Annotated in this window: 54 protein-coding genes (1 of these 54 running past the window's edge); 26 read left to right on the top strand and 28 right to left on the bottom strand. The window is 71.3% G+C overall.

The annotated features are described in order from the left end of the window. On the top strand, positions 1-231 hold a 231-nt coding region (locus ACIBH4_RS32720), incomplete at its 5' end, for a hypothetical protein (protein ID WP_399173411.1). 49 nt (positions 232-280) lie between these two features. Here the strand turns inward: ACIBH4_RS32720 and ACIBH4_RS32725 are convergent. From ACIBH4_RS32725 to ACIBH4_RS32755, 7 genes are all read right to left on the bottom strand, one after another. Next, positions 281-1,492: an MFS transporter gene (locus tag ACIBH4_RS32725; protein ID WP_362518915.1), complete on the bottom strand. Its 1,212-nt coding sequence runs from the start codon at positions 1,490-1,492 to the stop codon at positions 281-283. Then, positions 1,489-2,280 carry an ATP-binding cassette domain-containing protein gene (locus tag ACIBH4_RS32730; protein ID WP_362518918.1) on the bottom strand — a complete coding sequence of 264 codons (792 nt, stop codon included), beginning with the start codon at positions 2,278-2,280 and terminating at the stop codon, positions 1,489-1,491. The genes ACIBH4_RS32725 and ACIBH4_RS32730 overlap by 4 nt, the downstream gene beginning before the upstream one ends. Next, positions 2,274-4,256: a dipeptide/oligopeptide/nickel ABC transporter permease/ATP-binding protein gene (locus ACIBH4_RS32735; RefSeq protein ID WP_362518921.1), complete on the bottom strand. Its 1,983-nt coding sequence runs from the start codon at positions 4,254-4,256 to the stop codon at positions 2,274-2,276. Before ACIBH4_RS32735 ends, ACIBH4_RS32730 begins: the two co-directional genes overlap by 7 nt. Next, on the bottom strand, positions 4,253-5,308 hold the full coding sequence (locus ACIBH4_RS32740; protein WP_362518924.1) for an ABC transporter permease: 1,056 nt from the start codon (positions 5,306-5,308) through the stop codon (positions 4,253-4,255). The genes ACIBH4_RS32735 and ACIBH4_RS32740 overlap by 4 nt, the downstream gene beginning before the upstream one ends. Beyond that, the gene (locus ACIBH4_RS32745) at positions 5,305-6,867 is read right to left on the bottom strand and encodes an ABC transporter substrate-binding protein (protein WP_362767508.1); all 1,563 of its coding nucleotides are present in this window, start codon (positions 6,865-6,867) and stop codon (positions 5,305-5,307) included. Before ACIBH4_RS32745 ends, ACIBH4_RS32740 begins: the two co-directional genes overlap by 4 nt. Before the next feature lie 270 nt (positions 6,868-7,137). Further along, a complete protein-coding gene (locus ACIBH4_RS32750) occupies positions 7,138-7,671 on the bottom strand; it encodes a GNAT family N-acetyltransferase (RefSeq protein WP_362518930.1) in 534 nt (177 codons plus the stop codon). A 99-nt stretch (positions 7,672-7,770) separates the two neighbouring features. Then, positions 7,771-8,070: a helix-turn-helix transcriptional regulator gene (locus ACIBH4_RS32755; protein ID WP_362518933.1), complete on the bottom strand. Its 300-nt coding sequence runs from the start codon at positions 8,068-8,070 to the stop codon at positions 7,771-7,773. Between the two features lie 303 nt (positions 8,071-8,373). Here ACIBH4_RS32755 and map point away from each other — a divergent pair, with 303 nt between their 5' ends. Further along, complete coding sequence (gene map / locus ACIBH4_RS32760) at positions 8,374-9,144, top strand: type I methionyl aminopeptidase (RefSeq protein ID WP_362518936.1); 771 nt, start codon at positions 8,374-8,376, stop codon at positions 9,142-9,144. A 223-nt stretch (positions 9,145-9,367) separates the two neighbouring features. On the opposite strand, the gene ACIBH4_RS32765 is transcribed toward map, so the two are convergent. After that, positions 9,368-10,342 carry a WYL domain-containing protein gene (locus ACIBH4_RS32765; protein ID WP_362767505.1) on the bottom strand — a complete coding sequence of 325 codons (975 nt, stop codon included), beginning with the start codon at positions 10,340-10,342 and terminating at the stop codon, positions 9,368-9,370. 135 nt (positions 10,343-10,477) lie between these two features. On the opposite strand from ACIBH4_RS32765, the gene ACIBH4_RS32770 reads away from it, so the two are divergent. From ACIBH4_RS32770 to ACIBH4_RS32785, 4 genes are all read left to right on the top strand, one after another. Next, the gene (locus tag ACIBH4_RS32770) at positions 10,478-10,873 is read left to right on the top strand and encodes a RidA family protein (protein ID WP_362519251.1); all 396 of its coding nucleotides are present in this window, start codon (positions 10,478-10,480) and stop codon (positions 10,871-10,873) included. Between the two features lie 230 nt (positions 10,874-11,103). Continuing rightward, complete coding sequence (locus tag ACIBH4_RS32775; RefSeq protein WP_362767503.1) at positions 11,104-11,697, top strand: WHG domain-containing protein; 594 nt, start codon at positions 11,104-11,106, stop codon at positions 11,695-11,697. After that, entirely contained in the window at positions 11,694-12,536 is an 843-nt protein-coding gene (locus ACIBH4_RS32780) for an alpha/beta hydrolase (protein WP_362767500.1), read from the top strand. The genes ACIBH4_RS32775 and ACIBH4_RS32780 overlap by 4 nt, the downstream gene beginning before the upstream one ends. Before the next feature lie 243 nt (positions 12,537-12,779). After that, the gene (locus ACIBH4_RS32785) at positions 12,780-13,772 is read left to right on the top strand and encodes a Tn3 family transposase (protein ID WP_362518949.1); all 993 of its coding nucleotides are present in this window, start codon (positions 12,780-12,782) and stop codon (positions 13,770-13,772) included. Positions 13,773-13,811: 39 nt separating this feature from the next. On the opposite strand, the gene ACIBH4_RS32790 is transcribed toward ACIBH4_RS32785, so the two are convergent. Next, on the bottom strand, positions 13,812-14,420 hold the full coding sequence (locus ACIBH4_RS32790) for an XRE family transcriptional regulator (RefSeq protein ID WP_362518951.1): 609 nt from the start codon (positions 14,418-14,420) through the stop codon (positions 13,812-13,814). A gap of 89 nt (positions 14,421-14,509) precedes the next feature. On the opposite strand from ACIBH4_RS32790, the gene ACIBH4_RS32795 reads away from it, so the two are divergent. From ACIBH4_RS32795 to ACIBH4_RS32810, 4 genes are all read left to right on the top strand, one after another. Further along, complete coding sequence (locus tag ACIBH4_RS32795) at positions 14,510-15,136, top strand: class I SAM-dependent methyltransferase (protein ID WP_362518954.1); 627 nt, start codon at positions 14,510-14,512, stop codon at positions 15,134-15,136. Further along, positions 15,031-15,363 (top strand): DUF664 domain-containing protein, encoded by a 333-nt coding sequence (locus ACIBH4_RS32800; RefSeq protein WP_362518957.1) that lies wholly within the window; start codon positions 15,031-15,033, stop codon positions 15,361-15,363. The genes ACIBH4_RS32795 and ACIBH4_RS32800 overlap by 106 nt, the downstream gene beginning before the upstream one ends. Positions 15,364-15,388: 25 nt before the next feature. Further along, positions 15,389-16,438 (top strand): alpha/beta hydrolase, encoded by a 1,050-nt coding sequence (locus ACIBH4_RS32805; protein WP_362767497.1) that lies wholly within the window; start codon positions 15,389-15,391, stop codon positions 16,436-16,438. A gap of 109 nt (positions 16,439-16,547) precedes the next feature. Beyond that, a complete protein-coding gene (locus ACIBH4_RS32810; protein ID WP_362767494.1) occupies positions 16,548-17,075 on the top strand; it encodes a hypothetical protein in 528 nt (175 codons plus the stop codon). On the opposite strand, the gene ACIBH4_RS32815 is transcribed toward ACIBH4_RS32810, so the two are convergent. The 14 genes from ACIBH4_RS32815 to ACIBH4_RS32880 form a co-directional block, all read right to left on the bottom strand. After that, the gene (locus ACIBH4_RS32815) at positions 17,023-17,826 is read right to left on the bottom strand and encodes an SDR family oxidoreductase (RefSeq protein ID WP_362518966.1); all 804 of its coding nucleotides are present in this window, start codon (positions 17,824-17,826) and stop codon (positions 17,023-17,025) included. The two genes, ACIBH4_RS32810 and ACIBH4_RS32815, sit on opposite strands and share 53 nt — an antisense overlap. 21 nt (positions 17,827-17,847) lie before the next feature. Next, on the bottom strand, positions 17,848-19,275 hold the full coding sequence (locus ACIBH4_RS32820) for an NAD-dependent succinate-semialdehyde dehydrogenase (RefSeq protein WP_362767492.1): 1,428 nt from the start codon (positions 19,273-19,275) through the stop codon (positions 17,848-17,850). After that, a complete protein-coding gene (locus ACIBH4_RS32825; protein ID WP_362518973.1) occupies positions 19,272-20,357 on the bottom strand; it encodes an NADH:flavin oxidoreductase/NADH oxidase in 1,086 nt (361 codons plus the stop codon). Before ACIBH4_RS32825 ends, ACIBH4_RS32820 begins: the two co-directional genes overlap by 4 nt. Further along, on the bottom strand, positions 20,354-21,385 hold the full coding sequence (locus ACIBH4_RS32830) for a medium chain dehydrogenase/reductase family protein (protein WP_362767489.1): 1,032 nt from the start codon (positions 21,383-21,385) through the stop codon (positions 20,354-20,356). The genes ACIBH4_RS32825 and ACIBH4_RS32830 overlap by 4 nt, the downstream gene beginning before the upstream one ends. Positions 21,386-21,388: 3 nt before the next feature. Beyond that, a complete protein-coding gene (locus ACIBH4_RS32835) occupies positions 21,389-22,108 on the bottom strand; it encodes a glucose 1-dehydrogenase (protein ID WP_362518983.1) in 720 nt (239 codons plus the stop codon). A 3-nt stretch (positions 22,109-22,111) separates the two neighbouring features. Beyond that, positions 22,112-22,975: a sugar phosphate isomerase/epimerase gene (locus ACIBH4_RS32840; protein ID WP_362518987.1), complete on the bottom strand. Its 864-nt coding sequence runs from the start codon at positions 22,973-22,975 to the stop codon at positions 22,112-22,114. A 24-nt stretch (positions 22,976-22,999) separates the two neighbouring features. Then, positions 23,000-24,247 (bottom strand): Xaa-Pro peptidase family protein, encoded by a 1,248-nt coding sequence (locus ACIBH4_RS32845; protein ID WP_362518990.1) that lies wholly within the window; start codon positions 24,245-24,247, stop codon positions 23,000-23,002. Continuing rightward, positions 24,244-25,128 carry an NAD(P)-dependent oxidoreductase gene (locus ACIBH4_RS32850; protein WP_362767486.1) on the bottom strand — a complete coding sequence of 295 codons (885 nt, stop codon included), beginning with the start codon at positions 25,126-25,128 and terminating at the stop codon, positions 24,244-24,246. The genes ACIBH4_RS32845 and ACIBH4_RS32850 overlap by 4 nt, the downstream gene beginning before the upstream one ends. Then, on the bottom strand, positions 25,125-26,189 hold the full coding sequence (locus ACIBH4_RS32855; protein WP_362518996.1) for an alcohol dehydrogenase catalytic domain-containing protein: 1,065 nt from the start codon (positions 26,187-26,189) through the stop codon (positions 25,125-25,127). The genes ACIBH4_RS32850 and ACIBH4_RS32855 overlap by 4 nt, the downstream gene beginning before the upstream one ends. After that, positions 26,186-27,244, bottom strand: coding sequence for an ABC transporter permease (locus ACIBH4_RS32860; RefSeq protein ID WP_362518999.1), 1,059 nt, complete (start codon positions 27,242-27,244; stop codon positions 26,186-26,188). Before ACIBH4_RS32860 ends, ACIBH4_RS32855 begins: the two co-directional genes overlap by 4 nt. Further along, entirely contained in the window at positions 27,241-28,788 is a 1,548-nt protein-coding gene (locus ACIBH4_RS32865) for a sugar ABC transporter ATP-binding protein (RefSeq protein ID WP_362519002.1), read from the bottom strand. Before ACIBH4_RS32865 ends, ACIBH4_RS32860 begins: the two co-directional genes overlap by 4 nt. Positions 28,789-28,872: 84 nt before the next feature. Then, positions 28,873-29,934 carry a sugar ABC transporter substrate-binding protein gene (locus tag ACIBH4_RS32870; protein WP_362519005.1) on the bottom strand — a complete coding sequence of 354 codons (1,062 nt, stop codon included), beginning with the start codon at positions 29,932-29,934 and terminating at the stop codon, positions 28,873-28,875. 153 nt (positions 29,935-30,087) lie between these two features. Beyond that, positions 30,088-30,789, bottom strand: coding sequence for a GntR family transcriptional regulator (locus ACIBH4_RS32875; RefSeq protein ID WP_362519008.1), 702 nt, complete (start codon positions 30,787-30,789; stop codon positions 30,088-30,090). Next, on the bottom strand, positions 30,786-31,316 hold the full coding sequence (locus ACIBH4_RS32880; protein WP_362519011.1) for a VOC family protein: 531 nt from the start codon (positions 31,314-31,316) through the stop codon (positions 30,786-30,788). The genes ACIBH4_RS32875 and ACIBH4_RS32880 overlap by 4 nt, the downstream gene beginning before the upstream one ends. 321 nt (positions 31,317-31,637) lie before the next feature. On the opposite strand from ACIBH4_RS32880, the gene ACIBH4_RS32885 reads away from it, so the two are divergent. Then, positions 31,638-33,842: a thiamine pyrophosphate-dependent enzyme gene (locus ACIBH4_RS32885; RefSeq protein ID WP_362519015.1), complete on the top strand. Its 2,205-nt coding sequence runs from the start codon at positions 31,638-31,640 to the stop codon at positions 33,840-33,842. A 63-nt stretch (positions 33,843-33,905) separates the two neighbouring features. After that, complete coding sequence (locus ACIBH4_RS32890) at positions 33,906-35,135, top strand: dihydrolipoamide acetyltransferase family protein (RefSeq protein ID WP_362519018.1); 1,230 nt, start codon at positions 33,906-33,908, stop codon at positions 35,133-35,135. Between the two features lie 67 nt (positions 35,136-35,202). On the opposite strand, the gene ACIBH4_RS32895 is transcribed toward ACIBH4_RS32890, so the two are convergent. Next, entirely contained in the window at positions 35,203-36,207 is a 1,005-nt protein-coding gene (locus tag ACIBH4_RS32895) for a DMT family transporter (RefSeq protein WP_362519021.1), read from the bottom strand. A 73-nt stretch (positions 36,208-36,280) separates the two neighbouring features. Between ACIBH4_RS32895 and ACIBH4_RS32900 the strand changes: the two genes are divergently transcribed. Further along, positions 36,281-37,231, top strand: coding sequence for a LysR substrate-binding domain-containing protein (locus ACIBH4_RS32900; RefSeq protein WP_362519024.1), 951 nt, complete (start codon positions 36,281-36,283; stop codon positions 37,229-37,231). A gap of 10 nt (positions 37,232-37,241) precedes the next feature. Here the strand turns inward: ACIBH4_RS32900 and ACIBH4_RS32905 are convergent, their stop codons facing one another. From ACIBH4_RS32905 to ACIBH4_RS32920, 4 genes are all read right to left on the bottom strand, one after another. Further along, positions 37,242-38,483, bottom strand: a complete 1,242-nt coding sequence (locus ACIBH4_RS32905; protein WP_362519027.1) for an MFS transporter — start codon at positions 38,481-38,483, stop codon at positions 37,242-37,244. Between the two features lie 102 nt (positions 38,484-38,585). Next, positions 38,586-39,476, bottom strand: a complete 891-nt coding sequence (gene hisG, locus ACIBH4_RS32910; RefSeq protein WP_362519030.1) for an ATP phosphoribosyltransferase — start codon at positions 39,474-39,476, stop codon at positions 38,586-38,588. 17 nt (positions 39,477-39,493) lie between these two features. Next, positions 39,494-40,198, bottom strand: coding sequence for an SDR family NAD(P)-dependent oxidoreductase (locus ACIBH4_RS32915; protein ID WP_362519033.1), 705 nt, complete (start codon positions 40,196-40,198; stop codon positions 39,494-39,496). Continuing rightward, positions 40,185-41,063, bottom strand: coding sequence for a phosphoribosylaminoimidazolesuccinocarboxamide synthase (locus tag ACIBH4_RS32920; RefSeq protein ID WP_362519036.1), 879 nt, complete (start codon positions 41,061-41,063; stop codon positions 40,185-40,187). The genes ACIBH4_RS32915 and ACIBH4_RS32920 overlap by 14 nt, the downstream gene beginning before the upstream one ends. 23 nt (positions 41,064-41,086) lie before the next feature. On the opposite strand from ACIBH4_RS32920, the gene ACIBH4_RS32925 reads away from it, so the two are divergent. The 13 genes in view from ACIBH4_RS32925 to ACIBH4_RS32985 are tightly spaced (at most 53 nt apart) and all read left to right on the top strand, a layout consistent with a single transcriptional unit that may run on beyond the window. Next, entirely contained in the window at positions 41,087-42,349 is a 1,263-nt protein-coding gene (locus ACIBH4_RS32925) for an aminotransferase class III-fold pyridoxal phosphate-dependent enzyme (protein WP_362519039.1), read from the top strand. Next, positions 42,342-43,373 (top strand): Gfo/Idh/MocA family oxidoreductase, encoded by a 1,032-nt coding sequence (locus ACIBH4_RS32930; RefSeq protein ID WP_362519044.1) that lies wholly within the window; start codon positions 42,342-42,344, stop codon positions 43,371-43,373. The genes ACIBH4_RS32925 and ACIBH4_RS32930 overlap by 8 nt, the downstream gene beginning before the upstream one ends. Positions 43,374-43,399: 26 nt before the next feature. Next, positions 43,400-45,154 carry an ABC transporter ATP-binding protein gene (locus tag ACIBH4_RS32935; RefSeq protein ID WP_362519047.1) on the top strand — a complete coding sequence of 585 codons (1,755 nt, stop codon included), beginning with the start codon at positions 43,400-43,402 and terminating at the stop codon, positions 45,152-45,154. Next, the gene (locus tag ACIBH4_RS32940; RefSeq protein ID WP_362519050.1) at positions 45,147-46,925 is read left to right on the top strand and encodes an ABC transporter ATP-binding protein; all 1,779 of its coding nucleotides are present in this window, start codon (positions 45,147-45,149) and stop codon (positions 46,923-46,925) included. The genes ACIBH4_RS32935 and ACIBH4_RS32940 overlap by 8 nt, the downstream gene beginning before the upstream one ends. Continuing rightward, positions 46,922-47,467 carry an NUDIX domain-containing protein gene (locus tag ACIBH4_RS32945; RefSeq protein ID WP_362767479.1) on the top strand — a complete coding sequence of 182 codons (546 nt, stop codon included), beginning with the start codon at positions 46,922-46,924 and terminating at the stop codon, positions 47,465-47,467. The genes ACIBH4_RS32940 and ACIBH4_RS32945 overlap by 4 nt, the downstream gene beginning before the upstream one ends. Positions 47,468-47,471: 4 nt before the next feature. Further along, positions 47,472-48,359, top strand: coding sequence for an ATP phosphoribosyltransferase (hisG, locus tag ACIBH4_RS32950; RefSeq protein WP_362767476.1), 888 nt, complete (start codon positions 47,472-47,474; stop codon positions 48,357-48,359). A 14-nt stretch (positions 48,360-48,373) separates the two neighbouring features. Then, on the top strand, positions 48,374-49,192 hold the full coding sequence (locus ACIBH4_RS32955; protein WP_362519061.1) for an HAD family hydrolase: 819 nt from the start codon (positions 48,374-48,376) through the stop codon (positions 49,190-49,192). A 53-nt stretch (positions 49,193-49,245) separates the two neighbouring features. After that, positions 49,246-50,283: a BMP family ABC transporter substrate-binding protein gene (locus ACIBH4_RS32960; RefSeq protein ID WP_362519064.1), complete on the top strand. Its 1,038-nt coding sequence runs from the start codon at positions 49,246-49,248 to the stop codon at positions 50,281-50,283. Further along, positions 50,280-51,791 (top strand): ABC transporter ATP-binding protein, encoded by a 1,512-nt coding sequence (locus ACIBH4_RS32965; protein ID WP_362767473.1) that lies wholly within the window; start codon positions 50,280-50,282, stop codon positions 51,789-51,791. Before ACIBH4_RS32960 ends, ACIBH4_RS32965 begins: the two co-directional genes overlap by 4 nt. Further along, on the top strand, positions 51,788-52,924 hold the full coding sequence (locus ACIBH4_RS32970) for an ABC transporter permease (RefSeq protein WP_362767470.1): 1,137 nt from the start codon (positions 51,788-51,790) through the stop codon (positions 52,922-52,924). The genes ACIBH4_RS32965 and ACIBH4_RS32970 overlap by 4 nt, the downstream gene beginning before the upstream one ends. Further along, a complete protein-coding gene (locus ACIBH4_RS32975; RefSeq protein WP_362767467.1) occupies positions 52,921-54,135 on the top strand; it encodes an ABC transporter permease in 1,215 nt (404 codons plus the stop codon). The genes ACIBH4_RS32970 and ACIBH4_RS32975 overlap by 4 nt, the downstream gene beginning before the upstream one ends. 2 nt (positions 54,136-54,137) lie before the next feature. Beyond that, the gene (locus ACIBH4_RS32980) at positions 54,138-56,273 is read left to right on the top strand and encodes a N,N-dimethylformamidase beta subunit family domain-containing protein (protein ID WP_362519076.1); all 2,136 of its coding nucleotides are present in this window, start codon (positions 54,138-54,140) and stop codon (positions 56,271-56,273) included. A 1-nt stretch (position 56,274) separates the two neighbouring features. After that, positions 56,275-56,963 carry the 5' portion of a hypothetical protein gene (locus ACIBH4_RS32985; RefSeq protein WP_362519079.1) on the top strand. The gene runs 223 nt beyond the window's last position, so only the first 689 of its 912 coding nucleotides appear in the window; the start codon lies at positions 56,275-56,277; its stop codon lies off the right edge, out of view.

Consider the following 56,963-nt stretch of genomic DNA (forward strand, 5'->3'; position numbering starts at 1 on the left):
GCCGTCACCGACCTGGTGGCCGCCGCCGCGCGGGACGGCGCCGTCCGCGACGACGTGAATGCCGGCGCCGTCATGATGGCGCTGCACGGCATCGGTGCGGCCCACGACCGCCCCGATTGGCGGGCCGAGGCCGACGGGGTCATCACCCTCCTGCTGGACGGGCTGCGCCGGTCGTACTCAGGCGACGGTCCGCGGGAGCGTGAACAGGAGAGCGCCGACGAGTTGAAGTGAGGCCACCCCGCGATCGGCCGTCAGGTGCAGCCCACGTCCGCCGGGTTCGTCATGAAGGCTCGGACACGGGGCGCCCGAGCCGACGGCACGCGAGCAGCACGATCACTGGCAGGAGCAGGCACTGGGCGGCGATGGCCGACCAGAACCCGGGAAGATACCCCGCGCTCTCGAACAGCTGGTAGAGGCTCCCGCCGACGAGGCCACTCAAGGACGCGCCGACCCCTTCGGCCAGCCGCTGGTGGCCGAAGACGACCGCCGGTGACCGCTTCGTACGGTTGAGCATCTCAAGGACGTTCTTGAGGAAGAGCACCGAGTTGCCGACGCCGATGACGAGGATCCCGGCCGCGACCGTTACCGCGTTCCCGCCGGTGAACGCGACCATGCCGACGGCGAGGCAGCAGAAACCGACCGCCATCGCGTGCGTGTAGCGCATCCGCTCGACCCGTCGCGTGAGGAGCGGCTGCAGTACGGCCAGCACCAGCGAGTAGCCCATCATCGCTGCGCCGTAGAACACGGTGGGCAGCCTGCCCTCGGCGTAGGACGACAGGAACTGGTAGAAGTGCATGTACAGATAGAGGGTCATAGCGGTCACGACGAACGGCAGGACCGCGAGGCCGGCCAGTGCCCGGCGCAGTGGCTCGATCATCTCGCCGTCGTCCCGCCGCTCTCGCGGCAGGAGGGCGTGCCCGATCGCCATCGCCGCGTGCAGCACCGTGGCGGCGACGAACATCCCGCCCGGGTCGTGAATGAACAGCGCCCCCACCACCGGCCCGACCGCGATGCCGACGTTGCCCGTGGCGTAGCTCGCGGACATCAGCCGCGGCCGGTCGCCGGGGCTCGCACCGTGCACGGTGTAACCCCGGACGCTGGGTGAGTAGAGCCCGGTGGCCGCCGATCGCAGGAACAGGGCGGCGACCGTCACCGTCGGCCAGGCGCCGCCGACGAGGAACCCCAGCGACCCGAGGGTCTGCAGGACCATCGCGATCACCAGGCTCCTCTGGAGCCCGATCCGTTCGGCGAGGGCCGCGCCGGGCACCCCTCCGGCGAACTGCACGAACGTCGCCACCCCGAGGATGAGGCCCACCTGATCCATGCCCAGGGCCATCCGGTCGCGGAGCAGGACCGCCAGGTAGGGGTACACGGAGAAGCTGATGAGATTGACGAGGAACCCGCTTCCGAACAGGGCGAGCTGTGTGCCGGTGAACGAGCGGACGCCGGATCGCACGGGAGAGCCCGATGCCTCCCGGTCGGTGGGTGTCACGCCGCCCCCGTCTTGGTCTCGATGTCCATGGTGGGAGTGGCCGCGAGCAGGGTGCGGGTGTAGGGGTGGCGAGGGCGGGTGGTGACGTCCTCGGTCGAGCCCTGCTCGACGATCCGGCCATGCCGCATGACGGCGACGCGGTCCGCGAGCTGGGAGAGGACGGCGAGGTCGTGGGTGATGAACAGGCAGCCGAACTCGAGCCGGTCGCGCAGATCGCACAGCAGGTTGAGCACCGTCGCCTGGACCGACACGTCGAGCGCGGTGACCGGCTCGTCGCAGATCAGTAGGCGCGGCTCCAGAGCCAGTGCCCGGGCGATCGCCACGCGTTGCTGCTGCCCTCCCGAAAGCTGCCCGGAACGGCGATCGCCGACCTGAGGGTCGAGCCCGACGAGGTCCATCAGCTCACCCACCCGCGTGGACCGGGACCGGGTGTCGCCGATCCGGTGGATGTGCAGCGGCTCGGCGAGGGCCTGGCGTACCGTCTGCCGAGGGCTGAGCGTGAGGTAGGGGTCCTGGAACACCATCTGCACCTGTCGCCGATGTGCCCGCAGGGCCCGGCCACGGATCGCGTGCACGTCCGCCCCGGCGACCCGCACCACTCCCGCGCTGGGCCGGTGCAACCCGGTCACGACCCGCGCCAGCGTCGTCTTGCCGCAGCCCGACTCGCCGACCAGCCCGACGATCTCACCCGCCGCCACGCGCAGCGTGACGTCCTCGATCACCGCCGTGACGTCCCGGCCGCGGCCCCCGCCACCGTAGCCCGCGCTCACCCCAACGATCTCTAACACGGGCCGGCGCTCCTCTCCCCCGCCTCCGCGGGGCGGCTGGGGTGGCGCAGGCAGGCCGACCGGTGTGCGTCGACGCGGGGCGGCGCGTCCAGGATCGGGGCCTCCAGGGCCGGTGGTCCGGACACGCAGGCCGCCGCCACGAGCGGGCACCGGGACGCGAACCCACATCCCTCGGTCTCGTCCGGGCCGACACCCGCCCGGCCGGGCATGGTGCGAAACCGGGTGCCCGGTACCGCCCCGGGCCGCGGTACGGCGTCCAGCAGGCCACGCGTGTAGGGGTGGTCGGGATCGGTGATCACCGTGGCGAGCGGGCCCGACTCCACGATCCGGCCGCCGTACACGACGGCCACGCTGTCGGCCAGGCGCGACACGACCGCCAGGTCATGGCTGACGATGACCATGGCCATGTCCAGTTCGTCACGCAGACGCGCCAGCAGCGCGAGCAACTGCGCCTGCACGGTCACGTCGAGGGCCGAGGTGGGTTCGTCGGCGACGAGCAGCTCCGGCTCGCCCGCGAGGGCGATGGCGATCTGCGCCCGCTGGCGCATCCCACCGGAGAGCCGGTGGGGAAACTCGCGGGCGACCTTCGCGGGATCCGCCAGGCCGGCCAGGCGCAACAGTTCCTCGGTGACCCGCCGGGTCGCGGCGCGCCTGCCGCCCCGGCCCGCGTTGCGGACCGCCTCGTCGACGTGCGCGCCGATCGTCCGCAACGGGTTGAGTACGGAGGCGCTGTCCTGGAAGACGACGCCCACCCGGGGCCCGTTGATCCGGCGTCGTTCACCCGGGGAGAGGTCTACCAGCTGACGGGCGCCGGCACCGGTGCCCAGCACCGCCGAGCCGGTGACCGCCGCGTTCGGGTCCAGCAGGCCGAACGGGGCGAGCGCGGCCGTGGTCTTGCCGCTTCCGCTCTCGCCGACGAGGGCGAGGATCCGCCCGCGCCGCACCTCGTAGGACATCCCGGCGACGACGCGACGGCGCCCGCCACCGTCCGGGTAGGAGACGGACAGGTCCCGCACGCGCAGTACCGCGTCGTGCTCGGGAGAATCCTGCGCCGCCTCCGGCGGGGCGGACGCCACGGGTTCCGTCGTGGTCGCAGCCGCGTGGGCGGGCGGGGCCTGCGCCGGGCGACCCCACCGTGGACGGACCAGACGCAGGATCGACGGTCGTTCCTCACCGGCCGCCAGTCGCTCACCGAGCAGGTTGGCGGCGAACACCACGGCCGTGATGGCGATGCCGGGCGGGTAGGCCAACCACCACGCCGAGTCCAGGAACGGCCGCCCCTCGATGAGCATCTGGCCCCACTCGGCGTGCGGCGGGGCGACACCCAGGCCGAGGAAACTCAGCGTGGCGACACTGAGGACGATCATGCCGACATCCGTGCTGGCGTAGACCAGGCAGGGCGCGAGCGCCGGGGGCAGCAGGTGCCGGCCGATGATGCGGCCGCGCCCCGCGCCCAGCAGGCGCAGGGCGTCCAGATGAGGGCTGCTTCGCATGCCGGCGACGCGGGCACGCGCGATCCGGGCGTACGGTGCCCACGACCACAGCGAGAGCGCGAGGACGAGGTTCTCCACCCCGGGTCCCCGTACGCCGATCACCGCGAGCGCCACCAGCATCCCGGGTAGCGAGACGACCACGTCGATCACCCGGGAGACGAGCCGGTCGACCCATCCGCCCAGGTAACCGGCGAGGGCGCCGATGGCGGTGCCGGCCGTCAGCGCGATCGCCAGCACGGCCGCGGTGACCGTGAGGGAGATCCGCGCGCCGTAGAGCATCCGGCTGAGCTGGTCACGGCCGATTTGATCGGTGCCGAGCAGGTGCTCCGGCGACGGCGGCATCAGCCCCGCCGTCAGGTCGCCCGTGGTGGGATCGGCCGGGGCGATGACCGGCGCCAGCACCCCTACGACCGCGAAGAGGATCAGGGGCGTCGCGACCAGTGCCGTACGCGTCCACGCCCTGCCGCCCCGGTGGCCGGTCACGTCGTCCCCCGTCGCGACCGGGCGGTGAGTCCGCCGAACCGGTCCCGAAGCGGCGATCCCCGCCCGGAAGGGCTCTTCCCCGAGAGAGTGGAACGGCCTCGCCGGGAACGGGGGTCGATGAGCCCCTGCAGGACATCGGCGCAGCGGTTGGCCAGGATGAAGCCGCCTCCCATGACGAGCGTGCCGGCCTGCAGCGCCGGAACGTCCCTGGCCCCGGCCGCGTGCACGAAGTAGGCCCCGATACCGGGCCAGCCGAAGATCTGCTCCACCACGACGGCGCCCACCAGGAGGCTCCCGATGCCGAATCCGGCGACCGACAGGATCGGCCCGGCGGCGTTGGGCAGGCCGTCTCGCAGCACGATCGACAGCGGTCCGCTCCCTCTGGCCTGCGCCGCGCGCACGTACGGCCGGTCCAGGGCCTCGCGCAGCGTGACGGCCACCACCCGGCTGAGCACACCGGCGACCGGCAGCCCGAGCACCGCCATCGGCATCACCCACGTCGAGAAACCCGCCATCCCCGACGTCGGAACCACGCGCAGACGCAGGGCCAGGACCAACACCAGGAGGTAGCTCAGCCAGAACGCCGGCACCGAGGTGACGAGCAGCGCCGCGATCCGCAGGGTCCCGCGCAGCAGGCCACGCTGGAGCACCGCCCCTGCGACGCCGACGCTCACCCCGATCACGAGGGCGACCACGGTGGAGCCGACCACCAGCCCCAGCGTGACGCCCAGCCGGTCGGCGACCTCGGGGCCGACGGGCGTGTTCGTCCGCAACGACAATCCGAAGTCGCCGGTGCACACGTCGGCCAGCCACCTCAGGTACCGCACCGCAGCGGGATCGTCGAGGCCGAGCTCGACGCGGACGGCCTCGATCTGCTCGGGCGTGGCCGGCCGACCGGCCCGGGTCGCCGCGAGCATCGCCGCGGGGTCACCGCGTGCGAGCAGGACCAGCGCGAAGACGCCGAGCGACATCGCCAGCAGCACGCCGAAGACGTCGACGGCCCACCGCAGGAGGTAACCGCCCGCGGTGGCGATCCGGCCGTGCGACCTCATCCGACGGTGACCCCGGTGAGTTCCAGGTCGACGTCGGTGGGGGGCATCGTGAAGCCCTTCACCGCGGAGCGGACGGCCCACATCCGTGGCCGGTAGGCCAGCGGCACGAAACCGGCGTCGGCGGCGACCGCGTCGTAGAGCTCCTGGTAGGCCGCGGTGCGGGCGGCGGGGTCGCGGGCGAACAGCGCCTTGTCGACCGCCTTCTCGGTGGCCGGGGTCGCCCAGAGGGGGGCGCGCGCTCCGGAGGTGAACAGGGACACGATCGAACTGGAGGGATCGTACGGCGCGCCGAGTCCTTCGAAGAAGGTCAGGTCGTAGGTGCCCTCCGCCCGCTCGTCGTAGTACGCGGCGGCGTCGACCGGGGAGATCTCGACGGTGATGCCGACCGCCTTGAGGGAGCCGGCGATCGCCTCGGCCATCGTGCGGGGGTCGAGTTGGCCCGCGGCCGGTTTGGCCGGGAGGAGCAGCTTGAGGGAGAGCTTCTCGCCGTTCTTGACCCGGCTGTCGCCCTCAAGCGCGTACCCGGCGGCGTCCAGCGTGGCGCGGGCGCCCGCCTGGTCGAAGTAAGGCGGCAGGTCGGTGCCCGAGTCGGGCACGTTCGGCGGGAACACCCGCCGTGCCGGCTCGCCATAGCCCTGGAACAGCGCGCCGACCAGGGAGGTGGTGTCGATGGCCTGACGCACCGCCTCGCGGACGGCCCGGTCACCGGCCGGGCCGTCGGGGTTGAACCCGAGCATGATCGAGACGTCTGAGGCGCCGGTGAGCAGGGTGACGTCGCCGCGCTCGCTCAGGGATTTGGCCTCCAGTGGTGTGATCGGGGCCAGGTAGGAGCCGCCGATGAGGTCGATCTTGCCGTTGGCGAGCGCGTCGACGCGCGCCTGGGAATCGGGGATGACCTTGAACTCGAGCCGCTCCAGCTTTGGCCTGGTCGCCCAGTGGTCGTCGTTGCGGGCCAGTGTCGCGCCGGTGGCGGAGTTCGACACCAGTTTCCACGGTCCGGTGCCGACGGGGGTCGTGAACTCGCCACCGGGGGCGGACTTCGGGCTGAGCAGCCGCACCGGCCGCACGATCGACATCTCCTGCAGCAGCGGCTCGTACGGTTCCGACAACGTCAGCCGGACGGTGTCGGAGTCGGGGGTGTCCACGGCGGAGATGACCTGCGAGGCCCGGAAGAAGGTGAACTTCTTGTTGCCCACCCACCGGTCGAGGTTCCACTTGACGGCGGCGGAGTCGAGCGGGGTCCCGTCGGTGAAGCGGACGCCGTCACGCAGGTCGAAGGTGACCTGCCGGCCGTCCTCGGCGACGGTCCACGACTCCGCGAGCCCCGGTGCCAGCTTGCCGCCCTCGGTGTAGGTGACAAGCGGCTCGTAGATCGCGTCGAGGAGCAGGAAGTTACCGGTGAAGGCGTGTGGGTCCAGGGCGCCGGACTCCTCGCTCAGGCCGATGCGCAACACAGGGGCGGCGAGGGCTTTCTCGTCGACATCGGAGGGATCGGAAGCGCACGCACCGATCAGCATGATCGAGGCGACGAGGATGGTGAAGAGGCGCGATCTGAACACGAACACTCCGGGCAGGTGATAACCGTCGACAAGAGGGCGATCGATCGCCCACCCTCAGGTAGTCGGTGGCATCGCGTGTCTGGTTCCCGGCGGTATCGACGAATTTGCCGCACATTACGGCACGACGTTGGGCCTGGGAGTCCTCGATGGCAAGAGGTCACGCACGCCGTGATCGCCCCCTTTCGTGGGGCGGCGTGGCGCATTGACCGGATGCCCGATCGGCACGGTGTGCTCCAAGGTGGCGCGGGCCTGCGGGAGTCAGCGGCAGAATCACCTGGGCTGGGAGAAGGTGAAGACCGACAGCCGCAGCCGGGGGTAGAGACCGGCGGGTAGCGGACCTTCTTCCTGCCAGCCCAGGGCGCGGTACAGCCGGGCCGCGGGCGTTTGCGGGGAGGTGATCAGCCAGGCTCTCGGCCAGTCGGCCACCGCGGCCCGCAGCAGACGGCGTCCGATGCCTTGACCTTGAGCATCGGGGTGGACGAAAAGCTTGACCACCTCGAACGCATCCTGGGTCAGTGCAGCCGCCCTGACCGCGCCGAACGCCTCGATGATGCCACCGTAGAGGCTGTTGCCGGACAGGTCCTCAGGGGTGGGCCAGCCATAGCAGACGCCCAGCAGCCGATCATGATCACGGATGGTCAGCGCGCTGAATCCTGGATGGCCGGTGGCGTCGGCCAGCTTGTCGTCGTGGGCGGCGAGTTGCTCGGGGGTCTCCGACCACGGTGGCGCGCTGTAGCACGCCTGATAGAGAGCGCCCACCTCGGCGGTCGCCGCCAGCGTGCGTGGTCCATCAAGCCGGTCCATGAGATCTCCTTGACGAGGGTGACACCGGGCTGCGCCCATCGGCGAGCAGGCGCGCCACGACGCTTGATCGAGTCGAGAACGGGGCTGCGGGATCGGGACTCACGAGGCCAATCGTTCGCGTGCGTTGCGACCCGATCTCGTGGGTTCGACCTCGTCAGGCTGGTTGATCTCGGCCCATACCGCGTCGAGGGAAAGATCGAGAACATCGGCGATCGCTGCGATGGTGGGGAAGGCGGGAGTCGCCACGCGGCCTGACTCGATCTTCCGGAGGGTCTCCGGCGACACGCCTGCATCCAGTGCGGTGTCGAGCATCGAGCGCTCTCCCCTGGCGCGACGCAACAGGGCGCCGAGGCGCTGTCCGCGCTCGACCTCCGCGGGTGTGAGCGGCAACCTGACCATGGCTTCGATTCTAGGGCCTGTGCGAGTTGGAGAGCGGAGGGATTTGCCGCGCGGCGCCTGGGACGGCCATCCGGTCAGCCGTGAACCGGTTCTCTCCGAGTGGCGCAACGCGGCTGAGCGGTACGTCGACCGGGTCAGAGAGGCCTCTTCCGCTTCGGCGAGATCTCCGCGCGGTCCTCGTCTACGCGGGGCCGTCCCGTGGGGTCGAAGCCCTCAACCCGTTGAAGATCCGAAGCCCGCGCAGATCCTAGCGTCGGGATAATATGGCCGGGATAGTTATTGGTTGCATGAGAAGGGCATCGCATGATCGAGATCCTGAACCCCCCGGACCTGGCCCGCGCGAAGGAGACCGGCGCCCTGGTCGCTCACATCCTGCAGACGCTGAAGAGCCGCAGCACGGTGGGTACGAATCTCCTGGACATCGATCAATGGACCCAGGACATGATCGTTGAGGCCGGAGCACTGTCCTGCTACGTCGATTACGAGCCCTCCTTCGGACGTGGGCCGTTCGGCCACTACATCTGCACGTCCGTCAACGACGCCGTGCTCCACGGGCTGCCGTACGACTACACCCTTGCCGACGGCGACCTGCTCTCGCTCGACCTCGCCGTCTCCAAAAACGGAGTCGCCGCAGACTCCGCCATCAGCTTCATCGTGGGCGGCTCGAATCCCCCGGAGAGCGTCGCGATGATCAGCGCGACCGAACGCGCGTTGAACGCGGGTATCGCGGCTGCCGGGCCCGGAGCGCGCATCGGCGACATCTCCCACGCCATCGGCTCGGTCCTCAGCGAGGCGGGGTATCCGATCAACACCGAGTTCGGAGGTCACGGCATCGGATCGACGATGCACCAGGACCCGCACATCTCAAACACCGGACGGCCCGGCCGGGGATACCGGCTGCGCCCCGGGCTGATGCTCGCGCTCGAACCATGGGTCATGGCCGACACCGCCGAACTCGTCACCGACGCCGACGGCTGGACGCTCAGGAGCGCGACAGGCTGCCGGACAGCACACAGTGAGCACACGATCGCCATCACCGGCAACGGAGCCGAGATCCTCACCTTGCCGAAGTAGGCGCGACCGTGAACTCGAAAGACGCCTGCCGCTCCGCTCGTCAAGCATGTTCTCGGTATCCGAGACGTGCTCCGGCAGCGGGCGGCCCATCTGCCCGTAGCGCCTGCGCCTTCCTCTGCGGCAACGGCTGTCCGCGCAAGGCGGCGCCGCACATATCGTTCGGCGCTTCCCGCATGAAGTGGTCCGGATCACGTGGGCGGTGGCCCTCGGACGGCGACGACTCTCAGGGGGATACTCCGTAGCGGGTGGCGATCGCGGTGGCGCGGTTGCGCAGGGAGTCGCGCAACCACTGCGGAGCCAGTGCCTCAGCGTTCGTGCTGAGCTGCCACAGCGCCCATTCGGCGTGTCTCGGATCCTGGAAGGTCACCTCCATCCGCAGCCGGCCGTCCGAATCGGCCTCTTCGGCGAGGACGGCCAGCGCGGTGTCGACCAGATCCTCCCGCCGCGCGGGATCCACCCGTACCAGTACGGTGACCTGGTCGCCACCGGCCCGAAACCGCGTGCTGCGTTCCTGCCAGGCCCGGTCCAGATCGACGCGGTCCGGTCGCTGTGCGGGTTCGGGGAGCTCCTCGGCGGCCAAGATCCGAGACAGCCGGTAGGTGCGGTCCGCGCCGGACCTGGTGGCCAGTAAGTAGCCCCGATCGCGTACGGTGACCAGGCCGATCGGGTCCACCGTGCGCCATCCCGGGGTCTGATCCACGGCCGCGTAGTGGATGCGCAGCCTGTGTCCGGAGAGCACCGCGCGCAGAACTTCGGCCACCACGGTGTCGGGCGCCTCCTCGGCGACCAGCCGGCGTGAGAGGAGGTCGGTCTCCGGGTCGATGAGCAATCGCTCGGCCGCGCCGGCCGCGGTGTCCCGATAGCTTTCCGGCAGCGCGTCGACCACCTTGAGCATCGCCGAAGCGAGCGCCGAGCCGAGGCCGAATGTCTGCGCGCCGCGCCGTGATCCGGCGATCAGGAGGGCGAGGGCCTCATCGGGGGTCAGTCCGGTGAGTTCGGTCCTGAAGCCGGGCAACAACGCGAAACCGCCGTGCCGGCCGCGTTCCGCGTAGACCGGGACGCCGGCCGCGGACAGTGCCTCGATGTCGCGCAGCACGGTGCGGGTGGACACCTCCAGCTCGCGGGCGAGCGCGGCCGCGGACAGCCGGCCGTGCTGCCGCAGCAGGAGCACCAGCGAGACCAGCCGGTCGGCGCGCATGCGAAAACCCTACAGAAATACACGACACAGGATGTCGTGATTTGTCGGGAGGCTTATCACCACAACGTCGAAGAAGGCGGCTACGAGCCGGTCGACGTACGTGATGTCAACGAATCGAATGGAGTCGATGTGGCAATGGAGCGAACGGCGGTCAACCCGTGGGCGTGGTCGACGGAGCTGGGATACAACCAGGGCGAGATCGTCTCCGGGCACACCCGGACCCTGTACTGCTCCGGGCAGACCGCGATGAGCGGCGACGGCAAGCCCCAGCACGCCGATGACATGGCGGCGCAGTTGGTGCTGAGCCTCGACAACCTGGAGGCCGTGCTCGCCGAGGCCGGCATGTCCCTCGCCAACCTCGTCCGGCTCAACGTCTACACCACCGACGTCGATCGGCTCTTCGAGCACTACGGCGCGCTGGCGTCACGGCTGGGCGTCATCGGGGTGGCGCCGACCACCACGATGCTCGGGGTGACGCGGCTGGCGATCCCCGGTCTGATGGTCGAGCTTGAGGGAACCGCTGTCGCGTGACGCGCCCTCGCCGCCTCCGGCACTGCCGGAGGCGGCACGAGTGGTGTCGGTCGGAGGGTCGCGCATAGCGCGGGGCGGGCGACAGGAAGGCAATACGGCCCATGCCCTCGCCGGTTACGGGGTCGGCGAGGGCATGGCCCTTACGACATATCCGCCCACCTTTATCCCCAAGGATTATCCTAGGGATGTTAGGTTAGGCCTATGGACCATAAGACAATGGGGATGGATGCATGGCTCGGGCCGGGTTGACGGCGGGCCGGGTGACGCTCGCGGGCGCCGAGCTGGCGGACGAGGTCGGGCTCGACCACGTGACCATGTCGGCGGTGGCGCGGCGGCTCGGGGTGAAGGACGCGAGCCTGTATGTGCACGTGCGCGGTCTGGAGGACCTGCGCGGGCGGATCGCGCTGCTGGCGGCGGACGAGAAGACCATCGGTATCGCCGAGGCCACCGCCGGGCGGGCCGGCAGGGACGCGCTGGTGGCGTTCGCGAACGCCTGGCGGGCGTACGCCCATGACCACCCGGGCCGGTACGCGGCGACGCAGATCCCGATACAGATCGATCCCGAGCTCGCGGTCCGAGCGCCCGGACCGCGGCGCGCGGTCGAACTGACCTACAGCATGCTGCGCGCCTACGCGCTGGACGAGCCCGACCTGACCGACGCGGTCCGGCTGGTGCGCAGCACGCTCCACGGCTTCGTCAGCCTCGAGGCCGCCGGCGGATTCGCGCACACGCGCCCGGCGGAGAGCTCCTGGGCCCGCTGCCTGGACGCCCTGCACGCGCTCCTGGAGCGCTGGCCCTCACCCGGCGAAGGAGACTCCTGTTGACCACCCCGACCATCGGACGACTGCGCGTGGACGGTGCCACCTTGCACTACGAGGTGCGTGGAAGCGGCCCGCTCCTGCTGCTGATCCCCGGCGGCGCCGGCGACGCGGCCTCCTACGACGGCATCGCCGACGAGCTGGCAGGCGATTACACGGTCGTCTCCTACGACCCACGCGGCCTGTCCCGCAGCCCGCTGGACGACCCACAGGCCGTTCAGCAGGTCGCCCGGCATGCCGACGACGCGTTCCGGCTGCTGGATCTGCTGTCTCCGGACGCACCCGTTCGCGTGGTCGGCTGCAGTTCGGGGGCGATCGTCGCGCTGCACCTGCTCTGCGCCCACTGCGAGCGGATCGAACGCGTGGTGGCACACGAGCCGCCGGTGGTGGAGGTGCTGCCGGACGCCGCCGAGCACCGCGCACTGCTCGCTCGCGTCCAGGAGACCTTCCGCCGAGACGGGTTGATGCCCGCGGTGGCCGAGTTCGCGGCGGGCCTGCGGCGGCCGGACGACGAGAAGCCCGTCGCCGCCGAGAAGGCCGTCGAGCTGCCACCGCAGGCGGCCGCGCGAGCTGGACGGACGATGGCGAACATGCCCTACTTTCTCGGACGCATCGTGCCGGGTTTCATGGCCTACACCCCGGATGTGGATCGCCTGGCGGCCCTGTCGGACCGGCTCGTGCTCGCGGGCGGAGCAGACTCACGCGGCGAACTGCCCTACCGTCCCGCCGCCTTCCTGGCCGAACGGTCCGGCACGGAACTCGTTCACTTCCCCGGCGGGCACACGGGACTCAGTACGCACCCCACCGAGTTCGCCGAACTGCTCCGCAAGGTGCTGAGCGCCTGAAGCCGATTCGGTCGCGCGTGGACAGGGACCCCGCGTTCGATCCGCCGGATCTCGGTGAAAGGCGGACGGTGACGGCGTGGACGTCAGGCCCGGAGGTGGGCGGGGCCGCTACGGGGTGTGACCGAGATACGCGTCAAAGGGCAACGGGATGATCTTGAAGCCTTAAGCGCCCGTCGGCCGTCACCCATTCGGCTCAGTGTCGTTGGTGGTGATGTTGAGCGTCCTCTGGGGCCTGGGTGGGTTGTGACATCGATTGAACGGACCGCGCATCCGCGGTTCAAGCGGCTGATCACCGCGCACGAGCTGCATCTGCTCTTCTCCCCGAGCCGCGATGAGCTGGAGTGGGCGGCCGATGCCACGGACTGCGATGAGCATCTGCCGGCCCTGCTGCTGATGCTGAAGTCCTACCGGCGCATGGGGTGTTTCCCGGCGCTGGAGGACCGCGACAGCGACGGGACGACGCTGTTCAACCGGCTGAAGAAGCCCGCCAAGGGCCCGACCTGGTCGCACTTCAAGAACCTGACCAAGCGTCTGGAACGGCTGGACGAGCTGGGCGACACCGACGTGTGGATGGACGGAGTCGCCGCCGGGAAGGTCACCGACTTCGCCGGGGAGGCGGACGCGGCGGACGCCTCGGAACTTCGGGACTTCGTCCCCGTCAAGCGCATTGCGCTGGTCGCGGCCCTGACGCACAAGGCGCGGATGCGGGTGCGGGACGACCTGGCGACGATGTTCTGCAAGCGTGTGGCGACGAAGATCAAGAAGGCCAAGGCGGAGCTGGAGGAGATCCGGCTCGCCGAGCGGGAGATCGTCGAGTCGGACGCGCCGCTGCGCCGGCGGGTGACGGCGGCGACCAACAAGGTCGAGTCGTTCAACCGGTTCTCCCAGTGGATCGGTTTCGGCAACCGCGGCGTCATCGCCGACAACGATCCCATCGAGCAGGAGAAGGCGATGAAGTTCAACGCGCTGCTCACGAACGCGGTGATCTTCCACAACGCCCTGGACATCGCGGAGATCGTGCGGCAGTTGCTGGAGGAGGGATGGGAAATCGACCCGGAAGACCTGGCGCACATCTCGCCGTACCTGACCGAGCACATCAACCGGTTCGGCGAGTACAGCACCCACGAGCTCGGCATCCAGCCCGAGGCGTACGACCCGAAACTCGGCGTCGACTGGCGTTCGACCTGGTCGATCTCTGCGGGTGCGACATTGTCGACTGCGGCGTTTGCGCGGTGAGGCTCGCTGCTGACGGGAATGCAGAATCTTTCGCTGAGTTCACCGTCGGCTCCCGGCCTGAGACGACCGATGAGAGTCGGTGCGTACGTGCGCACGCATCCCTTGCAGGCCGAACAGGATGAGAAGCTCAACCACGCCGCCGTCGGCGCTGCCCAGCCAGTGGGGCAAGGACGTGTCGAACTCGGCTGCCTCACCTGGCGGCAGTATCAGGTCTCGCTCGCCGGTCACGAGTCGCAGGCGTCCGTTGAGCACGTAGAGCCACTCGAAGCCTTCGTGGGTCTGCGGGGTCGGTTCGAGTGGTTCCGGCCGGGCGGGGATGATCATCTTGAACGCGTGCATACCACCCGGTCGCCGGGACAGGGGAACGAAGGTCATGCCGAACCGCCTGATCGGCTTGAGGTGGATCCGGGGGTCGCCGGTGCGCGGGGCACCGACGAGGTCGTCCAGCGGAACGTCGTAGATACGGGCCAGCGGCAGCAGCAGTTCCAGGCTCGGCCGGCGCTGCCCGCTCTCCAGCCGGGACAGGGTGCTCTCCGACACGCCGGTCGTCGCCGCGAGGTCGGCGAGGGTGATGCCGCGGTCACGACGCAGCGCACGCAGCCGCGACCCCACCGCGTCGAGCACGTCGTCGTCCGTCTTGGGATCCATGAGGCCTACCTTGCCATTACCGCAAGATTCCGTGCCAAGCCGTGGTGTGCACGCCAAGACTGAGCACCTATCGACGCAAGGAGATCTTGATGAGCACCACCGATGCGGTCGCCTTCTGGGACGGCGTCTACGCGGCCCGGCCGGCAGCCGGCAACCCGCGGCCGAATGCCCGCCTCACCGAGACGGTGACGGGCCTGCCGCCCGGTGACGCGTTGGACCTCGGATGCGGCGACGGCGGCGACGCGCTGTGGCTCGCCGGCCAGGGGTGGCAGGTCACCGCCGCCGACATCTCGGCCGTGGCGGTCGAGCGGCTCGCCGCCCTCGCCCGCTCACACGGCCTGGGCGACCGCGTCACCACCGTGCAGCACAACGTGGACACGTCGTTCCCGCCCGGCGGATTCGACCTGATCTGCGCCCACTACCTGCACACCCCCCATGACCTGGACCGGGCAACCGTCCTGCGCTCGGCCGCGCACGCACTGCGCCCGGGCGGGCGGCTGCTGGTCGTCGACCACGGCTCGGCCGCGCCGTGGTCGTGGAACCAAGATCCCGACATCCACTACCCGAGCCCGCGGGAAGTCGCCGCCGGTATCGACCTGGCCCCGGAGACATGGACGGTCGAGCGGGCCGACGCCCCCCGCCGGATCGCGACCGGACCAGGCGGGCACACCGCCGAGGTCACCGACCACGTCCTCCTCATCCGCCGCACCGCCTGACACGGCGGCCGGCCCCCAATGAAGGAAGGCGACCACTGTTGCCCAGCACCACACGCCGCACCACACGCCGCGATGGCCGTGGCGACACCCCGCCGCCCCGGACCGCCCCGGACCGCCCCGCTCCCAGCGTCCGCTGGGCACTCGCCCACATGATCGAGGAGACCGGCCGGCACGCGGGCCACGCGGACATCCTCCGCGAACTCATCGACGGCACGACCGGCCGCTGACCCACCCTCTCCAGGACGGAAACACATGATCACAGAACCACGGCCGTTGCCACGCCGCTCCCTCCGTTCCGCGCACACGGCGGCAACCGTGGTGCTCACCCTCCTGCTCACGATCGCCACCACAGCCTGTTCCACCCCCGCCTCCACGTCCACGCCGACAGCCGGTGGCGATGTTCCCGCCTACGCCGCCGCCAACCAGGACGATCCCCGGTTCAAAAAGACCTTCCGGCACAAGTTCGCCGACGTCGACGGCGTCCGTATGCACTACGTGAAGGGCGGCAGCGGCACACCGGTCGTGCTGATACACGGCTGGCCACAGACCTGGTACGGCTGGTGGCCGATCATGCCGGAACTTGCCAAGTACCACACCGTCTACGCCGTCGATCTCCCCGGACTGGGCGACAGCACCGGCTCTCCCTCCGGCTACGACAAAGCCACGCTGGCGCGGTACGTGCACAAGCTGATCTCCGATCAGCTCGGGGTGCGTGATGCTCGTGTCATCGGGCACGATTTTGGCGCCGCAGTGGCATTCCAGTACGCCAGCCAATTTCCCGACGACACCGCACGCCTCGGCTACCTTGACCTGCCGCTGCCCGGGCCCGCGATCGATGCAGGCACCTACCGCTCACTGAGCTGGCACATCGCCTTTCACTCCCAGCGACGCGTCCCCGAGGCGGTCGTGGATGATGATGTCCGCGAGTACCTGGCACTGTTCTATCCTCAGGTCTCCTTCGGTGGCGCGGCGTTCGGCGGCACCTCCGACCGGTCCCCGTTCACCGGCGCCGAGATCGACGAGTACGCACGAACTTACAGTCGGCCCCAGGTCCTGTCGGGCGGCTTCGAGCTCTACCGCGCCCTCGACAAAGACGTCCGCGACACTGTGGCAGCAGCACCGGTGCGTGTCCCGACCCTGCTCATGGCCGCCCAAGGGCAACTCGAAGCGATCCGGGGCACAGTCGCCCCGCGCATGACCAACATCGTGCGGGCGGTGGACGTGCCGAACGCCGGGCACTGGCTCGTCGAGGAGAACCCTCGGTTCGTCACCGCCGAGCTATTGCGTTTCCTCGACGGATGACCACGCCACCAAGGCGGCATCGCAACGGGCACTGACATCCACTCCCCGCCGAACCGGTTTCGAGCAGAAGCCCGCGAGACCGGCGGACCGGACGTAACTGCCGCAGTGAATGCCGGATTTACTGCGGCGGAGCCCCTACCGTGATCATCGCGACCTGCGGCGGGCCGATCCGGCTGCCGGGCCGCCCGTCTTCCCCGGCGCCGCGATCGACGACCCGGCGCTGCCGGAGGTGCTGGCCGAGCTGGCGGCGGCGCGGGCGGACGAGATGGACGCCGGCACCGTCAACCGGGAGCTGTCCATCGTCCGCAAGGCAATCGGCCGGCGGCAGCGCCAGGGCTGGATCGAGTGCGATCCGACGATCGGCATCGAGCGGCGGCCGGCGCCGCCGGACCGCACCAAGGCTCTCGCGGAGAATCAGATCGCTGCCCTGTGGCGCCTCGACGTCGCGCTGCGGGAGAAGACGCAGTGGAAGATGCTCTACGAGTCCGCCGCACGGGCCGACGAGCGTACGGGTCGGTGCCGCTCGTGGCCGGGCGGGACGAGAAGGACGGCGCCCGGCCACGGAGACGGTGTTGTCGAGGGGTTCAGTAGAGGGCGCGGATGCTTCCGCCGTCCACGCCCCAGACGGCGCCGGTGACGAAGGCGGCCAGAGGGCTGGCCAGGAAGAGGACGACGTTGGCGACCTCTTCGGGGGTGCCGAGGCGGGCCAGCGGCAGTTGACGAAGTTGCATCTCGTGTTCGACCGCGGCCATGGGCTCCTTGCCGTGCAGGATGGCGAGGTTGTCGGCGAAGCCGCCGGGCTTGGTCCAGAAGGGGGTCCAGATGGGGCCGGGGGCGACGGCGTTGACCCGGATGTGGGGGCCTTCCGCGCGAGACAGGCCCTTGGTGACGGCGAGGACGGCGGCCTTGGAGGCGGCGTAGTCGATGGGCTGGGTCTCCGGCTGGCGTGCCAGGTCGGAGGCGTTGTTGACGATGGCCGGCGAGTTTTGGGAGGCGCGCAGGTGGGGCAGGGCGGCACGGCTGATCCGGACGTAGCTCATGAAGTTGAGATTCATGGTCTGCAGCCACTCGTCGTCGGTGAGCTGCTCGAAGGTGCGGACGTTGCCGGTGCCGACGTTGTTGACGAGGATGTCCAGGCCGCCCAGGTGGTCGAGCGCGCCGGTGACGGCGTTCTCACAGCCGTCCAGGGTGGACAGGTCGGCGCGGACCGAGCGCAGCGTGCCGGCCAGGTCCTTGGTGTCGGTCTCCAACCGGTCGAGCAGGGCGGCGTCGTAGTCGGCCGCGACCACGTCGGCGCCTTCGGCGAGCATCGCGCGGACGGTCGCCGCGCCGATGCCGGACGCGCCGCCGGTGATCAGGACTTTACGTCCCGAGAGGTGAGTCTGCATGGGTACTCCGTTTCGTGTGGTTCAGATGTCGGCGGCGATGTACTTGGTCTCCAGGAACTCGTGGATCCCGTCGAACCCTCCCTCCCTGCCGAGCCCGCTCTGCTTGACGCCGCCGAACGGCGCCGCGGGGTCGGAGAGCACGCCCCGGTTGAGGGCAACCATGCCGGCGTCGAGCTGTTCCGCGATCCGGAGCCCTCGGCGCAGGTCGCCGCTGTAGACGTAGCTGATCAGCCCGTACGGTGTGGCGTTGGCCCTGGCCACCGCTTCCTCGTCGGAGTCGAACACGACGATGGGGGCGACCGGTCCGAAGATCTCCACATCGAGGATGGCGGCATCCGGCTCGATGCCGGCCAGCACGGTGGGCGGGTAGAACGCCCCGGGCCCGTCCAGGACGGCCCCGCCGGTGACCGGGCGTCCGCCGGCACCGACCGCCTGGTCGACCAGTTCGGCGACCTTGCCGCGCTCGGCCGTGGAGACCAGGGAGCCGATGTGGTTGGCGGGGTCGAGCCCGGAGCCCACCTTCAGCCCGGCCATCGCGTGGGCGAACGCGGCGGTGAACTCCTCGGCGACGGCGCGGTGGACGTAGAAGCGGTTGGCCGCGGTGCACGCCGCGCCGCCGTTGCGGAGCTTGGCGATCATCGCGCCCTCCACCGCCGCCTGGACGTCGGCGTCGGCCAGCACCAGGAACGGCGCGTTGCCGCCCAGCTCCATCGAGGTGCGCACCACCTGGTCCGCGGCCTCGTGCAGGAGGACCCGGCCGACCTCGGTGGACCCGGTGAAGGAGAGGTTCACGATCCGGGGGTCGTGCAGCATCTCCCTGACCCGCTGCGCGGTGGGCGCGGCGACCACCACGTTGACCACGCCGTCGGGGACCCCCGCGCGGGCCAGCACGTCGGCCACGGCCAGCGCGGTGAGCGGGGTCTCGGTGGCGGGCTTGAGCACCACCGAGCAGCCCGCGGCCAGCGCCGGGCCGATCTTGCGGGTCGCCATCGCGGCCGGGAAGTTCCACGGCGTGATGAGCAGCGACACCCCGATCGGCTGGTGGGTGACGATGATGCGCTTGTCACCGCCGGGGGCCAGCCGGTAGTCGCCGGTGACCCGGACGGCCTCCTCGGCGAACCAGCGGAAGAACTCGGCGGCGTAGACGACCTCGGCCCTGGCGTCGGCCAGCACCTTGCCGTTCTCCCGCACGATGAGCCGGGCGATGTCGTCGACCTCAGCCGTCATCAGCTCGTACGCGCGGCGCAGGATCTCGGCGCGCTCCCTGGGGGCGCGGGCGGCCCACGGCCCGAGGGCGGCGGCGGCCGCGTCGACCGCCTGGGCGCACTGGCGTTCGCCCGCCACGGCGACCTCGGTGATCGGCTCGCCCAGCGCGGGATCCAGGACCGGCAGCGTGTCGGTCCCGGTGACCCATTCGCCGCCGATGAACAGTTCGGATCTGATTTTCACGAGTTCTCCACGGGAGTGTGGCGGGGTTTGGCCCGCTCGTATTGGACCGGCCAGGGCAGGTCTGCCCCGACCTGCCCTGCGGCGGCCAGCGGCCAGCGCGGGTTGCGGAGCGCGGCCCGGCCGATGAACACGGCGTCGGCCTGGCCGGAGGCGAGCACCTCCTCGGCCTGCCGGGGTTCGGCGATCCGGCCGACGGCGGCGGTGCGCACGCCCGCACCAGCGCGGACCGTCTCGGACAGGTCGGTCTGGTACGTGCCGTCGGCCGGGATGGCGGCGTCGGGGAGCAGTCCGCCGGAGGAGCAGTCCACGAGGTCCACACCGAGCGCGGCGAGCCGCCTGGCCAGCTCGACCGAGGACGGTGGATCCCATCCGCCGGGCGCCCAGTCGGTGACCGAGATGCGGACCAGCAGCGGCCGGTCGGCCGGCCACGCCTCGCGAACGGCGGCGACGACCTCCAAGGGGTAACGCATCCGGTTCTCCAGCGAGCCGCCGTAGCGGTCGGTGCGCCGGTTGGTCAGCGGGGAGAGGAACTCGTGCAGCAGGTAGCCGTGCGCGGCGTGGAGTTCGACCACGTCGAAACCGGCGCGCAGGGCGCGTTCGGCTGCGGCGGCGAAGGCGTCCCTCACCGCCGCCAGGTCCTCCTCGGTCATCTCCCTGGGTGCGGGCAGGTCGCCGTACGGGACCGGCGAGGGTCCGATGGTCGGCCAGCCGCCGTCGGCGTACGGCACCCGGCGCTCGCCGGTCCAGGGGGCGGAGGTGGACGCCTTGCGTCCGGCGTGCGAGAGCTGGAGGCCGATGAGCGTGCCCTGCTGGTGGACGAACCGGACGATCCGCGCCCACGCCTCGGTCTGCTCGTCGCTGTAGATGCCCGCGCAGTACGGGCTGATCCGGCCCTCAGGGGTGACTCCGGTGGACTCGGCCACGATCAGCCCGGTCCCACCGGTGGCCAGGCCGCCCAGGTGGACCAGGTGCCAGTCGGACACCAGGCCGTCCTCGGCGGCGTACTGGCACATCGGGGAGATCCAAAGGCGGTTGGGGAAGGTCAGGCCGCGCAGGGTGAGCGGTGTGAAGAGCGGGCTCACCGGTGCCCACCCCCGTCCGGGCTGAGCATGACCTTGGCGTGGCCGCCCGCGTCGGCGGCGGCCGCGACGGCGGCGCCGCAGTCCTCGAAGGCGAACACGTCGGACACCATGGGTGACAGGTCCAGCCCGGTGCGGTCGAGCAGCCGGAGCGTGGGCTCCCAGATCTGCGGTGGCGCGCCGGTGGAGGACGACAACCGCAGGTTGCGGTTCTGAATCCGGTGCAGCGACACCTGCTCGGAGCGCCGGTGCGCCAGGCCCATGAACAGCACCCTGGCGTCCTGGGCGGTGACGTCCAGCGCGGCGGCCTGCGCGGCGGGGGCGCCTGACCCCTCCACGACCAGGTCGGCGCCGCGCGGGCCGAGCACGTCCAGGACGGCGGCGGCCACGTCCACACCGGGGGCGGCCTCGACGCGGTGGTCGGCCCCCAGCCGCGCGGCCAGGTCCAGCCGGTACGGGCTGCGGTCCACGGCCACCACCCGCGCGCCGAGAGTGCGGGCCAGGCCGACCATGGACAGGCCGATGGCACCACACCCGAAGACGGCCACGGTGTGACCGGCGTCGGCCCCGCCCGCCGTGCGCAGCGCCTGCAGGCAGCAGGCGAGCGGCTCGACCAGGGCGGCGCGCAGCGAGGAGACGGCGGGCGGGACGGCGAAGCACATCGCCTCGGGGACCAGGAAGGTGTCGGCCATCGCGCCGTCGGTGGACACCCCGAACCAGATGTTGCCGCCGAGCGCGCCGTGCCCGATCACCCGGTCCCCCGGGCGGAACCGCGAGGTGGCGGGGCCGGCCTCGACGACCACGCCGGACCATTCGTGGCCGAGCACGTGCGGGAAGCGGACCTCGAAGCTGGGGTCCATCCCGCCGGAGAGCTGCTCCAGGTCGGAGCCGCAGATGCCGATGTACTCGGGGCGGACCCGCAGGGCGGCGTCCTCCATGGGCGGGACGGGCAGCAGGTCGCAGCTGACCGTCAGGCCGTCGTCCGACCGGTGGACCACCACGGCCCTGCGCGAGGTTTCGGAGATCGTCATGGCTCAGTGCACGATCAGGCCGCCGTCGACGACGAGTTGCGCCCCGGTGATGAAGGACGCCTCGTCGGAGGCGAGGAACAGGACGGCGGCGGCGACCTCGTCGGCCCGGCCGGCCCGGCCAAGCGGCGTCTGCCGTACCAGGTCGGCGGAGATCTCCGGATCCTGGGCGTCGGTCATCGGCGTGGTGATGAGTCCGGGGTGTACCGAGTTCACCCGGATGCCGTCGGCGGCGTAGGACATGGCGGCGTTCTTGGTCATCAGCGTGACGGCCCCCTTGGCCGCCTGGTACGCGGCGACCCCCGCCGAGCCGATCAGCCCCCACGCCGAGGACATGTTGACGATCGCCCCGCCCCCGGCCTGCCGCATCGCCGGGATCACCGAGCGCATGCCGTAGAAGACCCCGGTCTGGTTGACGGCCACGATGCGGTGCCAGTCGTCCAGGTCGATCTCGGTCAGCGAGTCGTAGGAGCCGACGAGCCCGGCGCAGTTGAACAGTACGTCGACGCGTCCGTGCCGGTCGGTGATCTCGGCGACGAGGGCGCCCCAGGAGTCCAGGTCGGCGACGTCCAGCCTGCGGTGGTGGGTGCGGCCCTCGTCCCTGGGCAGCGCGGCGATGTCGGCGGCGTAGACGACGGCGCCCTCGGCGGCGAACCGCTCGGCGGTGGCCGCGCCGATGCCACTGGCGGCGCCGGTGACGATGGAGATCTTGTCGGTGAGTGGCATGGCTCAGGCTCCTTCAACTAGCTCGAATTGCCGGGCCGCCGTCGTGTACGCCTCCGGCAGCGCCGACTCCAGCGGGCGCACCCGGTAGGTCTCGGAGAGGATCTCCACGCCCCACGGCCCGCTCCAGCCGAGGTCCCGCAGCAGGCCGATGAACTCCGTGACCCGAAAGTCGCCCTGGCCGCAGAGCCGCCGCCGGAGCACGGTGTCGGTGTAGCCGTCGCCGACCTGCTCGGCGGCCCCGTCGTCCAGCTCGACGCCCTTGATCAGGTCGATCGGCAGGCGGGCCAGCTCCTCGAAGGTGGCGGCCCCGCGCTCGACGTGCCACAGGTCGAGCATGAGACCTCCGGCCGGGTGTCCGGCGGTGGTCACCAGCTCGACCGCCCTGGCCAGGGTGTCGATGTTGGAGAACGGCATGAACTCCAGCGCCACGGTGGTCCCGGCCTGGGCGAACGCCTCGCTCACCCGATGGAAACCGGCCGCGGAACGTTCCAGGTCGTACGGGCCGCCGGTGATGTCCGGGCCGATCTTGACGTGGTGCGGGCCGAGGGCCTCGCTCGCCTTCACCAGCAGGTCCAGGACGCGGTCGGACTCGGCCCTCGCCGCGTCGTCCAGCCACCAGTCGGTCAGGAACTCCAGCTCCAGGTGGCGGATGCCGTTGTCGTCGAGGATCCGCCGCAGCGTCGGCAGGTCCGAGGTACGGAGGAACTCCTCCAGGTCGACGTGCATCAGCCCGAAGCCGGCGAAACCCGCGCGGGCCGCCTGCTCGATCCGTACCGGCAGAGGGATGGGGCTGGCGTCTCGTCCGGGCAGCGGGACGGCGTCTCCCGCGGTGGTCCAGCAGGTGGCCAGCAGGTCGGGGTGGGGCATGGGGTTTGACTCCTAACCGGTCCGTCAGTACGGGTTGGCGACGAAGAGGTCCTGCGCCGGGAAGAGGGTGATGACCTTCGCGCCCTCGCGGGTCACCACGACCTCCTCCTCGATGCGGGCGGCGGACCTGCCGTCGCTCGCCGGGCAGTAGGTCTCCAGCGCGAAGACCATGCCCTCCTCGATCTGGACCGGGTGCTCGATCGAGTTGAGCCGCGAGATGATCGGCCGCTCGTGCAGGCCGAGCCCGAGGCCGTGCCCGAACTGGAGGCCGAAGGCGTCCATCTCGGAGGCGAAGCCGAAGTCCTGCGCCCTCGGCCAGGCGCGGGCGATCTCGTCGGTCCAGGTGCCGGGTTTGACCAGCTCGATCGCGGCGTCGATCCACTCCCTGGCCTTGGTGTAGGCGTCCCGCTGGGCCGGGGTCGAGGAGCCGACGTTGAGGGTGCGGTAGTAGCAGGTCCGGTAGCCGTTGTAGGACTGGATGATGTCGAAGAAGCAGGTGTCGCCCGGCCGGATGATGCGGTCGGTGAAGTTGTGCGGGTGCGGGTTGCAGCGCTCGCCGGACACCGCGTTGATCGCCTCGACGTCGTCGGAGCCCATCTCGTACAGGTAGGCGTTGGCCATCGCCACCAGGTCGTTCTCCCTGATGCCCGGCTTGAGCGCTTCGGCGATGCGCTGGTAGGCGCCGTCCACCATGGCCGCGGACTGGTTCAGCAGCAGGATCTCGTCGATGTTCTTGATCTGCCTGGCCTCCAGCATCACCTGCTGGCAGTCGGCCATGGTCAGGCCGGCCTGCTGCATGGCGAGCAGCAGCGGCGGCTCGGCGATGTCCACACCGACCGGCGCGTCCTGCTGCCCCGCCTCCACCAGCAGGTCCTTGATCTCCTGGACGGCGCGGGTGAACAGACCGACCTCGGGGGCGACCGCGCCGCGCAGGCCGACCATGCCGGCCCGGCAGTTCTCCGGCAGCAGCCACGGCGCGTACAGCTTGTGGTGCCTGGCGGCCGAGCCGAAGTCCCACAGGATGGGTTCGCGGCCCCGGATCAGCAGGGCGTACCTGGTCATCTTGTCCCGCGACCACTCGCCGATCACCGAACCGGTCAGGTAGCGGATGTTGTTGACGTCGAAGACGAGCATCGCGCCGAGGTCGGAGGCCTCCAGCGCGGCACGGGCGCGGGCCAGCCGGTAGTCGCGGAGCCGGGTGAAGTCCACCCGGGTCTCGAAGTCCACGCCCATGTGGCCGGGCGCGCCGATGGCGTTCGGGTCCAAGGTCATGCGGTTACTCCTTTTCCGGCCGCTTTCTCCTGCACGGCCAGCAGCGACAGGAAGTCCTCCTCGCCGTGCCCCTGCGCGAGGGCGGCGACCAGCAGCGTGCGCACCATGGCGACGAGCGGCAACGGCACCTGCCCGGCGGTCGCCTCGGCCAGGCCGAGGTCGACGTCCTTGAGCAGCAGCCGGGAGGTGAAGGTGGGGGTGAGGTCCATCGTGCGGATGGCCTCGGTCTTGTAGCGGGTGAACGCCGAACCGACCACGCTCTCGTTGAGGAACTCCATCAGCGTGCCCCGGTCGACGCCGAGTTGCTCGCAGAGCACGACGACCTCGGCCAAGCCCTGGGTGGTGATGGCGAGCAGCAGGTTGTGGCAGATCTTCAGCAGCCGGGACTCATCGCCCGCGCCCGCGTAGGTGGCGGCCCGCCCGATCGCCTCCAGCGCGCCCCGCGCCCGATCGTAGGCCTCCGGCGAGCCCGAGCAGACGAACGACGCGGTGCCCGCCTCGATGGCCGACGGGTTGCCGCTGACCGGCGCGGACAGGAACGGCACCCCCGCCTCGGCCGCCGCCTCCCGCACCCGGCGGGAGGATTCCACCGACACGGTGGAGGTGTCCACCAGCACCGACGGGCGGTTCTCGGCGGCCAGCAGCGCGAGCGCCACGTCCTCCAGGTCCGCGGAGGCGGCCAGGCTGGTGACGGTCACCTGGGCGGTCGCCGTCTCCCCCGGCTCCGCGGCGAGCCGCGCCCCCGCCTCGCGCAGCGACTCGGCCTTGGCCGGTGTGCGGTTCCAGACGGTCACCGGGTGACCGGCGAGCAGCAGCCGGCGGACCATCGCCGATCCCATCCGTCCCGCGCCGATCCAGCCGACGGTGGTCTTCTCACTCATCCGGGTTCCTCCCCCTGGAGTTCCGACAGATCGATGACGAGCTTGGGCCGGGCCCGGCCGGCCTCTCGCATCCGGTCGAACGCCTCGCGCGCCCCGGCCACCGGGAGCACCTGCTCGATGAGCGCGGCAGGGGAAACCGCGCCGACGGCGATCAGGTGCAGTGCCCGGGGCATCAGGTCGACCCCGCCGAGCACGCCGGACAGGCGCAGGCCCTTGGTGACGAAGGCCGCCAGGTCCACCCCGTCCACCGGACGGCCGGGGATGCCGACCTGGAGCACGCGCCCGGCGATGCCGGCGATCCTGGTCAGCACCGGGCCGATCGCGGCGGACCCGGTGGCCTCGATCACCACCTGGTAGGCGTCGCTCGGCGCGTCCTGCGGCGTCCAGGCCGCCCGGGCGCCGAGCTGGAGCGCCATCTTCAGCCCCTCGGGGTCGATGCCGATGACGTCCACCGGACTGCGCATGGCGGCGGCCACCTGCACCGCGAGCAGGCCGAGGGTGCCGGTGCCGAGCACGGCGACGGACTCGCCCGGCTGGGCGGCGGCCTCCTCGAAGGCGCTGAGCACGGTCACCAGCGGCTCGGCCAGCAGCGCGTGCGCGCTCTCCACCCCGGCGGGCACCACGTGCACGTTGGCGGCGGGAATCCGCAGGTAGCGGGCCGCCGCGCCGGGCACCGCCCCGCGCACACCCAGCTCGTACCGGTTCGGGCAGAGGTTGTAGTGGCCGCCACGACAGGTCAGGCACTGGCCGCAGGACAGGAACGGCTCCCCCACCACCCGCTCGCCGACCAGATCGCCGGGGACCGAAGGCCCGACCGCGACGACCTCGCCGGCCCACTCATGGCCGAACCTGATCGGGAAGTGGGTCAGCCCGCTCGACACGTACGCGCTGCTGCCGTCGAGCAGGTGCACGTCGGTCCCGCAGATCCCGAGGTAGGCCACCTTCACCAGGACCTCGCCCACGGCCGGTTCCGGCACGGGCACCCGTTCCACGGAGAGAACCCCCGGGGAGCTGAAGACCAGGGCCGGCATGGTGCCGGCAGGCCACTGTCCGGCGCTCATGCCGGTGTCCTTCGGCCCGAGAAGCGCTGGGTGGAGGCCCAGCCGACCAGCAGCGCGGCCAGGATGATCGCCCCGTACGCGGCGTTGATCCAGAACGACGGCACGTTGGAGAGCGTGAGGATGTTCTGGATGACGCCGAGCAGGATCACGCCCAGAGCGGCGCCGATCAGGTTGCCCCGGCCGCCGTTGAGGCTGATCCCGCCGATGACGGCGGCGGCGAACACGGTGAAGATGAGGCCGTTGCCCTGGTTGGCGGTCACCGAGGCGATCCTGCCGGTCAGCATCAGCCCGGCCAGTGCGGCCAGCAGGCTGCCCGCCACGACCACGCTGATAGTGAGCCGGGTGGTCTTGATCCCGGCGGCCCGCGCCGCCTCCAGGTTGCCGCCCATCGCGTAGATGCTCCGGCCGGTCGGGGTGAACTTCATGAACACGTACGCGCCGGCGAAGGCGAGCACGAAGATCCACGCCTGCACGGGCAGGCCCAGGATGACGCCGTCGCCCAGGTAGATCATGGCATCGGGCAGCCTCGCGTAGGTCTGCCCTCCGGACAGGCCGATGGTCAGCCCCTGCAGCAGGATCAGCATGGCCAAAGTCACGATGAACGCGTTGAGCCTCAGCTTGGCGATCATCAGCCCGTTGGCCAGGCCGATCAGCAGCACCGCCGGGATCGTGATCAGCAGCCCCATCCAGAAGGGCAGCCCGAACCCGCTGTCGGCCACGCCGGAGACCAGCACGGCCAGCAGCATCGGCGCGAAGCCCACGGTGGACTCAAGGGACAGGTCGAAGTAGCCGCCGATCAGGATGAGGCTCTCCGCTATCACCAGCACGCCGAGCACGGCGGAGGTGGTGATGATGTTGTCGATGATGTTGGTAGGGGTGAGGAAGGCGGGGCTCACCACGGTGCCCACGATCACCGCCAGGATGATGATGGGCAGCAGGGTGAGCACGACGGGGTCGACGGACCTGCGCGCCCGCCGGCCGCCCGGCGGCGACGACGGCGACGGCGCGGCGGACACCGACTCCGGCGCCGGTTTCTTCGGGGATAGTGCACTCACTGTGAATCTTCCTCTCCAGACGGCCGCCGGTCCGGGTCGGCGTCGCCGTCACCCTGCACGGCCGCGGCGATCATGCCTTCGGTGAAGGGGTGCCGCAGTTCCGTCGACACCTCCCCGTGGACCATGACGACGACGCGGTCGCAGATCTCCAGGTCCGCGTCGTCGGAGCTCACGATCAGCACGGCCCGTCCGTCCGCGCGGAGCTCCTCGATGGTGTCGTAGATCGATTTTTTCGCGGACACGTCCACCCCTGCGGTGGGGTTGACCAGGACCAGCACCTTGGGGTCCGCGGCCACCGAGCGGGCCAGCACCACCTTCTGCTGGTTGCCGCCGCTGAGTTCCTCGGTGGGCTGGGCGGCGCCGTACGCCTTGATGTGCCACTTGCCCGCCAGCCGCGAGTAGAACTCGTCCCGCTTCCTGCCGTTGATCATGCGGAACCCGTTGGCGAATCGCGACATGATGTTCAGGGTCGCGTTCTCAGCCACGCTCAGCCCGGGTACGTAGCCGCTGAGGTGCCGATCCTCCGGGGTGAAGCCGATGCCGGCCCGGATGCAGCCGCTGATGTCGCCGAGCGGCAGCGGCCTGCCGTCCAGGGTGACGGCGCCCGACTCGGCCGGGCGCTGGCCGGTGAGAACCTCGGCCAGCTGCATGTGCCCGGCTCCGTCCAGGCCGGTCAGGCCGACGCATTCGCCAGGCCGCAGGGTCAGGTCCACGTCGTTCACCTTGGGGGCGGTGACTCCGGAGGCGACCAGAACGGGCGGCAGGGTCGGCTCGGGCCTGACCGCGTGCGGTCCGCCGTCCGCGCCGGCCGCCTCGCCGACCATCGCGTCCACCAGGTCGGGCACGGTCATCCGGGAGAGCCGTTCGGTCAGCACCGTCCGGCCGTCGCGCAGCACGGTGACCGAGTCGCACACCTCGAAGACCTCGTGCAGGTGGTGGGAGACGTAGATGATCGTCACACCCCGGGCGCGGGCCTTCTCGATGTGGCGGAACAGGCGCTGGGAGGCACCCCGGTCCAGACCGGCGGTGGGCTCGTCCAAAAGCAGTACCCGCGGGCCCTGGGAGAGCACCCGGCAGATCTCGACGACCTTCCGCTCCAGCGGCTCCAGCTGCTCGACCGGAACGTCGGCCAGGTCCGCGTACTCCCATTCGGCGAGCATTTCCGTGGCCTGCCGATGCACCTCGGGCCAGCGGATGAACCCCGCCCGGGATCGGGGGAACCTGGCCAGGGCGATGTTCTCCGCGGCGGTGGCGGCGGGGACCAGCGTGCTGCGCTGGTAGACGCAGCCGACGCTGGCGGCGCCCTCGCCGTCGCCGTCGGCGAGCACCTGGACCGAGCCGCTGTCGGGCTGGGTGAGGCCGGTGAGGATCGACATCAGAGTGGACTTGCCCGCCCCGTTCTTGCCGATCAGCGCCCGCGACTCACCCCGGTTGACGGTGAGGGACACCTCTGACAGCGCCCTGGTCGACCCGAACGCCTTGGACACCTGGTCCACCACGATGGCCTGCTCCGCGCCGGCCTGTTCTGAAGGGGCCTGTGGCATTGCTCCGCGCCCTCCTTCCTTGAGTTCTGGATCACCTTCGGTGGCGCGCCCGCGGCGTGCCACCGAAGGTCACCGGGAGGGGGGTCAGCCGTTGCCCCACAGGCTGGGGTCGTCCACGTTCTCCTTGGTCACCGTGGGCGAGGGAAGAAGGTCCTGCAGGGACTCCCCGACCTCGACGATGGTGCTGTCGTGGTCGGTGGGGCCGGCCTGGTAGGTCTTGCCCTCGATCGCATCCTTGATGTACTGGATGCCGTACTTGGCGTACAGGTCCAGCGGCTGTGACACGACGGCGTCGAGAGTGCCTTCCCGCACCGCCTCCAGCGCCGCCTTGGAGCCGTCGATGCCGACGGTGACGATGTGGTCGGCGTCGCCGACCTTGGTGAGCTTGCCCTGCTGGCGCAGCGCCTGCTGGACGCCGGCCAGGCAGACCGACTCGCTGCCCATGAACAGGCCGGTCAGCTTCTCGGTGCTGAGCACCGTCTGCGCCTGGGTGGCGCACTCGTCCGGCTTCCAGTTCATCGGCTTGGAGATGACCTTGACGTTGGGGAACTTCTCGGCCATGCAGGTGGTGAAGCCCTTGCTGCGGTCCTGGCCGTTCTGGGTGGCCAGGTCGCCCTGGAGGTCGAGGACGGTGCCCTCGCCGTTGATCTGCTTGCCCATGTACTCGCAGGCGGCCGTGCCCATGAAGACGTTGTCCGCGCGGACCACCATGTAGATCTTGCCTGAGTCGGCACCCAGGTCGACGGTGACCACGGGGACGTTCTGCTTGTTGGCCCGGTCGATGGCGGGGGCGACCGCCTTGCTGTCCACCGGGACCACGATGAGGCCCTTGACACCCCGGCCGAGCAGGGTGGTGATGTCGGCGTTCTGCTTGGCCGCGTCGCCGTCGGCGTTGACCGCGGGCAGCAGGTTGACGCCGGCCGCGGTGGCCTGCTCGCCGAGCTGCTTGACCAGCTGGACCTGGAAGGCGTCGGTGAGGAAGGACTCGGAGAAGCCGATCTCGCCGCTGTCGGCGGCGGTCGGTTCGCCGGAGGCCGCGCTGTCGCCGGTGGCCGTGGTGTCGCCGGAGGAACAGGCGGTGAGGGTGAGGGCTGCCGCTGCGAACAGGGTCAGTACACGCCTGCCCGTGGTGATGTGGTATGACATGAGACCTGCTTTGCTTGGGTGGTGATGTCGTTCTTCGTGTACTGACCGTTCGTTGAGGGACGGTCATGTGGAGGGCGCGTCCGGGAGTTCTGGTCCCGGAGTCACCTTTCGCCGCAGCGTGCCGGACGCGGGTGGAGCCGCGTCCGGTGTGGTTCAGCGGCCCGTGGAGTTGCGTTCGATGACCGGTAGGAGTGCGATCCGGGTCCTGCGGATGTGCCCTGCCAGCAGACGCTCCGCGTCCGTGGTGTCGGCGCGCCGGATCGCGTCGATGAGCAGTCGGTGTTCGGCGTTGATCACCCATTCCCGTTCGTGGCCCGCGCGTTCGACGTACGCGCGCCGGTATGGCTGGGTTATGTTCCACAGCCTTTCGATCATGTCCCGGAGCTCCTTGTAGGGGTTCCCCGAGTAGGACAGCAGGTGCAGTTCACGGTCGAGGTGGAGAAACCTGTCCAGGCTGGTGTTGGCCTCGATCTCGTCCTGGATCCGCTCCAGGCGCCGGATCGTCTCGGCCGGCAGGTGCGGGATGCTCTCGGTGAGCGCGAGTGGTTCCAGCCGTTCGCGGATCTTGTAGGTGACGTCGCACTCCGCCGCGTTCATCTCCGAGACCCAGGCGCCGCTGTTGGCCTTGAGGGTGACCAGGCCCTGGGAGTGCAGGATGCGCAGCGCCTCTCTCACCGGCAGGCGGCTGGCGCCGAAGTCCTTGGCGACCTCCTCCTGACGGATCCTGGCGCCCGGCTTGAGCGCCCCGGACAGGATCTGCTCGCGCAGGTGTTCGGCGATCTGGTGGCTCATCACGCTGGTGGCGGCGCCCGTCCTGTCGTCCGCGGGTTCCAGGCCCGAGGTGAGGCCGGTCATCCGCTCACCGCCTGGCTCTGTTCCTCCCGCAGGTACCACGCCCGGCCGTGCGGGTAGGAGACCAGCTCGAACTGGGCACCCCAGGGGGCGAGGAAGTAGATCCAGCGTTGTCCGGCGTGCGGGCCGTCGCTGGCGGTGGGGCCGCCGAGCACGGTCACACCGCGGGAGCGCAGGTAGTCCGCCGCGGCGTCGATGTCCTCCACGTACAGGGCGAGGTGGTGGCCGCCGACATCGCTGTTACGCGGCGGGGTCTGCGCCTGGTCGGGGGCCTCGTACTCGAAGACCTCGAAGACCGGCTGGTTGCCGCAGCGGAAGAACCGCAGCTTGTCCACCCGGGCCCGAGGATGCACGTTGAGATGGGTGGTCATCCAGTCCCCGTCGTCGGATTTGGCGCCGAGCGGGTAGAGGTACTCGCACCCGAGCACGTCCACCAGGAACTCGGTGGCCTGGTCGATGTCGGGAACGGTCAGACCGACATGGTCCAGGCCGACGAGCCCCGGCAACCCAGGGGCATCCCCTTCAGCCACGTATCCCACCTCCGAATCCGTTGACGATCTGTTTCTTGGAAGTTTCCACTGCCGCACCTTCATCGAGTATGGATCCAATACGGCCTGGTGGATCGGTAGCTTGGTCGCCCAAAGTATGGAAAGTCAATGTTGAGAGCACATTCTTCCGTTACGAAGGCATAACGGTAGTGTGAGATCGGATCCAATCTGTGCGATGGTCGGTAACAACCGCGGATCGCGGAGGGGGTGCGGCCGACCGGTCCCGGTCGCCCGGCAGAGCGCCGGCGCCCCCGCGCCGGAACCTGCCCGGCCTCTGGCTTGTCCACCTGGAAGAGAACACACATGACCAAACACCAGGACCTCGCCGCGCCCACCCCCTGGCTGGAACTGACCACCACGGAGGCGGACTGGGACGAGGCCGACCCCGACCTGCTGCGCGCGATGTTCGGGCAACTCGTGCTGATCCGCGCCTTCGAGGAGTACGTCCTCGAACTCGCCGGGTCCGGACTGGTCCACGGGCCCGCCCACTCCAGCGTCGGCCAGGAGGCCGGGGCGGTCGGATCGATCCTCTCCCTCACCTCGGCCGACACCATCACCGGATCCCACCGGGGCCACCACCAGTTCCTGTCCAAGGCGTTGGGACATGTGCTGCCCGGCGGCTGGGACCCGCGCGGCGACCTGCCCGCCCCGGTCACCGACCTGCTCACCCGGACGCTGGCCGAGATCTGCGGGTTGGCCCGCGGTTTCTGCCGGGGCCGGGGTGGATCCATGCACCTGCAGTGGCCGGAAGCCGGAGCGATGGGCACCAACGCCATCGTCGGCGGCGGCGTCCCGCAGGCGGCCGGCTTCGCGTGGGCACACCGGCGGGCCGGCACCGACGCGGTCTCGGTCGCCTACTTCGGTGACGGCGCCGCCAACATCGGCTCGGTGCTGGAGAGCTTCAACCTCGCCGCCGCCTGGTCCCTGCCGATCTGCTTCTTCATCGAGAACAACCAGTACGCGGTGTCCACCCATGTCCGCGAGGTCACCGCGGAGCCTCGGCTCTCGGTGCGCGGTCTCGGCTTCGCCATCCCCAGCTGGCGGGTGGACGGCATGGATCCACTCGCCGTCCACCTGGCGATGGGCGAGGCACTGGCCCACCTGCGGGCGGGCAACGGGCCGGTCATCATCGAGGCCGACCTGTACCGGTACTACCACCAGAACGGCCCCTTCCCCGGCAGCGCGTTCGGCTACCGCTCCAAGGAGGAGGAGCGGCAGTGGCGGCAGCGCGACCCCATCACGCTGATGACCGGCCACCTGCTCCGGCGCGGCGCGCTCACCGACCAGGAGGCGAGCGGGGCCGTCGAGCAGGCCGCCGCCATGATGCGGGCGATCGGCGACCAGCTGCTCGAACCCCTCCCCGGCGGCAAGCCCGGCCAGCGCCGCATCCGCCCGTCGGAGTGGCCCGAGCCCGGTTTTCGTGACGTCGGCGTACGCGGCGACCTGTCGGAGTTCGGCTCCGACGTGCGCTACGAGGAGGCGGCCACATTCTCAGGCCGACTCGCCGAGCGCGAGTTCATCGACGTGGTCGCCGAGGTGATGGCCCGCCGGATGGAGACCGACCCCGCCGTCGTCGTCATGGGTGAGGACGTGCACCGCCTCAAGGGCGGCACCAACGGGGCCACCAAGGGACTGGCCGACGCCTTCCCCGACCGGGTTCTCGGCACCCCGATCAGTGAGAACGCGTTCGCCGGACTGGCCGGCGGACTGGCCATGGACGGCCGCTACCGCCCCGTCGTGGAGTTCATGTACGCCGACTTCCTCTGGGTGGCGGCCGACCAGCTGTTCAACCAGATCGGCAAGGCCAGGCACATGTTCGGCGGTGACCACCCGGTACCGCTGGTGCTGCGCAGCAAGGTGGGCACCGGCACCGGCTACGGCTCGCAGCACTCGATGGACCCGGCCGGAATCTTCGCCACCGCGCCGGGGTGGCGGATCGTCGCGCCCAGCACACCCTTCGACTACGTGGGCCTGATGAACACCGCGCTCCGCTGCGACGACCCCGTGGTGGTCATCGAGCACGTCGACCTGTACACCAGCACCGGCACCGGGCCGGTGGACGACCTCGACTACCACATCCCGGTCGGCCGCGCCGCGGTGCGCCGAACGGGCCGGGACGTGACCGTGCTCTCCTACCTGTCGATGGTCGCCCACTGCCTGGAGGCGGCCGAGCAGGTCGGTGAGATCGACCCCGAGATCATCGACCTGCGCTGGCTGGACCGGGCCAGCATCGACTGGGACACCATCGGCGCCAGCGTGATGAAGACCGGCACCGTGCTCATCGTGGAGCAGGGGGCGGTCGGCACCTCCTACGGGAGCTGGCTCGCCGACGAGATCCAGCGCCGCTACTTCGACTGGCTCGACCACCCGGTACAGCGGGTGACCGGCGGCGAGGCGTCGCCGAGCATCAGCAAGGTCCTCGAACGGGCGGCCATCGCCCGCACCGAGGAGGTCGCCGCCGCCTTCCGCCGCATGACCACCGACGGCACGCTCGCGCCCCGGCACTGAGCCCACCTTCCGATCTCCCGCACCACGAACCAGGGACCAGGACCAATGGCCACTCTTCTTCGCATGCCAGAACCGGCGGCCGGTGCCACCAGCGCCGTCGTGTCGGAATGGCCGATCGCCGAGAACTCCCCCTACTCCGTCAGCACCGCCATCGTCGTCATCGAGACGGCGAAGGCGTCCATCGAGATCGAGGCGGAGAGCGACGGCGTCCTGCTCAAGCGACTCGTCCCCGCCGGGACCGAGGTCGACGTCGGCACGCCCATCGCCCTGCTCGGCGCGCCCGGGGAACCGCCGGAGAACATCGAGGACCTCCTCGCCGGACTCGGCGTCACCGTGTCCACCCCCGTGTCCACCCCCGAACCTGACACCTCTCCGGCGCAGCCCGCCGCCGTGAACGGGCAACCCGTACCGGAGGAACCGGCCACGTCGCAGCGGGTCTACGCCAGCCCGCTCGCCCGGCGGCTGGCCCGCCAGGGCGGCCTGGCGATCGACCGGATCCCCGGAACCGGACCGGCCGGCCGGATCCTGCGGCGAGACGTCGAGGAGGCACTGGCCCGCGCGAGCGAGCCCACTCCCACTCCCACGCCCGCGCCTGTCGCGGCCCCGGCGTCCGAGGGCCACGAGGACATCCCGCACAGCAGGATCCGCCGCGCCATCGCCACCCGCCTGGTGGAGAGCAAGCAGACCACGCCGCACTTCTACGTCAGGGGAACGGCCCGCGCCGAACGGTTGCTGGCCGTCCGAGCGCAGCTCAACCAGCCGGGATCGCCCAAGATCTCGGTCAACGACCTGGTGGTCAAGGCGGTCGCCCGTGCCCACAGGCTCGTCCCCGAGATGAACGTGATCTGGACCCCGGAGGCCGTCCGCCGTTTCACCCAGGTGGACGTGGCGGTCGCCGTGGCCACCGACACCGGCCTGGTGACCCCGGTGCTCCGCGCGGTCGACACCATGCCGATCAGCCTGGTCGCGGAGACCACCCGCCACCACGCCGACAGCGCCCGTACCGGCCGCCTGCGCCAGGGTGACCTGGAAGGCGGCTCCGTCGCCGTCACCAACCTGGGCATGTACGGCACCGAGGAGTTCACCGCGATCATCAACCCGCCGCACTCCTCGATCCTGTCGGTCGGCGCCGTCCGCACCGAGCCCGTCGTCGAGGACGGCGCGGTCGTCCCCGGCGCCACGATCCGCTTCGTGCTCTCGATCGACCATCGCCCGATCGACGGCACGGTCGCGGCCCGTTGGATGGGCGAATTCCTGTCCTTGATCGAGAATCCGGTGCGCATCCTCGCCTGAGGCGCTCCCTGACCCGGCCGCCGACGACAGGTGAGGATTCAGCGCCACAGAACCATGAGGTCACCCTTCACGGTGCCAGGCCGGCCGGCTCGGCGCGATCGTCTCGTACCGAATCCGGGACCTGGCGGTTCTCGTGGTCGGGCCGGTCGGACGCCGGGCGCGGGCTCCGGTCCTGGCGTCGGACTTGGAGGACGACGACGCAGGACAGCACAAGCGCGCCGCCCGCGAGCTGCACCGGGGTCAGGGACTCGCCGAGGACGAGCGCGGCCAGTGCGGCGGTGACCACGGGCTCGAAGGTGGACAGGATGGCGGCGGCCGACGGGCCGGTGCGCTTGAGCCCGGCGAAGAAGGTCAGCATCGCCACGACGGTGGAGACCACGGCGATAGCGGCGAGCCAGAACCATCCCGACACCCCGAAGCCGAGGTCGACGCCGCCGGTGAGCAGGGCACGGGCGCCGAGGGTGCCGGCCGCGCCGGTCATCACCAGCGCGGACAGCACCACGGGCGCCAGCCGGTGCACAACGGTGTCGGCGACCAGGATGTAGGCGGTGTAAGTGATCGCGGAGGTGAAGGCGAGCAGCGCCCCGAGCGGGTGGAAGCTCATGTCACCGGCGCCGAGCAGGACCAGCAGTGTTCCGCCCGAGGCGGCCGCCAGCGCGGCTCCGCGCGCGGGGGTGAGCCGGTCACGGCCGAGCAGCACCGCCGTCACGGTGACCATGACCGGGTAGGTGTAGAGGATCAGGGCCAGCAGTGAGGCGTCCATCAGCCGCAGCGCGGAGAAGAACAGGCTCGCCTGCGTGGCGTACCCGATGGCGCCCAGGCCGACGGCGATGGCGAGCACCCGGCCGCGCGTCATCGCCGACCGGCCGGTCGCCTCCTTTCGGGGAGAACCGGAGGCGGCGCGGCGCAGCCCCGGCCGCACCAGCAAGACGATCCCGAGCAGGACGGCTGCCAAGGTGAAGCGCACCAGCAGCAGCGCCTCGGGCGAGACGCCGGCGTCGTAGGCGAGTTTGCCGAAAATCGCCATCGCGCCGAAGCAGGCCGCGGACAAAAGACATAGTGCTGCACCCATGCGTACAAGGATCAGGGTCCTGACTCATTGGGTCTAGCGATGATTTCTGGCGGCAAATCGTTAGGATTCTCGCATGATCGAGCTGGATCTTCGGCGGTTGCGCTTCCTACGGGAGTTCGAGGAACGCGGCACCCTGGCCGCGGTCGCGGCGGCTCTGGGCTACAGCCCGTCCACGGTCTCCCAGCAGCTCGCCCTGCTGGAGAAGGAGGTCGGTGCCCGGCTGCTCGACAAAGCCGGGCGGGGTGTGCGGCTCACCGACGCCGGACACCTGCTCGTCCAGCACGCACGGGTGCTGCTGTCGGCCGCCGAGGCGGCGGAAGCCGACCTGGCCGGCCTCGGCGGCGATATCCGGGGCACCGTCCGCGCCGGCGGCCTGCAGTCGGCCGCCCGCCGCCTCCTCATCCCGGCACTCGCCCGCATGAAGGCCGACCACCCGCAGGTCCGTGTGGAGATCTTCGAGCTGGAACTCGAACAGTCCCTGCCAGGCCTCCGCCTCGGCACGGTCGACCTCGTCATCGGCGACGAGTACGACAGCCACCCCCGCCCGCGCCCGGCCGGCCTGCGCTTCACACTCCTGCTCGAAGAGCCCTTGAAAATCGTGCTCCCAGCCGCGCATCCACTCGCCCGGCCCGGCGGCCCCGTCCCGGTCGCCGACCTGCGATCCGACATCTGGACCGCCTCGGCCGAAGGCACCGGCCATCACGCCATGGTCATCGGGACCTGCCGCGCCCTCGGCGGCTACGAGCCGGACCTGCGGCACCGCTCCAGCGACGCCGACGTCCAACTCGAACTCGTCCGCGCCGCGGCCGCCGTCGCCCTGATGCCGACTCTGACCCTGCCCGGCGACGACCCCGCGCTCGCGATCAGGGACATCGCCGAAACCACCCTCAAACGCCGCCTGGTCGCCGCCACCCGAGACACACCCCCCGCTCCCGCACTCACCGCCCTCCTGACAGCCGTGACGGCCCAGGTGCACAGGCTCGACCTGTGGAAGCCTTCCAGATCAACCGCTCGGCGTTCCTGACGATCGACCTTCAGCCCGCGGCGCCTTGCTCCCCTGCTCCGGCTACCTGCCGTCGACGCCCCGCGGCGCGGCCGCCGGCCAGCAGCAGTGCGGCGACGGCGGCGACGAGCCCGACGGCGATGACCGGCGCGAGCGCCGCGAAGCCGAACGCGGCCGCGACCTCGCCGAACATCGGCGGGCCGAGCAGCGAGCCGAGGCTGCCCGCCTGGGCGACCAGGCCACTGCCGACGTCGGCGTGGTCGAGCCGCTCCAGGATCAGCGGCAGGGCGGCGAAGACGAGGGCGGCGAGGAACCCGTTGGCGAGCGAGAGCGCCCCGGCGCCCGCGAGCACGCCGGCGAGCGGACCGCCGCCGTACACGAGCCAGGCGGCGGGCACGGCGAGCAGGCCGAACAGCGCAAGAACACCGACCCGGGTGCCGCGGCGCAGCAGCATGCCGACGAGCAGCCCGCCGACCGCGCTGAGCAGCGAGATCACCGAGGTGCTCGCGCCGGCGGCGGCGGCCGAGTTCTCGTGCTGCTCGATGAGGAGCGTGGGAAGCAGCACGATCACCGGGATGGTCACCAGCGCGGTCAGGCAGAACGAGATGGCCAGCACGCCCGGCCATCGCAGCGCGCGCAGCCGGGGGACGGGCCCGGCGGCGGCTCGCGGACCCGCCCCCGTGCGGGGCAGCCGCAGTCGCAGGGCCACCGCCATGAGAAGGGTGAGAGCGGCGAGCAGGCCGATCCAGCCGCGCCAGCCGAAGGCGTCGCCGGCCGCGCCACCGACGAGCGTGCTGGCGAACAGGCCCACGGACACGAACGTGGCCCAGACCGACAGGGCGGCGCTGCGGTCGCGTTCGTCGGCCAGGCGCAGGATGAGCACCGGCCCGGCGATGGTGACCATCAGGTAGCCGAAGCCCTCGGCGACGCGGGCGACGAGCAGCCAGGCGAAGTCGCCGGCCAGGACGCTCGCCGCGCCCGCCACGGCGATCAGGGCAAGGCCGTACACCAGCGCCCCCTGCGCGCCGACGCGGCGCATCAGGTAGCCGCCGGGCAGGCCGAAGACGGCGCCGACACCGACGACCGCCGAGATGACCCAGCCCAACTGGGACAACGACAGCGACAGCTGGTCGGTCACCGCCGGCCCGACGGGGGCGAACTTGCCCAGGCTCATGGCGGCGACGACGCCGCCGAGGTAGACGACGCCGATGGTCGCCCACTTCGAGCGCCGCCCGGGCTGCACGGGCGCGTCCGGGGCCGGCTCAGACTTCACACTCTCTCCTTCACACGAGGTCGCGGCGGCTCAATGGTCGTCGTGCCCTCGTGCGCCGGTCAACTCGGCACGACCCGTACGGCGGCGAGGCGCGGGCGTGCGTCATGGCCGCACCGCGTTCGTGGCGAGGATGCCGATTCCGGTCTCGGTGACGTTGACGGCGCCGGCCGACAGCAGGACGTCGATCGTCTCGGGCACGTCCCGGCTGGGCAGCACGCCCTGCAGGACGATCATGTTCTCGTCGCCCAGCTCCGCCCCGGCCCGCCACGAGCGCCCCGGCATGGCCGAGGTGACCTGCGGCAGGCACTCGGCGGGAGCGCGGACCGTGAGCAGCACGTTCGCCGGGCCGACCCAGGCGCCGCGCAGCAGCCGGGCGACCTTCCCGATGACGGCGCGTCGCCTCTCGTCGGCGTAGGCGGCGGGGTTGGCGATGAGCTGGGCGCCGCAGGTACGGATCGTCTCGATGACGCGCAGGTTGTTCTGCCGGAGGGAGTGTCCTGTCTCCACGACGTCGACCATCACGTCGGCCAACTCGGGGATCTTGGCCTCGGTGGCGCCGTAGGAGACGACCACCTCGGCGCGCCGTCCGGCGTCCTGGAAGAAGCGGCGGCCGATGTTGGGATACTCGGTGGCGAGGCGGACGCCGTCGGCGAGGTCGGCCACGCTGGTCGCCGGATGGTCGGCGGGCACGGCGAGGACGAGCCGCCACGGCTTCTCGGTGTTGCGGGAGTAGTCGAACGACTCGACCACCTCGACCTCGGCGCCGGTCTCCTCGACCCAGTCCGCGCCGGTGAGCCCCACGTCGAACGAGCCGTTCTGGACGACGAGCGGGATCTCGCGCGGCTTGTAGAACGCGACCTGCGCGGTGCCCGCGTACTCGATGGTGCCCCGGTAGGAGCGCTCAGAGGGGCGTCGTACGTCGAGACCGGCGGCCGCGAAGAGTTCCAGTGCCCGCCGTTCCAGGGATCCCGTCGGCAGGGCGAGCGAGATCATGATTCCTCCTCCGCGCGTCAGACGTGCAGCAGCCGGTCGATACCGGTGATCGGCGGCGTCGCCAGGTCGGCGGGGCGCACCTCGATCTCGCCGACGACGAGATCGGTGGGCCAGGAGTCGACGATGCTGCCGACGCAGCGGGCGATCGAGCGCGTGCTCATCTTGTAGGGGTCGGTGTCGCCGTCGAGGTTGGCGATGGCGCCGGGCGAGACAAGGCAGGCACGTACGCCGTTGCGCCGCTCCTCCAGCAGCAGCGTCTCGACCAGTGCCTTCAGCCCGGCCTTGGTGGCGCTGTAGGCGGCGCCGCCCTCGAAGTAGCGGGTGCCCGCGTGGCTGCCCATCGCGACGAAGATGCCGCGGTGGGCTCGCAGCGCAGGCAGCGTGGCCTGAACGAGGTGGAAGCCGGCGCTGAGGTTGATCGCCACCAGGCGTTCCCAGTCGGCCTCGCGCAGGTCGGCGATCGGGTCCAGGACCCGGTCGACGGCGTTGGACACGCAGACGTCCAGCCGTCCGGTCGTGGCCAGAACGTCGGCGACGGCCCGTCTGATCTCCGCGGGCCGCGACACGTCGCAGTGCCGTTCGCCGAGCCAGTCCGCGCCGGCGAGGGAGCGGTTCAGGGAGAAGACGCGAAACCCGCGCCCGCGCAACTCCTCGGCGATGGCCCGGCCGCTGCCCCGGTTGGTACCGGTGATCAGTGCCACCCGGCCGTCATCTGATGACATCGAGGATGCGACTCCACTGGTTGACGATCTCGTCGGCGTCGACACCGTCGCGAAACAGGTCCTTGTCCAGCGGGGACCCGTCCTCGTGCCGCAGCCGCATGCAGTCCTGTGAGATCTCGGAGATGACGGTGAGGCCGCCTTCGGCGGTGACGCCGAAGATGAGGCACATGTCCCAGAGGTCCACGGGGTGCAGCCAGGAGCGCAGTGTCTCGTTGACGGCCAGGGCGCGCTCGCGCATCTCCTCGACGGGCAGTCCGAGGGCGCGCAGGTAGTCCTCGCCGATCGGCTGGTCCTCCGGGTCGATTCGGTAGTCGAACTTCACGACCGGGCGCGGCAGCGGCGCACCGTCCTCGAACAGGCCGGGGTACTTGCGGGTGGTCGACCCGGTGGCCCGGTTCTTCACGATGACCTCGAAGGGCGGGGCCGGGCAGTAGTCGGCGAGGTAGGAGTCGGGGCCGACCCGCTCACGGAACGCGCACGCCACCCCCGCCGCCTCGATCCTGGCCGCGGCCTTTTCGTAAAAGGTCAGACGCAGCGGCCCGGTACGTTCCACCATTTCGTCGCGTTGGTATGTGAAACTGCGCAGGCTGGGGACTATCTGCACGAGGCACTGCCCATCGGGCAGCCTCCACAGCCGTTTACTGCGCCCGACGATATCCGGCTGCACCGTTCCGGGTATTTCGGAGAGCGGAATTCGCCGACTCGATCCGTGGTCCACATCGCCTCCATATCGGAGTTCGGCTCGACCCACCGCTTCGACCGTCGCACCCTTATCCAGGCGTTGTAAACCTAGAAGAAGGTTCACTTGACCCTGCTCGTAGCCCGCCGCTACGGTCTCGGAAATTAAGCTACTGATCTTATTCACGATTTCCGGGGAGGAGGAAGATCTTGTCGAAAAACGAGCGAATAGCTCACTCGAAGATCACTCGTAAGTTCCGGTCCGAAGGACGCCAACTCCTGTTCACGCAGGGGCAGGGCGGTGAGGTTTCGGACGCGAACGGGATGACGTACATCGACTTCGTCATGGGATACGGACCGGTGATAATCGGCCACTCGGACGAACTCTTCAATGAAATTCTGTGCGGCTATCTCGGTAACGGCGTGATGATGCCGGGCTACACGACCTTCCACGCGGAGTACTTGGAACGGCTGCTCGGCGAGCGGACCGGGGACCGCGGCGCGTTCTTCAAGACCGCCTCCGAGGCCGTCACCGCGACCCTGCGGCTGGCCGCGATGCGCAACGGCCGGCTGGGAGTACTGCGCAGCGGTTACATCGGCTGGCATGACGCGCAGATCGCCAACTCCCTGAAGTGGCACGAGCCGCTGCACTCGCCGCTGCGCGGGAAACCGCGCTACACCGAGGCGATGCGCGGTATCGGCGAGACCGAGCCCGCGGTGAACTGGGTGGACCTGCGACTGGAGTCGCTGGCGGAGATCCTGGAGCGCTACCGGGACCGGCTGGGCTGTTTCGTCTTCGACGCCTACCTGGCCTCGTTCACCACCCCCGAGGTGCTGCGGCAGGCCGTCGCGATGTGCCGGGACGCCGGCCTGCTCACCGTCTTCGACGAGACCAAGACCGGTGGCCGTATCTCGCCGCTCGGCTACGACCACGACCACGCCATCGGCTCGGACCTCATCGTGATCGGCAAGGCGCTGGCCAACGGGGCGCCGCTGAGCCTGGTGGTGGGTGAGGCCGAACTGCTGGCCGACGCCGAACGGGCCCGGCTCAGCGGTACGTTCTCCAAGGAGATGATCGCCGTGTACGCGGCGCTGGCGACACGCGACATATTGGACAAGCCCATCGGTGACGCGCCGGACGGCTGGGCCGAGATCGGCCGGATCGGCACGCAGGTGGCGGCCGTCCTGACCGCGGCAGCCGAGGACGCCGGCGTGGCGGCCCTGGTCGGTGCCCGCCCCGTTCTCGGCGGCGGGATGTTCGAACTGGTCTACCACGACGACGCGCTGCTGGGTGACAAGGTGCGGCGTGAGGCGCTGCTCGCCGCGCTCACCGGCGCCGGCATCCTGCTCCTCGAAGGGCACCCGTCGTTCGTCAGCCTCGCACACCGGCAGATCGACCCGGATGAGCTGCGCGGCCGGGCGCGCCGAGCCTTCGAGCAGTGGAGCACGAACGTGGAGGCCGGCCGTGACTGACCGCCCGCGCCTCGCCCTGGTCGGCTGCGGCCGGCAGATGAGCCAGAATCTCCTGCCGTTTCTCCAGCGCGTGCGCGGTCACCGGATCGTGGCCTGCGTCGACCCCGACCTGTCCCTGGCCAAGGAACTGCAGCAGGAGTCCGGGGCCGCGCTCTGCGCCGACTCGATCGAGGCGCTCGACCTGGACACCGTGGACGCGGCCGTCATCGCGGTGCCGCCCGAGCCGTCGTACCGGCTGACCCGCCGGCTGGTGGAGGGAGGCGTCGACTGCTTCGTGGAGAAGCCGGCCGGACCCTCGACGCCCGCGTTGCAGGACCTGCACCACGTCGTGGACCGCAGCGGCCGCAACGTCCAGGTGGGCTTCAACTTCCGCTACGCCGAGACGCTGCGGCGGCTGCACGAACTGAGCCGCGGCGCCCGGGCGACCTCGTGCTCGGTGACGATCGACTTCTACAGCCGCCATCCCTCGGCCCCGCAGTGGGGTGTGGACACCACACTGGAGGCGTGGATCCGGCACAACGGGGTGCACGCCCTGGACCTGGCCCGCTGGTTCACCCCCTCCCCCGTCGTCCAGGTGAACGCGCACGTCATCCCGGGCGAGGACGACCGCTTCCAGGTGAACGTGTTCCTCCGGCACCGCGACGGGTCCCTGTCGACGTTGCGGATGGGCAACCACGTCAAGCGGTTCCTGGTGGGCGTCATGGTGCAGGGGATGGACGGCAGCCGCTACAGCGCGCCGTCCCTGGAGCGGGTGACCCTCGATCTGGCCGACGGCCTGCCGATGGGCCAGGAGCTGTACGGCACGAAGAACCTCGATCACGGCTGGGACCGGAGCGGCTTCGGGCCGGAACTGGAGGCGTTCGTGACATCCTGCGGGAACGACGCCCCCCGTGCGGGCGACACGCCGTCGGTCGCCGACGCGCTCGCCGCCTCCGTGCTGGCCGACCAGGTGATGGAGGAGATCGACCGGGCCGGTAAGGACGGCCCGGGACACCTGCCGGACGCGGTCCGCGCCTCGGTGTAGGTGAGCCGTTGACCAGGGAGGGGTCCGTGGACCGGACGCGAGCGGCGGGCCGGACCGGGCGAGCACGGCAGGTCGCGTCGCCGGCCGTGCTCGGGTGGATCGCCGCCCGGCTGCGCGTACACCGGCCGCTGCTGGTGGTGTTCACCGTGGCGGCGGTGGCGGCGAACGTGTGCACGACGCTGGTGCCGGTCCAGATCGGCGCGGCGTTCGCCGAGGCGACCGGCGAGCGTGCCGACCTCGGCGTGCTGGCCGCCGCGGCGGTCGCCACCGCGCTGCTGGCGGCCGGCCGGTTCGCCGCCGACCTGCTCTCGCACGGCTCGATGGAGGTCCTCGCCCAGCGGGTCAAACGCAACGTGCGCGACGAGCTGTACCGCAGTCTGCTGGCCAAGCGCATGTCCTTTCACGACCAGCAGCGCATCGGCGACATCCTGGCCCGCGCCATCAACGACGCGCGGCTCGTCGACTACATGTTCAGCCCCGGCGTGTCCACCGCGTTCAACGCGCTGCTCGCCCTGGTGGTCCCGATCGTGTTCATCGCCTCGCTGAACGCCGAGCTCCTGCTCGCCCCCGGCGCGTTGATCGTGGTGTTCGCGGTCGCGCTGCGCCGGCACCTGCGGCGGCTGCAACCGCTGACGATGCGCATCCGGGAGACGTTCGCCGACCTGAACGAACGCTTCTCCACCACTTTGACCGGCATCGCCACCGTGAAGGCGGCCACCCAGGAGGAGCACGAGCGGCTCGCGTTCCGGCGGGCCGCCGCCGCCTACCGGGACGCCTTCGTACGGCGCGGCCGGGCGCAGGCCGTCTATCTGCCCGCGCTCAGCTTCGCCGTCGCGATGGCCGTCGGCGCCCTGCACTCCCTGTACCTGTACGGTCAGGGCGAGCTGACGCTCGCGCAGGTCGTCACCTACCTGGGCTGGCTGGTGGCGCTGGCGCAGCCGGTCACGTTGTCGGAGCAGGCCGTGCCGGTCGTCCAGGAGGGACTGGCCGCCGCCGCCCGGATGCGGCAGATCATCGACGGGCCCGGCGACCTTGAGGAGACCACCGGCGTCACGGTGGCCGTCGAGGGCGCGATCACCTTCGACCGGGTGACGTTGCGCCACGACGGCAGGGACATCCTGAGTGAGGTGTCCTTCCACCTGCCCGCCGGGCGCACGCTCGCCGTCGTCGGCCCCACCGGCAGCGGCAAGAGCATGTTGCTGAAACTCGTCGCGCGCATGTACGACGCCGACGAGGGGCGGGTGCTGATCGACGGCAGGGACGTACGCGACTGGGAGCCGGGCGCGCTGCGCCGTCAGATCGGCCACGTGGACCAGGAGATCTTCCTGTTCTCCAAGAGCGTGCTGGACAACGTCGCCTTCGGCGCACCCGCGGGGGCCGCGGAAGAGGACGTCAAGCGCGTCGCCAAACTGGCCTGCGCCGACGATTTCGTCCAGGAGATGGAGCACGGCTACGCCACCGTCCTGAACGAGGGCGGCACGACGCTGTCCGGCGGTCAGCGGCAAAGGCTGGCCATCGCCCGGGCGCTGCTCACCGACCCGCGTGTCCTCACCCTGGACGACGCGACGAGCGCGATCGACGCGCGTACGGAGGCGACCATCACCGAGGCGATCGAGCGGGCGACCACCGGCCGCACCACCGTGCTGGTCTCGCACCGTCCGGGCCAGATCCGGCGCGCGGACCTCATCGTGCTGCTGGACGCCGGCCGCGTCGTCGACCTCGGCGGGCACGACGAGCTGATGGCACGCTGCGCGCTCTACCGGGAGATCTACAGTGACTGACCTGTTCGCCGGCCTGCACGCCGACGCCTACGACCGCGTGTACGGCAACCGCCGGCTCCTGGTGCGCATCCTGGCCTACCTGCGCACCCAGCGTGGCACGATGCTGGGCTGCGCGGTCCTCGTCGTGGGGTCGGCCCTGCTGACCGCCTCGGTGCCCGTCGTCATCGCGCGGCTGATCGACGAGGTCGGCGGCGGGGCCGGGCTGGGCCTGTGGTTGTGCCTGTTCGTCGTCGTCGCCGCGGTGCTGGCGTGGGCGATGAACTGGGCGCGCCAGGCCGTCACCGCCCGGCTGGTCGGCGACGTGGTCTACCGGCTGCAGTGCGAGGCCGCCGACGCCGCGCTGGACAAGGACGTCGCCTTCCACGACGACAACTCCGTCGGGCGGGTGCTCAGCCGGGTCACCGGCGACACCGAGGGCTTCGGCTCGGTGATGACGCTCACCTTGAACCTGCTCAGCCAGTCGCTGCTGGTCCTGTTGCTCGGCGGCGTGGTGTTCTGGACCGACCCGGGCCTGGGTCTGATCATCGTGGCGGCGCTGCCGTTCCTGCTGGGGGCGGCGCTGGCCTTTCGCCGGATCGCCCGCACGGCGGCGGCCGCCACCCGGCGGGTGATGGCGAAGGTCAACGCCAACGTGCACGAGTCGATGATGGGCATCGCCGTCGCCAAGAGCTTCGGCCGCGAACAGACCGTCTACGACGACTTCGACGACGTCAACCGGCTGTCGTACCGGGTGTACGTGCGCCAGGGGCTCATCTACGCGGTCATCCTGCCGGTGCTGACCCTGCTGGCGGGGCTGGCGACGGCCGTCGTGCTCTACCAGGGCGGGCGTTTCGCGATGCTCGGCAGGCTCTCGCCCGGTGAGTGGTATTTCGCGCTGCAGGCGCTCGGTATGTTGTGGCAGCCGGTCACCCAGGCGGCGGCGTTCTGGAGCCTGTTCCAGCAGGGGCTGGCCGCCGCGGAACGGGTGTTCGCGCTGATCGACGACCGGGGATCGGTCGTGCGGGGAGGACAGGAGCCGGTGTCGCGCCTGGACGGTGAGATCGAGGCGCGCGGCCTGCGTTTCGGCTACGGCTCCGGCGGCCCCGTCTTCGACGGGCTGGACCTGCGGATCGCCGCGCGCGAGACGGTGGCGATCGTCGGGCGCACGGGGGGCGGCAAGTCCACCCTCGTCAAGATCATCGCCCGTGCGTACGACTTCCAGGGCGGCGAGCTGCTCGTCGACGGCCGCGACGTCCGCGCCCTGGACCTGACGGCCTACCGGCGGCGCGTCGGCGTCGTGCCACAGCACCCGTTCGTGTTCGCCGGCACGCTGACGGAGAACATCGCCTACGGCCGTCCCGGAGCCGGTCCGGCCGACGTCGAGCGCGCCATCGACCGGATCGGGCGCCGGGTGTGGAGGCGCAGCATGCCGATGTCCCCGCACGAGCGGCTCACCGACGGCGGCCGGGGGGTGTCGGTCGGGCAGCGGCAGCTCATCGCCGTGGCGCGGATGTTCGTGCGCGAGCCCGACATCGTGCTCCTGGACGAGCCGACCGCCAGTGTCGACCCCCTGACCGAGAGGGGCATCCAGAACGCGCTGGCGCGGTTGTTCGCCGGCCGGACCGTCCTGGTCATCGCGCACCGGCTGTCGACCATCCGGCGGGCCGACCGGATCCTCGTCCTGGACGAGGGCAGGATCGTCGAGGACGGCTCCTTCGACGAGTTGCTGTGCCGTGACGGGCCGTTCGCCGCTCTGTACGCCACCTACTACGCCCACCAGGAGACGGCGTGAGCGGCTCGGCGGCGGGTCCGCCGCCGGTCCGCTGCGCGCCGCACCCGCGGGAGTTCGACGCGATCCAGCGGCAGGCCTCGGCCGAGGGCGTGCGCTGCGTGGTGGGAGCCGTTCTGGTCAACCCGCGCGGCGAGGTGTTCCTGCAGCGCCGCGCCCCGCATGTGCGGCTGTTCCCCGGCTGCTGGGACATCGTCGGCGGGCACGTGGAGGCCGGTGAGACGCTGTGCGCGGCGCTCGCCCGCGAGATCGCCGAGGAGACCGGCTGGCATCTTGAGCGGGTCGGCGACCTGGTCAAGGTGTTCGACTGGGAGGGCGGCGACGGCACCCGGCGGCGCGAGATCGACGTGCTCGCCACCGTCACCGGAGACCTGGAACGGCCCCGCGTCGAACACGACAAATTCGTCGAGGCCGGCTGGCTGGACGCGGCGCGGCTGCGTGTCCTGGCCGCCGGCGGCGAAGAGACCGGCATGATCGATCTGGCTCTGCGCGCCCTCGCCATGCGCTCCCCCGCCGGGAACGCCCCACCTACCTGGAGACGCTGACGGCATGATCTCGCTCGCGCTGCCCAAGGGGTCCGCTCTGGAGCGGCCGGTCCTGGACCTTTTCACCGCCGCCGGGCTCGGCGTGCGCCGGACGTCTGGCCGCAGCTACCGGGCGAGCATCGAGTACGGCGGCCCGATCCAGGTCGTCTTCTTCAAGCCGCGGGAGATCCCGCTGGTCCTGCAGGACGGCGCCTTCGACTTCGGCGTCGCCGGCACCGACTGGATCGAGGAGACCGGAGCCAAGGTCGAGGTCGTCGAGGCGGTGGCGGCGGGCCGTCCGTGGCGCATGGTGCTGGCCGTACCGGCCGAGGGGCCCGCGGCCCTGTCCTCCGGCGCCCGCGTGGCCACCGAGTTCCCCGGCATCGGCCGGCGCTATCTGCGCGGCCGGGGGTCGGCGGCCGAGGTGGTGCACTCCTACGGCGCCAGCCAGGCCAAGATCCCTGAGCTCGCGGACGCCGTCATCGAGGTGCTCGAACCGGGCGCGTCCCTCGCGCCGGGCCTGCGGGTCCTCGACACGGTGCGCACCTGCGCGCCGCGGCTCATCGCCGGGCCGCACGCGTGGCGGGACGCCGGCAAACGCGCCCGGATCCAGAAGGTGGCCCTGCTGCTGGCCTCGGTGCGGGTGGGGGCGGCGCACGTGCTGCTGACGGTGCGCACGTCGGCGCGCGAGTTGCCGCGCGTCGCGCCGGCGCTGCCCCCGCGCTCATGGCGCGTCGGCGACCTGTCTGAGGAGGGCCCGGTGGTGGTGCAGGGGCTGGCGGTGCGGCGCGGCGTGGCCGAGACCATCGACGGCATCCTGGCCGCGGGCGCGGCCGACGTCGTGGTCTCCCCGGTCGGCCGGGTCGTGACCCATCCGCGGGGGACTTCGTCGCGGGAGCCGTGCCGGCCGTGAGGAGCGCGCCGCCCGTGGAACGCCGAATGATCGTCTGCGACCTGGACGGCACGTTGCTCGACTCGCGCGGCGAGCTGTCCGAACGCACCCGGGCGGCCGTGCGCCGCGTCCGGGCGGCCGGCCACGTGTTCGTCATCGCGACGGCGCGACCGGTCCGAGACACCCGGCATGTGGCCGCGGCCCTGAACGACACCGGCAACACCGGCAACACAGCCGACGCGAACAGCGCGGTCTGCGGCAACGGCTCCGTCGTCTACGACTTCGCCCGAGACGAGGTGGTCGATCACCACCCGTTCGCCGAGGCGGACGTGGCGAGGGCGCTGACGGCGCTGCGCGAACGCTTTCCCGGCATCCGGCTGGGCGCCGAGTGTCATCTGGAGCTGCTGCTGGAGGACGCCTTCGAGCTGGCCCCCGCGCTGGCCCGCGACGCCCGGCGGGTGCCGAGGCTGGAGGAGGCGATCGACTGGCACGGCGTCGGCAAGATCGTGGTCCAGCTGGAGGGGGCGGCCCGCGGGTACTACGAGAGCGTGGGCACGCTGCTGCCCGGGTGCGAGGTCACCGTGTCGGCGGACGTGTTCTGCGAGGTGACCCGCGCCGGAGTGACGAAGGCGGCCGCCCTGGAGGCGATGGCCGACCGGCTCGGCTTCGGCCGCGCGGGCGTGATCGCCTTTGGCGACATGCCCAACGACCTGCCGATGCTGACCTGGTCGGGGACGGCGGTCGCGGTCGCCAACGCCCATCCGGCGGTGCTCGCCGCAGCCCACGAGATGACCGCGTCCAACGACGACGACGGCGTCGCCGTATGGCTGGAGCAGTTATCAGAGAAGCATTGACACTTGTCTGATGAGTGCTCATTCTGGTCAAAGCTCCGGTTTGGGAGGTGCTTATGACCCGCCTGTTCGCCCGGTCGTCAATCGCCCTTTGCTTTCTGTTCACGCTCGTCGCCTGTGGAGGCTCGCAGGGAACCGCCCAGAACGCGGGGGCGAACGAGGCCACCGCCGCCGACCTGCGAGTGGGGGTCGCCTACAGCCGAGGCGGGCGCGGCGACAAGTCCTTCAACGACTCCGCGGGGGCGGGCGTTGATCAGGCCAAGGCCTCGCTGGGCATCGAGGTCAAGGAGCTGAGCCCGAACGCGGCCGGCTCCGACCTGGAGGAGATCCTGCGCCTCCTGGCCGAGACGGGCCACAACCCCGTCCTGGCCGTCGGCTTCTTCTACGCCCAGCCGCTCATGAAGGTCGCGCCCGCCTACCCGCGGACGCACTTCGTCATCATCGACGACGCGACGGTGAAGCTGCCCAACGTCACCAACGTGGTGTTCCGCGAGGAGCAGGCCAGCTACCTGGTCGGGGCCGCGGCGGCGCTGAAGTCCGCCACCGGACGGATCGGCTTCGTCGGCGGCGTGCAGACGCCACCCCAGGAGAAGTTCCTGGCCGGGTACGCGGCCGGCGCCCGCGCGATCGACCCGAAGATCCGGCTGTCGAGCGTCTTCATGACGCAGCCGCCCGACTTCAGTGGATTCTCCTCCCCGGACAAGGCGCGGGAGGCCGCCCGCGGCATGTACGACAGTGGCGCCGACATCGTCTACCACGCGGCCGGCGCCTCAGGGCTCGGTGTCTTCCAGGCGGCCAAAGCGGCACACAAGTGGGCCATCGGCGTCGACGTCGACCAGCGCCGCACCGTCGCCCCCGACCTGTCGGAGGTGATCCTCACCAGCGCCACCAAGCAGATCGACGTCGCGGTGCGGCGCGTCATCGAGGAGCAGGCGGCGGGCAAGGCGGTCTACGGGCTGCGCGAGTTCGGCCTCGACGAGGACGGCGTCGGCTACGCCACCACCGGCTCCGACCTCGCCGACATCCGGCCCCGGCTGGACGAGATCAGAAAGCGGATCATCGCCGGCGAGATCGACGTGCCGGTCGTCCCGTGAGGCGGCCTTCGACGACCTCCCCGGGCGTGCCGCTCGTCGAGCTTCGCCGCATCACCAAGCGCTACCCCGGCGTCACCGCCAACCGCGACATGAACCTCCTCGTGCGGCCGGGCCAGGTGCACGCCGTGGTCGGCGAGAACGGCGCCGGCAAGTCGACCCTCATGCGCATCCTGTACGGCGAGGAGCGCCCCGACTCCGGCGACCTGCTGCTCGACGGCGTCCCCGTGCGGTTCCGGTCGCCCGCCGACGCCATCGCGGCCGGCATCGGCATGGTCCACCAGCACTTCCTGCTCGCCGAGAACCTGACCGTGCTGGAGAACGTGATCCTGGGCGCCGAGACCTCGCGCCGAGGGCTGCTCGACCGCCGCACGAGCGCCCGCGCTCTGCGCGACCTCGGCGAGCGGTACGGCCTGGCCGTCGACCCCGGCGCCCGGATCGAGCACCTGGGCCTGGGCGAGCGGCAGCGGGTGGAGATCCTCAAGGCCCTGTACCGGGGCGCGCGCCTCCTCATCCTCGACGAGCCCACCACGGTGCTCGCGTCCGGCGAGGTGCGGCGCCTGTTCACCAGCCTCGCCGAGCTGCGCGCTCAGGGCCTGGCCGTGCTGTTCATCTCGCACAAGCTCGACGAGGTGCTCAGCGTCTCCGATCACATCACCGTCATCCGCGCCGGAACCGCCGTGGGCGAGTTCGCCGCCGGCGACGCCGACCCGGGCGTGCTCACCCGGCTCATCGCCAGCGGCGACCTGCCGCCCGCCGCCCGCGGCGGGCGCACAGAAAGGGGCCCCGTCGTGCTGCGCCTGGACGGCGTGCGCACCGACGCCGTCCAGGCGGCCACCCTGGAGCTGGCCAAGGGCGAGATCCTGGGCATCGCCGGCGTCCAGGGCAACGGGCAGTCCGAGCTGATCGACGCGCTGGTGGGCACCCGCGAGACCACGGCCGGTACCGTGCGCCTCGGCGACCGTGACGCCACCCGGCTGGGCGTGCGCGGGCGCCGCCGCCTCGGACTGGCGTGCATTCCCGAGGACCGCCACCGCCACGCCCTGGCGCTGCCCGCCACGCTGTGGGAGAACGTCATGCTGGGCAGCGAGGACCTGCGCCGCCGCAGCCGGTGGCGCCTGGACCGCGCGGCCGCCCGGGAGGTCGCCGGACAGATCGGCGCCCGCCTCGGCATCGGCGCCCCCTCCCCCGACGTCCCCGCCGCCGCGCTGTCCGGCGGCAACCAGCAAAAACTCGTCGTCGGCCGGGTGCTGCGCGGCCGCCCCCAGGTGCTGCTCGCCGCCCACCCCACCCTCGGCGTGGACGTCGGCGCCCAGGCCGTCATCTGGGATCTGCTGCGCGAGGCCCGCGACGCCGGCCTGGCCGTCCTGCTGGTCAGCGCCGACCTCGACGAGGTGCTCGGCCTGAGCGACCGCGTACAGGTGATGTTGCGCGGCCGGCTGACGCCCGCCCTGCCGGTCGCGGAGCTCACCCGTCCGCGCCTGGTCCGGCTGATGACGGGCACAGGATGAACGCGATCACCGCCCGGGCCGGGAAGGTGCCGCGCGTGCTCGCCGCGCCGGCGCTCGCGCTGTTGCTGGCACTCGTCGTGGCCACGGCACTGCTGGCCGCGGCGGGCGCGTCGCCGGGCAGGACGTATGTGACGATGCTGGAGTTCGGCGCGCGGCCGGACTCGCTGGTCTCGGCCGTCAACCGGTCGGTCGTCTACTTCCTCGCGGGTCTCGCGGTGGCCGTCACGTTCCGCATGAACCTGTTCAACATCGGCGTGGAGGGCCAGTACCGCCTCGCCGCGCTGCTGGCCGCGGCGGCCGGCGCGCACCTGGACCTGCCGGCGCCCCTGCACGTGGCCGTCATGTGCGCGGTCGCCATGCTCGCCGGGGCCGTGTGGGCCGCGCTCGCCGCGCTGCTCAAGGTCTGGCGCGGTGTGTCGGAGGTGTTGTCGACGCTGCTGCTGAACTATGTCGCCACCGGGGTCGTGGCGTACCTGCTGGCCGAGGTGTTCGCCGCCGGCAGCACGACCGGGTCGACCGCGGAACTGCCGCCCTCGGCCCGCCTGCCCGAGCTGAACGGCCTGCTCGCCCTGGCCGGGGTGACGCTCCCGGGCGGCGCGAGCCTCGGCGGGGCCGTGCTCGGTGCCGCGCTCCTGGGGGTGGCCCTGCACCTGCTGCTCACCCGGACGCTGTTCGGGCACGACCTGCGGATGAGCGGGCTGAACGCCGCGGCGGCCCGCGTCCACGGCGTCGATCCCCGCCGCATGATCGTTGTGACGATGCTCGTCTCGGGCGCGATCGCCGGACTGGCCGGGCTGCCCCACCTGCTGGGCACCGCCTACCACTTCGGCCTGGACTTTCCCGCCGGGGCGGGCTTCACCGGCATCGCGGTGGCCCTGCTCGGCCGCAACACCCCGCTCGGCATCGCGCTCGCCGCCCTGCTCTTCGGCTTCCTGGAGCGCTCGGCGCTCATCCTCGACATCGAGGGCGTGCCCAAGGAGATCGTCACGATCATGCAGGGCGTCATCGTGATCAGTGTCGTGGTCGCGCACGAGGTGGTGCGCCGTGCCGAACGCCGGCGCGCCGCACGGCTGGTGCGTGCGCGCACCGAGCCCGAGGCCATACCGGCCCCGGCGCCGGGAGGGGTCTCGTGAACGCGCTGACACGGCGGCCGCTGCTGATCGTCTTGCTCGTGCTGCTCGCGGTGGCGGGCGTCCGCGCCCTCACCGGCGAGGCGCTCACCGACTCCGGCATGGTCGGCGCCGCACTCCGCCTCGCGGTGCCGATCGGGCTGGCCGGGCTGAGCGGACTGTGGAGCGAACGCGCGGGCGTCGCCAACCTCGGCATCGAGGGCATGATGATCATCGGGACGGTGTGCGGGGCGTGGGCGGGCCACTTCCACGGCGTCTGGGCCGGGGTGGTGGCCGGGGTGCTGGGCGGCGCCGCCGCCGGACTGCTGCACGCCGTCGTCACCGTCACCTTCGGCGTCGACCAGGTGGTGTGCGGCATCGCCGTCAACATCCTGGCGGCGGGGGTGGCACGTTTTCTGTGCGTCGTCGTGTTCGCCGGCCTGCCCGGCGCCGGGGCCACCCAGTCGCCCCCCGTCACGGGCGAGGTCGGCACCGTGAGCGTGCCGCTGCTGGCGGGCGGCGCGGGCGGCGACCTGCTGGGCGACCTGGAACGCGGCGGCGTCTTCCTCCTCGCGGACGCCGCCGGCCTGCTGCGGGGGCTGCTGCACGAGGTGTCGTGGCTCACCGTGGCCGCCGTCGTGCTCGTCCCGGTCAGCGTCGTGCTCCTGTGGCACACCGCGTTCGGGCTGCGGCTGCGCTCGGCCGGGGAGCACCCGGCCGCGGCCGACTCGCTCGGCGTGCCGGTCCAGCGGATGCGCTACTGCGGTGTGCTGGTCTCCGGCGCTCTGGCCGGTCTGGCCGGCGCCTACCTCGTCACCGTCTCCTCCGGCCTCTACCAGGAGGGCCAGACCGGCGGGCGCGGCTTCATCGGCCTCGCCGCAATGATCTTCGGTAACTGGCGGCCGGTCGGCACGGCGGGCGGGGCGCTGCTGTTCGGCTACGCCGACGCCGTGCAGTTGCGCCAGGCGAGCGCGGTGCACACCCTGCTGCTTTTGGGCGCGATGCTGGCGTGGGCGGCGGCGATCGTCGTCGCGCGGCGGCGGCCCCGCCTGGCGGCGGGCGCGGCCCTGCTCGGCGCGGCCGCCTTCGCGCTCTTCCAGAACACCGGCTCGGTGCCCACCCAGCTCATCTACGTCACGCCGTACCTGACCACGCTGCTGGTGCTGGCCACGGTCGCCCAGCGGCTGCGCATGCCCGCCTATGTCGGCCTGCCCTACCGGCGGGGAGGTGGCTGACCATGACGCACGTGCCGCGCCCCCGGGTGCTGGCCTACCTGGACCGCTGGTCCGCAGCGCCCGGACAGCGCGTGAGCGTGCACGCGAGCGGGCCCGCCGGAGCCGCGCAGGTCGAGGTGGTCGACCTGGTGAGCCAGACCGTGCTCGGCCAGGCGATGCCGGTCACCGTCGAGCCGCGGCGCCTGCTGACCGGCTCCCACCTGGAGGCCGCGGGCGTGCCGGCCCCCGCCCGGGGCAGCGTCGCGCTGTGGCTGCGCCCGCACGGGGCCGGCGCCCGGCAGGTCGTGGCGGAGCTGGACACCGGCGACCGGCGGCTGCTGATCACCCTGGACGAGACCGGGCGCCCCGAGACCGCCCTCGAGACCGGATCCGGCGTCCTGCGTGCGGGAGCGGGCTCGGTCCTCCCCCAGGGGGCGTGGTCGTTGCTGGTGGCCGCCTGGACGGCGGAGCCCCGCGGCACCCGGCTGCGCCTCGCCATCCGAGGAGCTGTGCGCGACGACGCCTCCGCGCACCGGGCGGACCTGCCGCTGCCGCCGGCGACCGCGACCCTGCGCTTCGGCGCGGGCTCCGGCCACCGCGACCCGTACGCCGGGCGCCTGGCGCTGCCCCTGCTGACCGGCGACGCGCTCACTCCCGGCGACTGCGACACCCTGACGGGCCTGACCACCGGCCCGGCCCTGGCCGGGCACCTGGGCACCGGTCTGCTCGCCCTGTGGGACCCGGCCGCCGATCCGGGCGGCCCCGTCGTCGCGGACGTCAGCGGAAACGCCCGGCACGCCCGCGCCGTCAACCGGCCGCTCGCCGGGCTCGTCGGCCCCGGCGAAGACGGCAGCCGCACCGCCCTCCAGCTCAGCCCCGAAGACCTGGACGACGCCCGCTGGCCGCGGACGTGCGCGGTGACCGTACCCGCCGACGCCGGCTCGACCGTGCTCGGCGTGCGGGTGCGCGCCGGAGGCGACTGCCACGGTGACTCCCACGGTGACTCCCACGTCGTCCCGCTCGTCGTCGCCCCCACCGGCCCGGCGCGCCCGATCGCGGTCGTCCTGCCGACGTTCACCTACCTGGCCTACGCCAACCACCGCCAGTCCAGCGAGGCCGAGTACTTCGGCGACTACTCGCACGTGACCGACCGGCGCATCGAGCTGTCGGGCACCGACGTCTACCTCAACGCCCACCGCGACCTCGGTCTGTCCCTGTACGACCAGCGACGCGAGGGCGGCCCCGTCTACCACTCCTGCGGGCGGCGCCCGGTGCTCAACCACACGCCGGACTACCGGTGGTGGATGACCGGGGCGCCCCGGCACTTCGCCGCCGACCTCCTGCTGCTGCGCTGGCTGCACGCCGAGGGCTTCGCCTTCGACGTCCTGGCCGACGAGGACGTGCACACCGGCGGGGCCGCCCTGCTGGCGCGCTACCGCGTCGTGCTGACCGGCAGCCACCCCGAGTACGTCAGCGCACCGGAGCGCGAGGCCGTCGCGGCGTACGTGTCCGGCGGCGGACGGCTCATGTACCTGGGCGGCAACGGCTTCTACTGGGTGACCGGCGTCGACCCACGCCACCCGAACGCGATCGAGGTACGCCGCGGCCACACCGGCGCCTGGTGGGACAACGAGCCCGGAGAGGACGTCCTCACCTCCACCGGGGAGCCCGGCGGGCTGTGGCGCGAGCGCGGCCTGGCACCCCAGGGACTGCTCGGCGTCGGCTTCACCGCCCAGGGCTGGGGCCCGGCACCCGGCTTCACCCGCCTGCCCGACAGCTACCGCGCCGAGGCGGCCTGGGTGTTCGCCGGGATCTCCGATCCGGTCATCGGCCGCCACGGGCTCGCTCTCGGCGGCGCGGCCGGAGACGAGATCGACCGCGCCGACCCCGACCTCGGCACCCCTCCGGGCACCCTGCTGCTCGCCACGTCCGCGGGCGGGCACAGCGGCCACTACCAGAACGCGCCGGAGGAGGCCCGCCTCGGCGCGGACGCCGTCCGCGCCGACATGACGCTGCGCCTGACCCGGGCGGGCGGCGCCGTCTTCGCCACCGGATCCGTCAACTGGGTGGCCAGCCTCGCCTGCTGTGACGGCGACGTGCGGCGCGTCACTCGAAACGTCCTGTCCCGGTTCCTTTCACCGAAACCCTCCAAGGAGTGACGTGACCTTCGTCAGGACAAAGGCGCACGCCTACCCCTATCCCCGCACCTCCGGTGAGCTCACCGAGGAGCACCTGAGTATGCCCGCCACGACGCTCACGGCGATCGCGCGGCACCCGGTGACCGTGTATCCCGACACCGCCGCCCTCTACCACCGGCTGGCCCGTGAGATGGCCGACGAGCTGCGCGACAACAACCTGCGCGGCGAACCCACCCGCTGGATCCTGCCCGTAGGCCCCAAGGCGCACTATCCGCTGCTGGCGCGCATCTGCAACCAGGAGCGCATCAGCTGGGCCGAGGTGCACGCCTTCCACATGGACGAGTTCCTCGACTGGCAGGGCCGCCCCGTCGAGCCGTCACACCCGTTCAGCTTCCGCGGCTACTGCGACCGCAACCTCTACCAGCTGCTGGACCCCGCGCTGCGCCCTCACCCCGGCAACGTCGTCTACCCCGACGTCCTCGACCCCGACGCCTACGGCGCCCGCCTGCGCGAGGTCGGCGGGGCCGACACGTGTTTCGCGGGCTTCGGCTACCGGGGGCACCTCGCCTTCAACGAGCCGCCCTCGAGCCGCTGGCACCAGTACACCGTCGAGGAGTTCGCCGCATCCACCACGCGGATCGTCACCCTGCTCGACGACACGCTCGTGGCCCTTTCGCACCGCCTGACCGGCGGCTACACCCAGCCCATCCC

Origin of the sequence: Streptosporangium sp. NPDC050284, assembly GCF_044459525.1 — a bacterium.
GTDB lineage: Bacteria > Actinomycetota > Actinomycetes > Streptosporangiales > Streptosporangiaceae > Streptosporangium.

Bases quoted from the DNA above. Each gene is read 5' to 3' on its own strand.
- ACIBH4_RS32855 (WP_362518996.1), bottom strand. From the start codon at position 26,189: ATGAGCGCCGGACAGTGGCCTGCCGGCACCATGCCGGCCCTGGTCTTC.
- ACIBH4_RS32890 (WP_362519018.1), top strand. From the start codon at position 33,906: ATGCCAGAACCGGCGGCCGGTGCCACCAGCGCCGTCGTGTCGGAATGG.
- ACIBH4_RS32765 (WP_362767505.1), bottom strand. From the start codon at position 10,342: ATGCGCGCCGACCGGCTGGTCTCGCTGGTGCTCCTGCTGCGGCAGCAC.
- map (WP_362518936.1), top strand. From the start codon at position 8,374: ATGATCGAGATCCTGAACCCCCCGGACCTGGCCCGCGCGAAGGAGACC.
- ACIBH4_RS32865 (WP_362519002.1), bottom strand. From the start codon at position 28,788: ATGCCACAGGCCCCTTCAGAACAGGCCGGCGCGGAGCAGGCCATCGTG.
- ACIBH4_RS32790 (WP_362518951.1), bottom strand. From the start codon at position 14,420: ATGGATCCCAAGACGGACGACGACGTGCTCGACGCGGTGGGGTCGCGG.
- ACIBH4_RS32810 (WP_362767494.1), top strand. From the start codon at position 16,548: ATGCCGGATTTACTGCGGCGGAGCCCCTACCGTGATCATCGCGACCTG.
- ACIBH4_RS32795 (WP_362518954.1), top strand. From the start codon at position 14,510: ATGAGCACCACCGATGCGGTCGCCTTCTGGGACGGCGTCTACGCGGCC.
- ACIBH4_RS32875 (WP_362519008.1), bottom strand. From the start codon at position 30,789: ATGACCGGCCTCACCTCGGGCCTGGAACCCGCGGACGACAGGACGGGC.
- ACIBH4_RS32895 (WP_362519021.1), bottom strand. From the start codon at position 36,207: ATGGGTGCAGCACTATGTCTTTTGTCCGCGGCCTGCTTCGGCGCGATG.
- ACIBH4_RS32750 (WP_362518930.1), bottom strand. From the start codon at position 7,671: ATGGACCGGCTTGATGGACCACGCACGCTGGCGGCGACCGCCGAGGTG.
- ACIBH4_RS32805 (WP_362767497.1), top strand. From the start codon at position 15,389: ATGATCACAGAACCACGGCCGTTGCCACGCCGCTCCCTCCGTTCCGCG.
- ACIBH4_RS32870 (WP_362519005.1), bottom strand. From the start codon at position 29,934: ATGTCATACCACATCACCACGGGCAGGCGTGTACTGACCCTGTTCGCA.
- ACIBH4_RS32840 (WP_362518987.1), bottom strand. From the start codon at position 22,975: ATGCCCCACCCCGACCTGCTGGCCACCTGCTGGACCACCGCGGGAGAC.
- ACIBH4_RS32755 (WP_362518933.1), bottom strand. From the start codon at position 8,070: ATGGTCAGGTTGCCGCTCACACCCGCGGAGGTCGAGCGCGGACAGCGC.
- ACIBH4_RS32775 (WP_362767503.1), top strand. From the start codon at position 11,104: ATGGCTCGGGCCGGGTTGACGGCGGGCCGGGTGACGCTCGCGGGCGCC.
- ACIBH4_RS32845 (WP_362518990.1), bottom strand. From the start codon at position 24,247: ATGACCTTGGACCCGAACGCCATCGGCGCGCCCGGCCACATGGGCGTG.
- ACIBH4_RS32980 (WP_362519076.1), top strand. From the start codon at position 54,138: ATGACGCACGTGCCGCGCCCCCGGGTGCTGGCCTACCTGGACCGCTGG.
- hisG (WP_362519030.1), bottom strand. From the start codon at position 39,476: ATGATCTCGCTCGCCCTGCCGACGGGATCCCTGGAACGGCGGGCACTG.
- ACIBH4_RS32915 (WP_362519033.1), bottom strand. From the start codon at position 40,198: ATGTCATCAGATGACGGCCGGGTGGCACTGATCACCGGTACCAACCGG.
- ACIBH4_RS32960 (WP_362519064.1), top strand. From the start codon at position 49,246: ATGACCCGCCTGTTCGCCCGGTCGTCAATCGCCCTTTGCTTTCTGTTC.
- ACIBH4_RS32900 (WP_362519024.1), top strand. From the start codon at position 36,281: ATGATCGAGCTGGATCTTCGGCGGTTGCGCTTCCTACGGGAGTTCGAG.
- ACIBH4_RS32740 (WP_362518924.1), bottom strand. From the start codon at position 5,308: ATGAGGTCGCACGGCCGGATCGCCACCGCGGGCGGTTACCTCCTGCGG.
- ACIBH4_RS32835 (WP_362518983.1), bottom strand. From the start codon at position 22,108: ATGCCACTCACCGACAAGATCTCCATCGTCACCGGCGCCGCCAGTGGC.
- ACIBH4_RS32815 (WP_362518966.1), bottom strand. From the start codon at position 17,826: ATGCAGACTCACCTCTCGGGACGTAAAGTCCTGATCACCGGCGGCGCG.
- ACIBH4_RS32770 (WP_362519251.1), top strand. From the start codon at position 10,478: ATGGAGCGAACGGCGGTCAACCCGTGGGCGTGGTCGACGGAGCTGGGA.
- ACIBH4_RS32800 (WP_362518957.1), top strand. From the start codon at position 15,031: ATGGACGGTCGAGCGGGCCGACGCCCCCCGCCGGATCGCGACCGGACC.
- ACIBH4_RS32970 (WP_362767470.1), top strand. From the start codon at position 51,788: ATGAACGCGATCACCGCCCGGGCCGGGAAGGTGCCGCGCGTGCTCGCC.
- ACIBH4_RS32885 (WP_362519015.1), top strand. From the start codon at position 31,638: ATGACCAAACACCAGGACCTCGCCGCGCCCACCCCCTGGCTGGAACTG.
- ACIBH4_RS32850 (WP_362767486.1), bottom strand. From the start codon at position 25,128: ATGAGTGAGAAGACCACCGTCGGCTGGATCGGCGCGGGACGGATGGGA.
- hisG (WP_362767476.1), top strand. From the start codon at position 47,472: ATGATCTCGCTCGCGCTGCCCAAGGGGTCCGCTCTGGAGCGGCCGGTC.
- ACIBH4_RS32830 (WP_362767489.1), bottom strand. From the start codon at position 21,385: ATGACGATCTCCGAAACCTCGCGCAGGGCCGTGGTGGTCCACCGGTCG.